43 protein-coding genes and 2 tRNA genes (1 of these 45 running past the window's edge) are annotated in these 57,671 nt (G+C 52.2%); 27 read left to right on the plus strand and 18 right to left on the minus strand.

Annotated elements, in window-relative coordinates; all coding sequences use genetic code 11:
• Positions 1–282: 282 nt before the first annotated feature.
• The 3 genes from mnmC2 to J0A68_RS19805 are packed head-to-tail and all read right to left on the minus strand — an operon-like array spanning position 283 to position 2,722.
• The gene (gene mnmC2 / locus J0A68_RS19795) at positions 283–1,005 is read right to left on the minus strand and encodes a tRNA (5-methylaminomethyl-2-thiouridine)(34)-methyltransferase MnmC2 (protein ID WP_206579986.1); all 723 of its coding nucleotides are present in this window, start codon (positions 1,003–1,005) and stop codon (positions 283–285) included.
• Positions 1,002–1,484: a 2-C-methyl-D-erythritol 2,4-cyclodiphosphate synthase gene (gene ispF / locus J0A68_RS19800; protein WP_206579987.1), complete on the minus strand. Its 483-nt coding sequence runs from the start codon at positions 1,482–1,484 to the stop codon at positions 1,002–1,004. The genes mnmC2 and ispF overlap by 4 nt, the downstream gene beginning before the upstream one ends.
• On the minus strand, positions 1,481–2,722 hold the full coding sequence (locus tag J0A68_RS19805) for a M16 family metallopeptidase (protein ID WP_206579988.1): 1,242 nt from the start codon (positions 2,720–2,722) through the stop codon (positions 1,481–1,483). The genes ispF and J0A68_RS19805 overlap by 4 nt, the downstream gene beginning before the upstream one ends.
• Positions 2,723–2,909: 187 nt before the next feature.
• Here J0A68_RS19805 and bshC point away from each other — a divergent pair, with 187 nt between their 5' ends.
• The 10 genes from bshC (at position 2,910) to J0A68_RS19855 (ending at position 18,609) form a co-directional block, all read left to right on the plus strand.
• Positions 2,910–4,472, plus strand: a complete 1,563-nt coding sequence (gene bshC, locus J0A68_RS19810) for a bacillithiol biosynthesis cysteine-adding enzyme BshC (protein WP_206579989.1) — start codon at positions 2,910–2,912, stop codon at positions 4,470–4,472.
• Positions 4,469–5,038 (plus strand): 5-formyltetrahydrofolate cyclo-ligase, encoded by a 570-nt coding sequence (locus tag J0A68_RS19815; protein WP_206579990.1) that lies wholly within the window; start codon positions 4,469–4,471, stop codon positions 5,036–5,038. Before bshC ends, J0A68_RS19815 begins: the two co-directional genes overlap by 4 nt.
• Positions 5,039–5,059: 21 nt before the next feature.
• Positions 5,060–5,560: a hypothetical protein gene (locus J0A68_RS19820; RefSeq protein ID WP_206579991.1), complete on the plus strand. Its 501-nt coding sequence runs from the start codon at positions 5,060–5,062 to the stop codon at positions 5,558–5,560.
• A 447-nt stretch (positions 5,561–6,007) separates the two neighbouring features.
• Positions 6,008–9,244, plus strand: a complete 3,237-nt coding sequence (locus J0A68_RS19825) for a SusC/RagA family TonB-linked outer membrane protein (protein WP_206579992.1) — start codon at positions 6,008–6,010, stop codon at positions 9,242–9,244.
• A 12-nt stretch (positions 9,245–9,256) separates the two neighbouring features.
• Positions 9,257–10,915, plus strand: a complete 1,659-nt coding sequence (locus J0A68_RS19830; RefSeq protein WP_317195135.1) for a SusD/RagB family nutrient-binding outer membrane lipoprotein — start codon at positions 9,257–9,259, stop codon at positions 10,913–10,915.
• Between the two features lie 18 nt (positions 10,916–10,933).
• A complete protein-coding gene (locus J0A68_RS19835; RefSeq protein WP_206579993.1) occupies positions 10,934–11,503 on the plus strand; it encodes a hypothetical protein in 570 nt (189 codons plus the stop codon).
• Positions 11,504–11,664: 161 nt separating this feature from the next.
• Positions 11,665–14,457: a 2-oxoglutarate dehydrogenase E1 component gene (locus J0A68_RS19840; protein ID WP_206579994.1), complete on the plus strand. Its 2,793-nt coding sequence runs from the start codon at positions 11,665–11,667 to the stop codon at positions 14,455–14,457.
• Between the two features lie 259 nt (positions 14,458–14,716).
• Positions 14,717–16,237 carry a 2-oxoglutarate dehydrogenase complex dihydrolipoyllysine-residue succinyltransferase gene (gene odhB, locus J0A68_RS19845; RefSeq protein ID WP_206579995.1) on the plus strand — a complete coding sequence of 507 codons (1,521 nt, stop codon included), beginning with the start codon at positions 14,717–14,719 and terminating at the stop codon, positions 16,235–16,237.
• Positions 16,238–16,353: 116 nt separating this feature from the next.
• Positions 16,354–17,751 carry a dihydrolipoyl dehydrogenase gene (gene lpdA / locus J0A68_RS19850; RefSeq protein WP_206579996.1) on the plus strand — a complete coding sequence of 466 codons (1,398 nt, stop codon included), beginning with the start codon at positions 16,354–16,356 and terminating at the stop codon, positions 17,749–17,751.
• A gap of 84 nt (positions 17,752–17,835) precedes the next feature.
• Positions 17,836–18,609 (plus strand): Rossmann-like and DUF2520 domain-containing protein, encoded by a 774-nt coding sequence (locus J0A68_RS19855; RefSeq protein ID WP_206579997.1) that lies wholly within the window; start codon positions 17,836–17,838, stop codon positions 18,607–18,609.
• Here J0A68_RS19855 and J0A68_RS19860 read toward each other — a convergent pair whose 3' ends face one another.
• From J0A68_RS19860 to J0A68_RS19870, 3 genes are all read right to left on the minus strand, one after another.
• The gene (locus J0A68_RS19860) at positions 18,610–19,464 is read right to left on the minus strand and encodes a pirin family protein (RefSeq protein ID WP_206579998.1); all 855 of its coding nucleotides are present in this window, start codon (positions 19,462–19,464) and stop codon (positions 18,610–18,612) included.
• 155 nt (positions 19,465–19,619) lie between these two features.
• Complete coding sequence (locus tag J0A68_RS19865; RefSeq protein WP_206579999.1) at positions 19,620–20,618, minus strand: acyl-ACP desaturase; 999 nt, start codon at positions 20,616–20,618, stop codon at positions 19,620–19,622.
• 205 nt (positions 20,619–20,823) lie between these two features.
• Positions 20,824–21,699 carry an SMP-30/gluconolactonase/LRE family protein gene (locus J0A68_RS19870; RefSeq protein ID WP_206580000.1) on the minus strand — a complete coding sequence of 292 codons (876 nt, stop codon included), beginning with the start codon at positions 21,697–21,699 and terminating at the stop codon, positions 20,824–20,826.
• 387 nt (positions 21,700–22,086) lie between these two features.
• Here J0A68_RS19870 and J0A68_RS19875 point away from each other — a divergent pair, with 387 nt between their 5' ends.
• The 11 genes from J0A68_RS19875 to clpB all read left to right on the plus strand — a co-directional run bounded on the left by J0A68_RS19875 (position 22,087) and on the right by clpB (position 36,935).
• Positions 22,087–23,337, plus strand: a complete 1,251-nt coding sequence (locus tag J0A68_RS19875) for a dipeptidase (RefSeq protein WP_206580001.1) — start codon at positions 22,087–22,089, stop codon at positions 23,335–23,337.
• Positions 23,338–23,628: 291 nt separating this feature from the next.
• The gene (locus J0A68_RS19880; protein WP_206580002.1) at positions 23,629–25,176 is read left to right on the plus strand and encodes an arylsulfatase; all 1,548 of its coding nucleotides are present in this window, start codon (positions 23,629–23,631) and stop codon (positions 25,174–25,176) included.
• Positions 25,177–25,397: 221 nt separating this feature from the next.
• Entirely contained in the window at positions 25,398–26,915 is a 1,518-nt protein-coding gene (locus J0A68_RS19885) for an arylsulfatase (protein ID WP_236025684.1), read from the plus strand.
• 85 nt (positions 26,916–27,000) lie between these two features.
• Entirely contained in the window at positions 27,001–27,966 is a 966-nt protein-coding gene (locus J0A68_RS19890; RefSeq protein ID WP_206580003.1) for an AAA family ATPase, read from the plus strand.
• Between the two features lie 13 nt (positions 27,967–27,979).
• The gene (locus J0A68_RS19895; RefSeq protein ID WP_206580004.1) at positions 27,980–28,915 is read left to right on the plus strand and encodes a DUF58 domain-containing protein; all 936 of its coding nucleotides are present in this window, start codon (positions 27,980–27,982) and stop codon (positions 28,913–28,915) included.
• Positions 28,912–29,406, plus strand: a complete 495-nt coding sequence (locus J0A68_RS19900) for a DUF4381 domain-containing protein (RefSeq protein WP_206580005.1) — start codon at positions 28,912–28,914, stop codon at positions 29,404–29,406. The genes J0A68_RS19895 and J0A68_RS19900 overlap by 4 nt, the downstream gene beginning before the upstream one ends.
• Complete coding sequence (locus tag J0A68_RS19905) at positions 29,390–30,397, plus strand: VWA domain-containing protein (RefSeq protein WP_206580006.1); 1,008 nt, start codon at positions 29,390–29,392, stop codon at positions 30,395–30,397. The genes J0A68_RS19900 and J0A68_RS19905 overlap by 17 nt, the downstream gene beginning before the upstream one ends.
• A 37-nt stretch (positions 30,398–30,434) precedes the next feature.
• Positions 30,435–32,117, plus strand: coding sequence for a VWA domain-containing protein (locus J0A68_RS19910; RefSeq protein WP_236025685.1), 1,683 nt, complete (start codon positions 30,435–30,437; stop codon positions 32,115–32,117).
• The gene (locus J0A68_RS19915; RefSeq protein WP_206580008.1) at positions 32,101–33,453 is read left to right on the plus strand and encodes a BatD family protein; all 1,353 of its coding nucleotides are present in this window, start codon (positions 32,101–32,103) and stop codon (positions 33,451–33,453) included. Before J0A68_RS19910 ends, J0A68_RS19915 begins: the two co-directional genes overlap by 17 nt.
• Positions 33,454–33,604: 151 nt before the next feature.
• On the plus strand, positions 33,605–34,099 hold the full coding sequence (locus J0A68_RS19920; protein WP_206580009.1) for a hypothetical protein: 495 nt from the start codon (positions 33,605–33,607) through the stop codon (positions 34,097–34,099).
• A 217-nt stretch (positions 34,100–34,316) separates the two neighbouring features.
• Positions 34,317–36,935, plus strand: a complete 2,619-nt coding sequence (gene clpB / locus J0A68_RS19925) for an ATP-dependent chaperone ClpB (RefSeq protein ID WP_206580010.1) — start codon at positions 34,317–34,319, stop codon at positions 36,933–36,935.
• 504 nt (positions 36,936–37,439) lie between these two features.
• Here clpB and J0A68_RS19930 read toward each other — a convergent pair.
• From J0A68_RS19930 to J0A68_RS19955, 6 genes are all read right to left on the minus strand, one after another.
• The gene (locus J0A68_RS19930; RefSeq protein ID WP_206580011.1) at positions 37,440–38,009 is read right to left on the minus strand and encodes a hypothetical protein; all 570 of its coding nucleotides are present in this window, start codon (positions 38,007–38,009) and stop codon (positions 37,440–37,442) included.
• A gap of 458 nt (positions 38,010–38,467) precedes the next feature.
• On the minus strand, positions 38,468–38,947 hold the full coding sequence (locus tag J0A68_RS19935) for a DUF4252 domain-containing protein (RefSeq protein ID WP_206580012.1): 480 nt from the start codon (positions 38,945–38,947) through the stop codon (positions 38,468–38,470).
• A gap of 55 nt (positions 38,948–39,002) precedes the next feature.
• Positions 39,003–39,539 (minus strand): DUF4252 domain-containing protein, encoded by a 537-nt coding sequence (locus J0A68_RS19940; protein ID WP_206580013.1) that lies wholly within the window; start codon positions 39,537–39,539, stop codon positions 39,003–39,005.
• Positions 39,540–39,542: 3 nt separating this feature from the next.
• On the minus strand, positions 39,543–39,974 hold the full coding sequence (locus J0A68_RS19945) for a PG0215 family putative anti-sigma factor (RefSeq protein ID WP_206580014.1): 432 nt from the start codon (positions 39,972–39,974) through the stop codon (positions 39,543–39,545).
• Positions 39,971–40,462 carry a GFO_1088 family ECF-type sigma factor gene (locus J0A68_RS19950; protein ID WP_206580015.1) on the minus strand — a complete coding sequence of 164 codons (492 nt, stop codon included), beginning with the start codon at positions 40,460–40,462 and terminating at the stop codon, positions 39,971–39,973. Before J0A68_RS19950 ends, J0A68_RS19945 begins: the two co-directional genes overlap by 4 nt.
• Positions 40,463–40,742: 280 nt before the next feature.
• Positions 40,743–40,815, minus strand: a tRNA-Phe gene (locus tag J0A68_RS19955).
• A gap of 103 nt (positions 40,816–40,918) precedes the next feature.
• On the opposite strand from J0A68_RS19955, the gene J0A68_RS19960 reads away from it, so the two are divergent.
• The 4 genes from J0A68_RS19960 to J0A68_RS19975 all read left to right on the plus strand — a co-directional run bounded on the left by J0A68_RS19960 (position 40,919) and on the right by J0A68_RS19975 (position 45,698).
• Entirely contained in the window at positions 40,919–42,253 is a 1,335-nt protein-coding gene (locus tag J0A68_RS19960) for a 4Fe-4S dicluster domain-containing protein (protein WP_206580016.1), read from the plus strand.
• A gap of 120 nt (positions 42,254–42,373) precedes the next feature.
• A complete protein-coding gene (locus tag J0A68_RS19965) occupies positions 42,374–43,165 on the plus strand; it encodes a (Fe-S)-binding protein (protein ID WP_206580017.1) in 792 nt (263 codons plus the stop codon).
• Between the two features lie 75 nt (positions 43,166–43,240).
• Positions 43,241–43,729, plus strand: coding sequence for a hypothetical protein (locus tag J0A68_RS19970; RefSeq protein ID WP_206580018.1), 489 nt, complete (start codon positions 43,241–43,243; stop codon positions 43,727–43,729).
• A 37-nt stretch (positions 43,730–43,766) separates the two neighbouring features.
• Positions 43,767–45,698, plus strand: coding sequence for a CHU_0125 family OmpA-like outer membrane integrity protein (locus J0A68_RS19975; protein WP_206580019.1), 1,932 nt, complete (start codon positions 43,767–43,769; stop codon positions 45,696–45,698).
• Between the two features lie 124 nt (positions 45,699–45,822).
• Here J0A68_RS19975 and J0A68_RS19980 read toward each other — a convergent pair whose 3' ends face one another.
• The 5 genes from J0A68_RS19980 to J0A68_RS20000 all read right to left on the minus strand — a co-directional run bounded on the left by J0A68_RS19980 (position 45,823) and on the right by J0A68_RS20000 (position 52,087).
• Complete coding sequence (locus J0A68_RS19980; RefSeq protein ID WP_206580020.1) at positions 45,823–47,028, minus strand: glycoside hydrolase family 57 protein; 1,206 nt, start codon at positions 47,026–47,028, stop codon at positions 45,823–45,825.
• Positions 47,025–48,314: a glycosyltransferase family 4 protein gene (locus J0A68_RS19985; RefSeq protein WP_206580021.1), complete on the minus strand. Its 1,290-nt coding sequence runs from the start codon at positions 48,312–48,314 to the stop codon at positions 47,025–47,027. Before J0A68_RS19985 ends, J0A68_RS19980 begins: the two co-directional genes overlap by 4 nt.
• 12 nt (positions 48,315–48,326) lie before the next feature.
• On the minus strand, positions 48,327–50,243 hold the full coding sequence (locus tag J0A68_RS19990; RefSeq protein ID WP_206580022.1) for an amylo-alpha-1,6-glucosidase: 1,917 nt from the start codon (positions 50,241–50,243) through the stop codon (positions 48,327–48,329).
• A gap of 346 nt (positions 50,244–50,589) precedes the next feature.
• Positions 50,590–50,665: transfer RNA gene (locus J0A68_RS19995), tRNA-His, on the minus strand.
• A gap of 78 nt (positions 50,666–50,743) precedes the next feature.
• Complete coding sequence (locus J0A68_RS20000; RefSeq protein WP_206580023.1) at positions 50,744–52,087, minus strand: dihydroorotase; 1,344 nt, start codon at positions 52,085–52,087, stop codon at positions 50,744–50,746.
• A 48-nt stretch (positions 52,088–52,135) separates the two neighbouring features.
• Here J0A68_RS20000 and J0A68_RS20005 point away from each other — a divergent pair, with 48 nt between their 5' ends.
• A complete protein-coding gene (locus J0A68_RS20005; RefSeq protein ID WP_206580024.1) occupies positions 52,136–53,497 on the plus strand; it encodes a DEAD/DEAH box helicase in 1,362 nt (453 codons plus the stop codon).
• A 30-nt stretch (positions 53,498–53,527) separates the two neighbouring features.
• On the opposite strand, the gene J0A68_RS20010 is transcribed toward J0A68_RS20005, so the two are convergent.
• Positions 53,528–55,024 carry a M28 family peptidase gene (locus J0A68_RS20010; protein ID WP_206580025.1) on the minus strand — a complete coding sequence of 499 codons (1,497 nt, stop codon included), beginning with the start codon at positions 55,022–55,024 and terminating at the stop codon, positions 53,528–53,530.
• A 193-nt stretch (positions 55,025–55,217) separates the two neighbouring features.
• Here J0A68_RS20010 and gcvP point away from each other — a divergent pair, with 193 nt between their 5' ends.
• Positions 55,218–57,671, plus strand: the 5' portion of a protein-coding gene (gene gcvP / locus J0A68_RS20015) for an aminomethyl-transferring glycine dehydrogenase (protein WP_206580026.1). Its footprint extends 435 nt past the window's final position; the window shows 2,454 of its 2,889 coding nt (coding positions 1–2,454); its start codon is at positions 55,218–55,220; the stop codon falls past the right edge of the window.

Below are 57,671 nucleotides of genomic sequence, written 5' to 3' on the forward strand. Positions count from 1 at the left end.
TGACCCACTATTTGCTTCCGTAATGCTTCACTGAACGTTCTCCTTTGCCTAATCTTAAGTCCGTTTTTCATCTTGTCTGATTGTTGGGACAACCAACAAATGTGACAACTTTATTTAGGCATTGTCATAGAGTCAAGAAGCTAGATACTAGAATCAAGAAGCTAGATCCAAGAATTAAGAACCAAGAACCAAGAAGCAAGATTCTGGAATCAAGAATTTCTGATTTACGACGCTGTCCCCTGTACCACCGCCCACTGGTCAGTAATCTTGTCAAAGTGCTGCCTACTGCTGGTCGGTTCCCGGGCTGGTCGAGGGACTGCCGACCGGCATCCATCCACGCGTCATTTCCTTTTTGCCCGGAGGGCCAGGGAGGCTTTCTACTTCGAGTCCGAGTTCTTTCAGGTCACGCTTCAGCTGTCCCTTGGCACAGTAGGTGGTGAAAAGACCGCCCGGACGCATCATTTCCGTTACCTTTTGCAAGGATTCCTTGCTCCACAGCTCCGGCTGCTTGCTGGGGGCAAAGGCGTCGAAAAAGACCACATCGGCGGGATATAGCTGGGCGTCTTGGAGCGTCACCTGGTCTTTTTTGAAATTGAAATATTCCGAGACCGGCCCGCCTTCATTCCAAGGGGCTTGATGGAGGGCTTCGAAGTACTTGTGGAAGTGCCAGATTCCGTGATCGTGCTCGATGTAGTTGAGCTGTTTGTAGATTTCGCTTTGGACGGGAAAAGGCTCAATCGTATGATAGAGCACCGGAATGTTGTTTTGCTCGGCCCAGACAAGGGTGAGCCATGCGTTGAGGCCGGTGCCGAAGCCTACTTCAAAGATGCGGATGGGATACCTTCTCGGGTTTCGCGCGAGCCAAGAGTCCAGCCCATAAAGCATGAATACGTGGATGGATTCGCGGTAGGCCCCATGAAAGCTGTGGTAGGTCTCCTGCAGCTCCTCGTTGTAGAGGGAGTGGGAGCCGTCTTCGGTGGTGATGATTTTTATCTTTTCGCTCATACTTTATAGATCAAAGCGGTGCAATAGGCGGAGACGCCTTCCTCCCTGCCCACGAAGCCAAGCCACTCGGAGGTGGTGGCTTTCACGGAAATATCTCCTTCCGCCACGTTCATGACTTGGGAGAGGCGGGTCTTCATTTCTGGGATGAAGGGATTCACTTTCGGCAATTGTAAACAGACGGTGGTGTCGATATTCCCCACTTCATACCCCGCCTCGCGGATCATTTTCATCACTTCTTCCAGCAGGATCTTGCTGTCGATGCCTTTGTATTTGGGGTCTTTGTCGGAAAAGTGATAGCCGATGTTTCGCATGTTGGCGGCGCCGAGCAGCGCGTCGCAGATCACGTGGATGAGCACGTCGGCGTCGGAGTGGCCCACGGCCCCTTTGTCATGGTCTATCTTGATGCCGCCCAGCCAAAAATCGTAGCCTGGCTGGAGCTGGTGTACATCATAGCCGAAGCCTATTCTGAAAGGAGTCATTGATCGATGGATTGGTAGTAGAGGACGGAAGCCTGATCCTCCCGGAGCAGTCTCTGTGCCCAGAGTTGGATCTGTGGGGCTTCTATCTTGGATTTTTGTTCAAATTCCTCCCAATATAACTCCGGATTGCCCAAATGGGCAAAGTAGGCGAGGTTCATCGCGCGATTCAGAAGCTGGATGGACTCATAGGTCTTCATGGCTTCCCCTTGGTTTTTGATTTTTTGGAGTTCGCGCTCGGCAATCTCAGTTTGGAGAAAGTCCGCCAAAACCTCATCCAGGGCCTGCTCGGCCTCCATCGCGGAGATGCCCTGCTCCATTTTTCCGGAAAAAACCAAAAGGCCGGGATCGACTGAGCCGGTGATGTAGGCTCCTGCAGAGGCAAATTTCCTCCCGTTTTTCACCAGACGCTGTTCGAGTATGGAGGACTTGCCCGCGCCCAATAGGTCACTGACCAAGTCGGCTTCGAGGTATCCGGCTTCGCCTTTTCCGGGCATTTTGTACGCCTTATATAAGGCGTCCGTCGGCACTCTGGCCTCATGGCTTAGGACGCGCTTGCCTGCTTGGGCCGGTTCGGCTGCGATGGATACCTTTTGGGAAGGCTGGGCGGGGATGGGGCCAAACCATTTTTGCGCGAGCTTTTCCAGCTCGGAGAGGGTGATGTCCCCTGCGACGACCAGGATCGCATTGCCGGGGTGGTAGTGGGTGCGGTAGAAATCCCACACATCTTCCTCCGTGTATCCTTCGATGTCCTGGAGGTTTTGGCCGATGGTAGGCCATCGGTAGGGATGGGTCGTGTAGGCCATGCCTCTCATGTGGTGCCACACGTCACCGTAGGGCTGGTTGAGGTAGCGCTGTTTGTACTCTTCCATGACCACTTTTCGCTGGGTTTCGATCGTCTTCTCGCTCAGGGTCAGCTGCAGCATGCGGTCAGACTCCAGCCAAAAGGCCGTTTCGATGTTTGCCGCAGGCAGGGTCATGTAGTAGTTGGTGATGTCTGGGCTGGTGAAGGCATTGCAGGAGCCGCCGACGCGCTCCAGCTCCCGGTCAAAGACGGGCACGTTGGCCGAGCTTCCGAACATCAGGTGCTCAAAGAAATGCGCCAGGCCGGTTTTGCCGGGTTTTTCGAATCGGGAGCCTACCTTATAGAGTAGGTTGGAGACAGCGATCTTGCTGCTGTGGTCCTCATGCAGGATTACCTCCAGGCCGTTGTTTAGGAAAATTCTTTGGTAAGGAAGCATCAGGGTGAATGGGTGAAAATAGAAATACGCTGGTGTCAGGGCCAGACAAATCGCCGGGGTGAACGGGATTTGTTTTTTTTGAGCCTTTCTCCACCATTAATGTAAGATGTCCGGTTTTTTACAAAAAAAACCGAACTTTGGTTCGGATCGCTAAGTTAGAGTTCCCAAACATACTTCACCCACTCCGATGAAAAAACACTGCGTAGCTCTGGATAAGACGGGACAGTTTTCAAGATTTTTTTTGGACTACATAGAAGGGAAAGACTCACTTAGGCCATTTTATTCACATCTGCCCAGATTGGAGAGTTTTGGCGAAGCCATAGCCGCCAAGCAGTTTTCGCAGCAAAACCGAGAAGTGCTCCACCAGGCGCTGTACAGGCAGTATGAGGGCGTGGAGCTGGGAGAGTCGGTCTCCCTAAACATTGACTCTCTGCTGGACGGGAAGACGTACACGGTCACCACCGGGCATCAGCTCAACCTTTTTACCGGGCCGCTATACTTTATATATAAGTTGGTTTCTACGGTCAACCTGGCTAAAAAGCTAAAGGAAGCCTATCCCGATTGCCATTTCGTGCCGGTGTACTGGATGGCGACCGAGGATCATGACTTTGATGAGATCAACTATTTCAAGCTGGATGGGAAAAAGTACCAATGGCAGTCTGACCAAAGTGGGGCGGTAGGCGATTTTGTTTTGGATGCTTCCTTCAAGGAGTTTTTGAAGGAGGTGCCCTTCGCTTCGGAGGTATTCAAAGATGCCTACGGCAGTAGCAAGACGCTGGGGGAGGCTGTTCGGAAGTATGTCAATGGCCTCTTTGGGGCCGAGGGACTGGTGGTCGTGGATGGGAATGACCCCTCGCTCAAGGCGATCTTCAAGCCGGTGGTTTCCTCGGATCTTTTCGGACATGCGCCATACGGGCAAGCCAAAAAGACGACGGATGAGCTGGAGGCCTTGGGCTACAAAAGCCAAGTCTTTCCCCGCGAGATCAATCTGTTCTACTTGGACAAGGGGGTCCGCGAGCGGATCGAGCAGGTAGGAGACGTTTATCAGGTGTTGAATTCCGAGCTCAGCTTTACCAAAGAAAAGCTGGAAGGGCTTTTGGAGTCCCACCCGGAGCGCTTCAGTCCGAATGTCGTTTTGCGGCCACTTTACCAAGAGATGATCCTTCCCAATCTGGCCTACCTCGGCGGGCCGGCGGAGATGGTCTATTGGCTGCAGCTAAAAGGTATTTTTGACCATTTTGACGTAGCGTTTCCGGTCTTGGTGCCGAGGAACTTCGCGCTGATCCTGGATGGGCCGGTCTCCAGAAAGATCGAGAAGCTGGGCTGGGACGTCGAGGATGTGTTTGTTGATTTTGACGAATGGAAAAAAGCATTCGTCGAGCGGGAGTCTTCGACGGACTTTACGCTCGGGGAGGAAAAACGCATGCTGTCCGAGCTGCTGGACAGGAAAGGCGAAGAAGCCGTGGCCTTGGAGAAAAGCCTGGAGGCGGCGTTCCAAGCAGGCAAAGTGCGCAGCCTGAAAATCCTCGACCAATTGGCTTCAAAATTGCGAAAGGCGGAGGAAAGACGTCTAAAGGTGGAGCTGGATCGGGCCAAGGCGGTTTTGGAGTTTGCCGCGCCCGGTGGGACGCCGCAGGAGCGGGCGGTAAATATGATGCAGTTTTACCTCGCCAAGCTGGACCTGATCGATGACCTGCTGTGCTGTTTTGACCCGCTTGACTTTAACATGATAGTGCTCCAATACGAATGAAAACCAAACAAGACCTCCGCTCGGCTTACAGACAGCTGCGCAAAAGCCTTCAACCCGCTGTCGTTGAAGCCAAATCCCAAGCGATCAACCAGCAGTTTTTGAAATGGCTGGAGCAAAGGAGCCACTTACAGCATTTCCACCTCTTCTTTCCCATCGATCGCTTCAACGAGGTCAATACCTTTCACATCAAGGAATCCCTGGAGCAGCTCGGCAAAACACTCTACACGTCGCAGGTCAACCGCGCGGCGACTGAGCTGGAGACGCTGAAGCTTCCGCAGGATGCGGCTTTCTTTCTAGATGAGTGGGGCATTCCCGTTCCGCAGGAGTCGATCATGGTCTCTCCTGCCAAGATTGAAGTGGTATTCGTCCCGCTCTTGGCCTATGATCGTGGGGGGAACCGCGTGGGTTTCGGAAAGGGGTTCTATGACGCTTTTCTGGGCAAGCTGAAGCCGGAAGTCCACAAAATTGGACTCAGTTTTTACGAGCCTGAGGAGAGTATACAGCCCGATCCGCACGACGTGCGCCTGGATTTTTGCATTACTCCCGAAAAAGTCCTTACTTTTTGACAGGATCCAACCTGTCACCCCTTGAAAAAAAACTTTCTTCCCGCATTTGCGATCGCTCTGCTGGGGCTTTTGCTCTGTAGTTCTGGAGTCTTTGCGCAGCAAGGCTACTACAATACGCTCGTGGGAGTGCGGGCTGGCACTTCCGTGGGCGGATCGGTCAAGCGCTTCGTCACCGACCATGCCGCGATGGAGCTGATGGTCTTCAACAGATGGAAGGGCTGGAACGCTGCCCTGCTCTATGAATACCACATGGATATCCGGGAATTTCGTGGGATGGAGTGGTATCTGGGAGGGGGAATGCACTACGGCAAATGGACCAAAGAGAAGGGCGAGCCGCCTTGGGTTTACAAAAGCACGCAAGATTACCAGGCTTACGGAGTGGACTTTGTAGCAGGTCTGGAATACAACTTCTACCACACGAATATCTATTTGAGCTTGGACTGGAAGCCAGCATATAATTTTGTCGACTTCACAGGGCTATGGTGGGACGAAGCAGCCTTTACTTTAAAATATTCCTTTTAAAAATAGAAAACCGGTTAAAAAATGAACCGGTTTTTTTCTTTTTTGCAAGAAATCCTTAGAAATATTGAATTAGGCAAACAGGAAATTTGGATATCTGCAAAACGGCAATTTTTAGAGCTGGGAAAAACTCCGATTTTGAAATAAAATGTAAAAAAAACGGTTAAAAGCTTAATTTTCTTCTTAAAATGACTGAAAAAACGGAGTTTGAGGCGTTTGAAAATATTTTTTGCAGTGGAAAATTATTTTTGAGTTTTAGGTTTTCTTGATTTTGACAGAATAAAATTTTGAAATCGTTATCAAAGCGATATTTTTTGGTTAAAAATTGTTAACAATAACGATTGCAGCCAAATAATTTGCTTTTCTGTCCGTTTACACGAATTTTTTACCGCTTTTGAAATTATCAGAGAATAAATTTTATTTACTGATATCAACTAAACTAAATACCTTATGAGAAAAGCTTTACTCTTTGTTGTTGCGCTTTTCACCATGATCCTCAGCTATGAGGTATCGGCGCAGCAACGGGTAATTACCGGTACGGTAATTTCCGAGGAAGACGGTATGGGCTTGCCAGGGGCGACAGTTCTCGTGAAGGGTACGACAGTGGGTACTACCACCGATTTGGACGGTAACTACTCCATCAACGTGCCCGCGGGATCTGATGTCCTGATTTTCTCTTTTGTGGGTCTGAAGACCCAAGAAGAGGCGGTCGGCAACCGAACCGTAGTCAATGTCACCCTGACGACCGACGCGTCGCAACTATCCGAAGTGGTAGTGACTGCGATCGGTATCGAAAGGGAAAAGAAGGCGCTGGGTTACGCGGTAACCTCAGTGGACAATTCGCAGTTGGAGAACCGTCCAGAAGCTGACGTAGCGCGCGTTTTGCAGGGCAAGGTGCCCGGCGTAAACATCACCTCTACGAACGGTATGTCCGGATCCGGTACCAACATGGTCATCCGGGGCTATTCCTCAGCCACAGGATCCAACCAGCCTCTCTTTGTGGTGGACGGCGTTCCGTTCAATACCAACACAAACTCCCAAAACGGCTTTACCACCGGTGGTGCGGCGACCTCTTCCCGATTCTTGGATATCGATCCAAACAACATCGAAAGCATGTCCGTGCTAAAAGGCCTTTCGGCAACCGTGCTTTACGGTGACCAAGGTAGAAACGGGGTAATCTTGATTACCACCAAATCCGGCGCGTCAAAAAGAAAAGCGGCAGAAGTAACCATTAACCAGTCGCTGTTCAGCAACAAAGCGGCCTCCCTTCCGACCTACGGCCAAATTTATGGTAACGGCTTCCAGCAAGGGAATGGATTCTTTTTCTCCAACTTCGGTGGGAGAATGGATGTGGGCTCTACGGTAAACCACCCTTATGCGACGTCTTCTGTTGCTGCCATTCGGAATGCGTTCCCTGAGTTTTGGGTGGATGGTATCGTGGGTGGTACGCCAGTGCAATACGAGTATAAGGCTTACAAGGATCCGTCTGAAGTGTTCTTTAGAACTGGCTTGGTGTCCAATACTTCAGTGCAGATATCAGGTGGTTCTGATCGTACCGGCTTCAACGCTAGCTTTGGGTATACCGACGAAGAAGGCTATGTCCCAGGTAACGATTTGGAGAAATTCAACTTCGGCTTGGGTCTGAACTCAGCCGTAACCGACAAGCTGTCCGTCAACTCTTCCTTCACCTTTGCCATCACGGATCTCCAAACTCCGCCAGTGAATGCTTCTTCCGGGTCTGGTAGTGCAATCCCGTCTGTTTTTGGACACGTGTTGTTTACACCGCGTTCGGTGGATTTGGAAAATCTGCCGTATGAAAACCCGGTGGATAAAAGCTCTGTGTATTATAGAGGAGGTAACGACATCACCAACCCGCTTTGGCTGGTTAAATATTATTCCAATACTTCTGATGTAAAGAGATTCTTCAACTCCACTTCGCTTAACTATGATGTGAGTGACAACTTCTCGATAACCTATCGTTTGGGTCTGGATACTTATTCTGAGCTCCAAGAAGTGAAGTACAACAAGGGTGGGGCAACTTCTGACCTCACTACTAGAAACGGCTACTATCGATCCATCAACATCAACAATACCATTTGGAATCAGGACTTGGTGTTGAATTGGAAGAAAGAGTTTACTGACAAACTGGGTATGAGCGCCTTGTTGGGAGGGAATTCACGCTATGACTTCTATACCCAAAACGGTATTGCCTCACAAGGTCAGCTGGCCTTTGGTCTCTTTAGACACTCCAACTTCCAGACTTCTGCCAACACGGATGCCTACTCTGGAAATGCGCTGAACAGAGAGACAGAAGAAAGAAGATATGGAGTCTATGCCAACGTGACTTTGGACTATTCAGACTACCTGTTCTTGAACTTGTCCGCACGTAATGACTGGACTTCCACCGTAGAAAAGGAAAACCGCAGCATCCTCTATCCAGGTGCTTCCGTATCCTTCATTCCTACCACGGCGTTTGACTGGGGTTCTTCCACTTTGAATGACTTGAAGTTGCGTTTGGGCTACGGTACTTCCGCCGGTTATCCATCTCCTTACAGCACCAGAAATGTGTTGAATCAAACTGCCCGTGCCTTCGACAGGGACGGTGTGGTAACGACGACCCACGCTGTTTCCAATACCTTGGGAAATCCAAATCTGAAGCCTGAGCTTCATGGTGAACTGGAATTCGGTGTGGAAGCGGTGATGTTTAACAACAAGTTGAGATTCGACGTCTCTATCTATGAGAAAAATACCAAGGATCTGATCACCCAGTCTCCAATTGATCCAGCTACCGGCTATACGACGACAGCGATTAACATCGGTAAGATCAGAACCCGCGGCGCGGAATTGCAGGCCACTGTAACTCCCGTTTCTACGACATCTGGCTTTGAGTGGAATTCTACTGTGAACTGGTCAAAATACCGTACCGAGGTACTGGAATTGGGAGGCGGATTGGAAGAAGTCGTAGTCGCTGGCTATACCACCCTAGGTAACTTCGCGATTCCTGGTCAGCCCTTTAACGTGATCAAGGGAATTGGTTTTGACCGCGATCCAGCAACAGGACAGCCGATCATTCTTTCTAATGGCGTGCATAAGCCGACCGCGGGTCTCGTGGTTTTGGGAGATCCCAATCCAGCATGGAACGGGTCTTGGATTAACTCCTTTTCTTACAAAGGTTTGACTTTGACTGCGATGCTGGAGTATCGTCACAAAGGGATGGTGTACTCAAATACCGTTACGGCGACCCTTGCTCGCGGTGTGACCAAAGATCCAGTAGCGGATAGAGAATTGACCTTTATCATGCCGGGTGTAAGGCAGGATGGCACCAACGCTGATGGAACTCCTAAGTACATTCCGAACGACTATCAAATCTCTGCTTCTGACTACTTCTTCTCAGGTTATCAAGGAGCGACCAATGAACCAAACATTTTCGACGGTTCAATGATTCGTTTGAGAGAGGTTTCCCTGGCTTACCAGTTGCCAAATAACCTGATGTCAAAGACTCCTTTCAAGAGAGCGTCGATCGCTCTAAGTGGAACAAACCTGTGGTTTGAGGCTCTTAACTTCCCCCCAAACATGAACTTTGACGTGGATGTATTGGGTACAGGGGTTGGTAATGGTCTTGGATTCGACTTCGTGACTGGTCCTAGCTCCAAGAGAGTGGGTGGAACGTTAACTCTTACTTTCTAACCCTAAACAGAAATGAAAATGAAAAGATTTATATATGGCCTGACGGTTGCAACCAGCCTGGTTTTTGCGTCGTCTTGCGATGAGAAGTTGGACGAGCTGTTGGAGAATCCGAATGCGGTAAACGCCGAGACAGCATCTCCGGACTTTCTCTTGAACAGAATCCAATTGGACTATCAGGATATGTGGTATGGAGTAGCCGATAGAGGAGCTCGCCTTACCCGTCAGATCAATCAGGGGTCCGCATTGTACATCAACGCCTACACGGCGACGTCTACCAACGGAACGTGGAGTAATGCATATGCCAATATTCTTGCGGATGTCAAGTTTTTGGAGCCGCTGGCGGAAGCTTCCAATTTCCAAAGACACTTGGGTATCGCCAAGACGATCAAGGCGATGGTGTTGTTCAGTCTGGTAGATACCTACGGAGATGTCCCGTATTCCGAGGCAATCGACGCGGCTAATTTTAATCCGAAGACAGATTCGGGAAAATCAGTTTATGACGCAGCATTTGGTTTGCTGAATGAAGCAGCGGCACATTTTACCGCTACTTCAGCCGGTACGCCAAATGACTACTTCTACGCCCGTAACTACACGCGATGGATCAAGTTGATCAATACCCTGAAGCTGCGGTATTTCTTGAATACAAAGCTTGTAGATGGGGCGGCGTCTAGAGCTGGTATCAATGCTTTGATCGCTGAAAACAATTTGATCGGGGCTGGCGATGACTTCATCTTCAGATTTGGTACCACTGCGGCGGATCCGGATTCGCGCCATCCCAAATTTGCCGGCCAGTACACCTCAGGTGGTGGCGACTATCAGTCCACCTACTTCATGCATCATTTGACTGTGGCCAAGGGTTTTGATGATCCTCGTGTAAAATATTACATGTATCGTCAGGTGTTGACCAACACGACCAATGTGGACGAGCAGGAATGTGTGTCCCAAATCGCTCCGCCTCATTATTTGGTTGGCCAATTTCCTTATTGTAATCCAGCGGGCAACAAGGGCTACTGGGGTAGAGACCACTTGGATCCAGACGGTATTCCACCAGATGGTTTGAAGAGGACTGCCTACGGTGTTTATCCCGCGGGTGGCCGTTTTGACAATGACAGCGGCACTCCTGTAAACAACCCGGCTCTTGGAGCAAAAGGTGCAGGTTTCCACCCGATCATGATGGCGTCTTATGTGGATTTCATGCTGGCTGAGGCGGCTCTCACACTTGGTACAACTGGCGACGCAAAGGCTTACTTGACATCCGCTATCACAAAGAATATCAACTATGTTAGATCATTCTCTTTAGGTACTAGCGAAAGCGCGACAATCCTTGGGAAAATCAGTGATGCAGATCACGCTACCAAAAGGGATGCTTACGTTGCCTACGTCAACTCTGAGTATGATGCGGCGGCCTCGACTGATGCCAAAATGAACGTGATTGGTAGAGAGTATTGGTTGGGACTTTATGGTAATGGTATGGAAGCATACAACCTGTACAGAAGAACCGGCAAACCCTCAAATATGCAGCCTGCCTTGGAAGCTGATCCAGGACCGTTTGTTAGGTCGTTTGAGTACCCAAACAATTACTTGGTAACTAATGTGAATGCGGTTCCGAAGGATGGTGTTGCAGTGCAGGTATTCTGGGATACGAATCCTGGTTCTCCTTGGATTTATTAACTGAAAAAGAAAGAAACAATGAAAAAGTTAAGATATAGTTTTGCGCTGCTGGCATTGGCTCTGGTCTTTCTGAGCTCTTGTAGAGATTCAGTGGAGCCAAATATCCCTTACTCTACGTTTGATACGGGTGTCTATCTGAGGACTATTGCGCGGACCAGCGTTGATTTTCAACTCAGCAACTTGCCCTCTTCCACTTTCGCCCTGACTCTAGAGGCGGTGGATATCGAGGATGGCGCGACGGTGGAGACCGTAGATATTATGGTAAGGCACCGACGTTTGATCACGGGAGTTGGGCTGCAGTATACCCCAGCGGGTGGAGATGCCCAGGTGACTACAATTCCAGCATCAGCTTTTGCGCCAAATTCAGATTCGAGGTTTCTAAGGACTTCCTTTGTTGTGACTGCCCCTGAAGCGATTGCTGCGGTAGGTTTGACCGCTGCGGATATCAAGAAGGGGGACGTATTTGAGTTTCGATTGATTCTCACTGACAAGAAAGGGCGGAAATTCCATTCGGGTAACGTGACCACAAACGTAGCAGGTGCGGTGTTCTATGATTCCCCGTTCCAGTACTTTGTAGACGTCGAATAAATACTAAAGACAAATCCAGTCCAGTCCTAGAGGCAGCGCCGTACGGCGCTGCCTTTTTTTGTGTAAATCAGGAAATTGAAAAATATATTTGTTAAGGCAAATAAGCGGTTTTTTTAAACGGTCTCTAGGGCTTAGCTTTGCGTAGATCTGAAAAATTGACTATGGATAAATTCTCTTTTATCGCAAACGCGCACGTATCGTATATCGACGAGCTCTATGCGAACTACAAAAACGAACCTGCCTCAATAGACCCAAGCTGGAAGGAATTTTTCGACGGTTTTGATTTTGCCCTTACCAACTACGGCGAAGCCGAAAATGGCAATGGAAAGGCCGAGCCGACGTCAAAACCCGCACCCAAAAACGGGGCTTTGGCTACTCCGGGTACCATCATGGACATGGAGCAGCTTCCAAAGGAAATCAAAGTACGCGCTTTGATCCATGCCTATCGCTCCAGGGCACACTTGAGATCCAAAACCAACCCGGTGAGGGAAAGAAGAGACCGCAAGCCAATGATCGATCCAGAGCATTTTGGCTTGGGTCAGGAAGACATGGCTACGGTTTTCCAGGCTGGTAATGAAATCGGAATCGGAAGCGCTACCTTGGCGGATATCCTGGCGGCTCTTAAGACGATCTACGAAGGCCCGATGGGCTTTGAATACCTGTATATCCGCGATGCGGAAATCCTCGACTGGTTCAAGACCAAGGTGGAAAAAGAGGCTTTGGCTTTTAATCCGTCCCACGACGAGAAAAAGCGGATTCTTTTCAAGCTCGCCCAGGCAGTCGTCTTTGAAAACTTCCTCCATACCAAATACCTCGGACAGAAGCGATTCTCGCTCGAAGGGGGAGAGAGCACCATTCCTTTTCTCGACGCCGTCATCAACACCGCCGCCCAGCATGGCGTGGAGGAAGTAATGATCGGGATGGCCCACCGAGGCCGTCTGAACGTCCTCGCAAACGTCATGGGGAAAACCTATGAGCAGATTTTTTCCGAATTCGAAGGCACGGCCAAGCCGGACTTGACCATGGGCGACGGCGATGTGAAGTATCACATGGGCTACTCCTCCGATATCGTGACTCCGGAAAACAACAAGGTTCACCTGAAGCTTGCTCCCAATCCGTCTCACCTGGAAGCTGTCAACCCGGTGGTGGAGGGTTTCGTTCGTGCCAAAATCGACCATGCCCACAAGCATGACGCGACCAAGGCACTGCCTATCCTCATCCACGGTGACGCGGCTGTGGCAGGTCAGGGCATCGTGTACGAAGTCACCCAAATGGCTGGTCTCAAAGGCTACAACACCGGCGGTACGATCCACTTTGTGATCAACAACCAGGTCGGATTTACGACCGACTTTGACGATGCTAGGTCTTCCATCTACTGTACAGATGTTGCCAAGATCATCGACGCACCCGTGATTCACGTCAATGGAGACAATGCCGAAGCGGTGGTCTTTGCGTCTAAGCTGGCCGCTGAGTTCCGTCAGAAATTCAGCAAAGACATCTTCGTGGACATGGTCTGCTACCGAAGACATGGACACAACGAGTCCGACGAACCGAAGTTTACCCAGCCTGAGCTGTACAATATCATCTCCAAGCATCCTAACCCACGTGAGATTTACGTCAAGAAACTGACCGAAAGAGGTGACTTTGACGCGAAAATAGCGGCACAGATGGATGAGGAATTCCGTCAGCTGCTTCAGGATAGATTGAATATGGTGAAGGAAAAGCCTCTGCCCTACCAAGCGACCAAGTTTGAGCGGGAGTGGGCAAACCTGAGAAGGTCTAAGCCGGAGGATTTCGAAAAGTCCCCTGAGACCGGCATCTCTGAGGACACCATCGAAAAAGTCGCCAATGCCTTGACTTTTGTCCCCAAAGGATTCAAGCCGATCAAGCAGATCGAGGCACAGATGAAGCAGCGCAAGGACATGTTCTTTGAGACCAAAGAGCTGAACTGGGCTTCCGCCGAATTGTTGGCCTATGGTTCCCTTCTTTTGGAAGGAAAGACTGTCCGTCTCACCGGCCAGGATGTGCAGCGGGGAACTTTCTCCCATCGCCATGCCGTGATCCATGACGCAAACACCAACCAGCCTTTCAACTCCCTCAAGGAAATGAAGGACAGACAAGGCCAGTTCCATATCTACAACTCCCTGCTTTCTGAGTACGCGGTGCTGGGCTTTGAATACGGCTATGCCATCGCCAACCCCCATGCCCTGACACTTTGGGAAGGCCAGTTTGGGGACTTCGCCAACGGAGCCCAGACGATGATCGACCAGTTCATCTCCTCCGGAGAGTCCAAGTGGCAGCGTATGAACGGACTGGTGATGCTTTTGCCCCACGGCTACGAAGGACAAGGCCCTGAGCACTCCAACGCTCGTCCGGAGCGATTCCTGCAGCTTTCTGCCGAATACAACATGGTCGTGGCCAACATCACCGAGCCTTCAAACTTCTTCCACCTGCTGAGAAGACAGCTGGCTTGGGAGTTTAGAAAGCCATGCGTGGTCATGTCGCCAAAGTCGCTCTTGAGACATCCGAAAGTGGTATCGCCGATTTCCGAATTTACGTCGGGTCGCTTCAGGGAAGTCCTTCCGGATACTACGGTTGCCGCCAAAGACGTGAAGCGCGTGATCCTTTGTACAGGAAAAGTGTACTACGATCTGGAGGAAGCGAGAGAAAAGGAGAAGGTGAAAAACGTCGCTATCGTCCGCCTGGAGCAGCTCCATCCTCTTCCGAAAAACCAAATCATCGAGGTGCTGAAGTCCTACGAGGGCGCCGAGGTGGTGTGGGTGCAGGAAGAGCCTGAAAACATGGGCTACTGGAACTACCTGCTCCGTCTGCTTTACAAGGAGGTTCCGATGAACCTCATCGCGAGAAAACCGAGCGCCTCGCCGGCTACCGGATACAACAAAGTCCACGTGGAAGAGCAGAAAAACATTGTTTCCCAAGCGCTAAAAATCTAATCTTGATCCAAGCCCCGGCTTTTGCGGGGCTTGTTTTTGAACAAAAAATATAAGATTATCCGCTTTTATGCCAGTAGGTAGCCGAGACAATCCGAAAGAACGCTGAAATTGGGGCTTTGCCCTACTTCGGTCTTCGGTCTTCGGTCTTCCGACCAGATTGAAGAAGCAAATTCGCTTACTGGCAAGATTGCGGATAATCAAGACAAAAAATATTTCTCAACCACCTTCCAAAATAACCCGAAGGGAAAAACATAAAACCATGAGCAAAGAAATGAAAGTGCCCACCGTGGGGGAATCCATCTCTGAAGTCACCGTTGGGCAATGGTTTAAAAAAGACGGAGACACCGTGCAGCTGGATGAGATCCTGTGCGAGCTGGAGTCCGACAAAGCTACTTTTGAATTTCCTGCCGAAGCAGCAGGAGTCCTGAAAATCGTCGCCCAAGAGGGCGATACCGTCGAGATCGGCGGCTTGATCTGCGTGATCGAGGAAGCCGACGGCGCAGCTGCATCGGCTCCGGCTGCCGCAGCCGCTGCGGCGCCAAGCGCCAAGCCTTCCGCTACCGGTGAGGTCAAAGAAATGATCGTGCCGACCGTCGGCGAGTCCATCACCGAGGTGACCCTGGCCAACTGGATCAAGAAGGACGGGGATTTCGTCTCTTTGGACGAAATCATCGCCGAGGTGGATTCCGACAAGGCTACTTTTGAACTGCCTGCCGAGGCTACCGGCATCCTGAGACATGTCGCCAAGGAAGGCGACGTGCTGGAGATCGGGGGCTTGATCTGCAAGATCGAAGTGACGGATGGAGTGCCTGCTGAGGCTTCCGCTCCGGCAGCTGCTGCTAGTCCTGCCGCCACCGCACCTGCTTCGGCTGCATCCACCTACGCTTCTGGCCATGCTTCACCTGCTGCATCGAAGATTTTGGCGGAAAAAGGCATCGCTCCGAGCGCAGTGTCAGGCTCAGGCAAAGACGGAAGAATCACCAAGGAAGACGCTCTGGGTGCGCAGAAGCCGGCTCCTGCCGCTAAGCCAGCCGCCGCACCTGCTGCCAAAGCTGAGGCTGCGCCTGTAGCTCCTGGCTCCAGAAATGTGAGAAGAGAGAAAATGTCTTCTTTGAGAAAGACTGTCTCCCGTCGTCTGGTGGCCGTGAAAAACGAAACTGCCATGCTCACTACGTTCAATGAGGTGAACATGAAGCCAATCATGGATTTGAGATCCAAGTTCAAGGATCAATTCAAAGAGAAACATGGCGTGGGCTTGGGCTTCATGTCCTTCTTCACCAAGGCCGTATGCGTGGCTTTGCAGGAGTGGCCAGCCGTGAATGCCCAGATCGACGGTAACGAGATTGTATACAACGATTTCTGTGATATTTCCATTGCAGTATCTGCGCCAAAAGGCTTGGTTGTACCGGTGGTGAGAAATGCCGAAGGCATGTCTTTTGACCAAATCGAAAAAGAAATCGTCCGACTCGCCGGCAAAGCAAGAGACAATAAGCTCTCCATCGAAGAGATGACCGGTGGTACCTTCACCATCACCAACGGGGGCGTATTCGGCTCCATGATGTCCACTCCGATCATCAACGCGCCACAGTCTGCCATCCTAGGCATGCACAACATCGTGGAGCGTCCGATGGCAGTCAATGGCGAGGTGAAGATTCTCCCAATGATGTACGTGGCCCTTTCCTACGATCACCGCATCATCGACGGCCGCGAGTCCGTGAGCTTCCTCGTCCGCGTGAAGCAGCTGCTGGAAGATCCGACGAGATTGTTGTTTGGAGTGTAGTCCAGTTACGATTTACGAAATACGATTTACGAGGGGCTGGAGTACTCCGGCCCCGCTTTTTAACCAGCGAGGGCCAAGTCTAGTATCTTGAGTCTAGCATCTAAAATCTATTCAAAATGTACGACGTCATAGTAATCGGCTCAGGTCCTGGAGGGTATGTAGCGGCGATCCGCTGCGCACAGCTCGGGATGAAGACAGCCATTGTTGAAAAATATCCAACCTTGGGCGGTACCTGCCTCAACGTGGGCTGTATCCCTTCCAAGGCACTTTTGGATTCCTCGGAGCATTACCACAATGCTGCCCATACCTTCAAAACCCACGGCATCAACCTGTCCAACCTCAGCGCGGACATCACCCAGATGATCTCCCGCAAGGACGAGGTGGTGAAGCAAAACGTGGACGGGATCCAGTTTTTGATGAAGAAAAACAAGATCGATGTGCACCAAGGCCTGGGTTCCTTTGTGAATGCCACCACGGTCAAAGTGACCAAGGACGACGGTGCTGCCACAGAGATCCAAGGCAAAAACATCATCATCGCCACCGGTTCCAAGCCTTCCACCTTGCCTTTTATCAAAATCGACAAGGATCGTGTGATTACTTCTACTGAAGCTTTGAACCTGAAGGAGGTTCCAAAGCATCTGGTCGTGATCGGCGGCGGCGTGATCGGACTGGAGCTCGGCTCTGTCTATGCCCGACTGGGAGCGAAAGTCTCCGTGGTGGAGTTCATGGATTCCCTGATTCCTACCATGGATCGCACCATGGGAAAAGAGCTTCAGAAGTCTTTGAAAAAGATCGGCTTTGAGTTTTTCCTCAAGCATAAAGTCACTTCCGTCGAAAACGCCGGCAAGGAAGTGACCGTAAAAGCTGAAAATGGCAAGGGTGAAACTGTGGAGATCAAAGGTGATTACGTGCTGGTTTCCATCGGAAGAAGACCTTATACCGAAGGCTTGAATGCCGAGGCTGCCGGAGTGAAGCTGACCGAGCGCGGCCAGATCGAGGTTAACGACCACCTGCAGACCAACGTGCCAAACATCTACGCCATCGGTGACGTGGTAAAGGGCGCCATGCTTGCCCACAAGGCGGAAGAGGAAGGTGTGTTCGTAGCCGAAACCCTAGTGGGTCAAAAGCCGCACATCAACTACAACCTGATCCCGGGCGTAGTCTATACCTGGCCAGAAGTTGCCGCGGTAGGATACACCGAAGAGCAGCTCAAGGAGCAAGGAAGAAAATACAAGACTGGCAAATTCCCTTTCATGGCCTCAGGTCGTGCGCGGGCATCCATGGATACTGACGGTTTGGTGAAAGTCTTGGCAGATGCCGAGACGGACGAAATCTTGGGCGTACACATGATCGGACCGAGAACTGCCGACATGATCGCCGAGGCGGTCGTGGCGATGGAGTTTCGCGCGTCCGCGGAGGATATTTCCAGAATGTCCCACGCGCATCCGACCTACACCGAGGCGTTCAAGGAAGCCTGCTTGGCTGCTACCGACAATCGGGCTTTGCACGTGTAAGACAACGCTACAGCTAAGCGAAAAGGCCATCCCGAATCATTTGGGATGGCTTTTTCTTTTGTACAAAATTGGCTTAATTCCGCCATGAAGTTCAAAATAGCCATTCTGGGAGCCGGAAATGTAGCTTGGCATTTAGCTCCTGCTTTGGAGGACGCCGGTCATGAGATCACGGAGATTTACGCCAGGGATCTGGACAAGGCCGACCAGATCACCGAGCGCGTCTATTCCGCCGAGGCTACCGACGATCTGGATTTTTCGGAAAGCAGAGCGGAGATTTTCATCCTTGCGGTGAAGGACTCCGCGATCCCTGAGCTGGCAGATGAGGTGATTTTGCCGGAGGGAAGCATCTTGGTGCATACCTCTGGTACCATGCCTTTGGAGATGCTGGGCTACAGCTCGGCCAGCTACACGGGGATTCTTTATCCTTTGCAGTCTTTCACCCGGGGGAAAAAGCTGGACATGGGGGACGTACCTTTTTTGGTGGAATCGGATGACGAGACTACGCTTCAAAAGCTTAAAAAATTGGCCAAAAGTCTTTCTCCGCTCGTTTACACCGTGCGCTCCAAAGACCGCAAAGGCGTCCACGTCGCAGCCGTTTTTGCCAGCAACTTCACCAACCACATGATCCGTATTGCGGAGGAGATCATGCATCGTCAGGGATTGGACTTCGAAATGCTCAAGCCGCTGATCATCGAGACCATCTCCAAAAGCCTGCAGATCGGCGCCAAAAACGCCCAAACTGGTCCGGCAATCCGCGAGGACTATGAAACCCTGGAAGACCACCACCAATTTCTCAACTACAACGAGGCGCTGGCGGAGATCTACAAGCTGGTCTCCCAGGACATCATCGATAGCTGATCACTGTGTCCAGGAGCCAAACTTGCCGGCTTGATAGTCGCGATATGCTTCCTGAATCTCCTGTTGCGTATTCATCACAAAGGGCCCTTGGGCAACCATGGGCTCGTTGAAAGGCAGGGCATGGCCCAGGATCAGAATGGAGTCTTCCAAAGCCTCTACCTCGACGGTTTCTCCTGTATTGGCAAACTCGACCAGATGGCGGAAAAGTACGTCGGTACCATTGGTCTTTGCCACGCCGCGGACGAGATAGAAAAATATGTTTTCCTCCGATGGGATGACTTTGGTGAACTTGCCTCCCTTCTCCAGGTAGAGCGTGCTCATGGTAATGGGGAAGGAGCCTTCAAAAGCGCCCTTTTTTCCTTTCCATTCACCAAACAGCTGCTGTACTTTGACCTTTCCTCCATCCAGGTCAAAAGAAGGGATGTCCTCTTTTTGCAGCCCTACATAGTTGGGCTCGACCATCTTTTTCGAAGCTGGCAGGTTGAGCCAAAGCTGGAGGATTTCCAGGTCTCCTCCCTTTTGCTTGAAATCCGAACTGGAGACCTCCGCGTGTATCAGTCCCCGCCCGGCAGTCATGTACTGGACTCCTCCGGGTCCGATCACGGATTCATGTCCTGAGGAATCCTTGTGCATAATGTCCCCTTCGAGGATGAAGGTCACGGTCTCCATTCCCCGGTGCGGGTGCGGGCCAAAAGGCAAGCCCTGGTTTTTTGCGGGGTAGGTCTGGAAGCCGTGATGGTTTAGAAAAATAAAAGGGTCGATCTGCTCCAGGCTGCGAGTGGGCATGGGGCTGTAGGTGACCAGATCGGCGATGGGCCTGTATTCGGCTTTATGGATTTTTTTGATAGGTCTCATAGGAGGAAGTTTGGGTTTAGTTTCTGGGAAAAACGGTCGCTTGGTGAAATTTGTTCATCCCATACTTTGGGCAAACCACCGCCGGAGGGGTAGTGGGCGACATGGGGAAAAATAAAAAAAGCCCTTCTTTCGGAAGGACTTTGATGGTGGGTTGACTATTTCAGCCAGGCGAGTTTGATCTCGTCTGGGGCTTTCATCCGGTCTGCCAGCCTCATGTAGCGGTCTGCCAGATTGGAAAGGTAGTCTTGGGCTTTGGCCGCTGCGGCGTCGAGGCCCGTCAGCGCCTCGATCTTCCAGAGGCCGACCAAGTGCTCGATGATACGGGCATAGTCCCAGCCGGTATAGATGCCGACTTTCTGGGTGATTTCGGAGAAATCTCTGTAGAGGTTGGGTTGCTTGCCGCCATCGCCCATCAGTACGGCAGGCATGACGATCTGTTTTCTCATCATCTTTTCAAACGCGAGAACGGCACCGTTTGGATCTATCTCAAAAATCTTGGACATGAAGGATTTGTAGGCCTTTTCGTGTCTTGCCTCGTCACCTGCGATGGTTTTGCAAATTCTGGACAGGACGGAGTCACCGGCTTTGTCGGCCAGTTTGCCTGTGTTCACGTGGGAGATTTTGGTTGCTCTTTCCTGAAAGGAAGTGTAGATCATCGCCTGGTAGGGGTCAGATTCGGACTTGGGGTCAAAGCCGTTGGTGATCAGGCGGTGGATGGTCTGCTCCACGGCTTTCATGTCCACGCGGCCGGTCAGGTAGAGGTATTTGTTGAGCAGGTCTCCGTGGCGGTTTTCCTCGGCAGTCCAGGCTTTGGACCAGCGCACCCAGCCGGTCGGCGATACTAGGGATCTTTCTTCATTGATGCCTTCCAGCAAGTTGAAGTAAGTCTGGTAAGAGGGCAGAGCCTCCTCGGTAATCATGTTTCCCACCAGCGAAGTCAATACCGTGTCGGGAATGCCCTCTGCTCTCTTTTGGAGAAGCTTGACCTCCTCAAAGACCTCTGGGTTGTGGAAATCCGGCAGAAAATCGGACGGCTGCCAGCATTCATCCGGATCGACGAGGACATTGTCTACCGCATGGCCGACAAATTCGTCAAGCTGGGAGATGACCTCCATGTTTTTTTCTAATTCGTAATTGATTTCACCTGATTTCATTTGGAATCTGATTTATCCGGGGTGGGTAGTCCCGAAGATTGATGAATTATGTGTTGCAAGGTACGGACAAATCCGCTGATATAAGATAGAAATACTCTATTTCACTTTTGAGTTTCCTGGGATGGGGGAGAAATAGACACCTTGCCTAGTTTAGATACGGAAAAAGCCTCCAGATGGAGGCTTTTGCTTGGGATTATTCAAGGAATCAGTAGTCCAGCTTGTATGCGGCCACTTTGTTTTTGAAGAAGGTAGGGACGTAGACGATCTTCTCGGCGGCATTGTATCCGATGTCGGCCGTGTTGGATTCGGCGGCTTTGGTGTCCAGCATCAGGGTTTGGGTGGAGTCGTTGGCGAAGTAAACCTCACCTTGCCATCTTGAAGCGATGAAGTTGCCATCACCTAGAATGACCAATCCATCGCCTCCAGTGACGGTGGAGTTGATCACGGTGGTGGTGCCGTCGACATCCCATTTTTTGAGTCCGGAGGCGTCCAGGCCATAGATAGTCCCATCACCTCCTACAGCCAGGCCGTTGATCGATTCATGGCCTTCGGATACGGTAGCTATCTCGCCATTGGCGAGGGAGTGTACTTTGCCCGTTCTCATGTCGGTGAAATAGACCGTCCCATCGTGCGCAGCGACGTCATTGAGGAATTCAGCCCCCGCCACTTTAAACTTGTTAGAGATTTTGGATGTGGCGATGTCTACTTCCACGAGCTCGTCGATGTCGGTGACGTAGAGCTTGCCGTCGGAGATCGCCATGCCTTTCGGGGCGTTGAGGCCGGTGATCCATGCCGCATCCAGGATTTTTCCCTCCTTGGACACAATGGCGATCGAGCCTTTTCCGTCTTTTTCAGAAGGGTCTTGCCCTTCGATGTTGGAGACGTAGAGCTTGCCGCTGGTTTCATCAAAGAGCACGGACTCGTTGGTCATCAGCGAGTCAGGCGTCTCCCACAGCAGGGTCAGGGTTGGGGTCTTGGCTTCGATGACTTCAAATACCTCGCCTTCGGTCTTTTTCGCCTCGCAGCTATACAGGGCCAAGGCGGAGACACCCAACAGTGAATACTTCAAAATTGCTCTCATAGTGATTGTGGTTTTTGTCAGTGTTTAAACAGTCGAAGTCAAATCTCGCAAATTTACTTTTCAAAATAAAATCCTGATTTGTGTATGCCGGGGCCTGGTTTTGGTTCGGATTACCCGGGTAGGAGCTTGAATGGGAACGAATCTTCGGTATATCGCCCGTCGGGATTTCCTGCGGAAAGGCTTTTTTTGCCCAGCGTCGGTCAGCCGGTGGGATTTTACTACCACAGGTGGAAAAATGGGCCGGTTCACTGAAATTCTAGTCTGCCTTGGCATATTCCCAGTATCTTAAATGCGGGATCGGGGGAGTTGACCGTACATGGATTGCTTTACGGTCGATTTTCGATGATCCGCCCTGTTTTTGAAAAGAACCACCACCAACTTAGAGAAATGAAAAAGCTGATTTACTTCACGGCACTTGCGGCAGCAAGCGTCGCCTGTGCGCCTGCAGAGCAGACCGTAGACTACACCCAGATGAGCGATGAAGAGCGGCTCAAGGCCGCCACTGAAATCGCCCAGTCCAACATCATGGTGGATGGCCACGTGGACCTTCCATACCGCATGAAAGTCGGGGGCTTTACCCTCCAGCGGGAAGTATTGGATGTGTCTGTGCGGACTCCCGACGGCAATTTTGACTTTCCCCGCTCCAAGGAAGGAGGGTTGGATGCACCCTTTATGTCCATCTATATCCCGGCCGGGAACCAAAAGAACCCGGGGGCTTCCAAGGCCCTGGCAGATTCCTTGATCAGCATGACCGAGCGCTTGGCGACGACGTTTCCAGACAAGTTTGCCATGGCCTACAGCCCAGCCGACATTGAGGCAAATTTTGCCAAGGGGCTCATCTCCCTGCCCATGGGGATGGAAAATGGCGCTGGAATCGAGGATGATCTGGCCAATGTGAAGTACTTCCAGCAGCGGGGCATCCGCTACATCACCCTCACCCACGGGACGGACAACCTGATCGGCGATGCGAGCTACGATACCACGGGCACGCATGGTGGGCTGAGCGAGTTTGGAGAGAAAGTAGTAGCTGAGATGAACCGAGTGGGGATCATGGTCGACCTGAGCCATGTCTCTGACAACACCTTCCGCGATGCGCTGGCGATCACCAAGGTTCCTGTGATCGCTTCCCATTCCTCGGTGCGGAAGTTCACGCCCGGGTTTGAGCGCAACATGAGCGATGAGCTGATCCAGGCCATGGCCAAAAACGGCGGCGTGATGATGATCAACTTTGGCGGAAGCTTCATCGATTCGGCCTATGCCGCCGGATCCTCCAAAGTACGGGAGCATTTGGTCAACTACATGGCTGAAAATGGGCTTTCCCGTGGCGATTCGGCATTCAAAGCCTACGCTTCCGAATACACCGCTGCCAACAATCCCTTCCCTACCGTGCAGCGCGTCGCAGACCACATAGACCATGTGGTGGCGCTCGTCGGAGTGGACTATGTCGGCTTGGGCTCGGACTTCGATGGGGTGGGGGACTCCCTTCCGACGGGCCTGAAGGACGTGTCTATGTACCCGAACCTGATTGCCGAGCTGCTGAAGCGAGGCTATTCGAAGGAAGACATCGAGAAAATCTGCTACAAAAACGTCTTCCGCGTCTGGAAAGCCGTGGAGGACTACGCCGCTGCCCAGAGCTAGGCCTGGATCGCGCAACATTGTATTTCTCAAGCCCTGGCTAGTTTAATGCCAGGGCTTTTTGGTTTTCGGCAAAACGTAAGGAAGGGATGTGGGGTGAGGATTGGGGCGTTTTTTACGTCAACATTAACGAGATAGTCGATTCAAGTTAAATTTTAGAGGATTTTGTGTGGGTTTATTTTGTCGGTCTGATAATAAGCTTAACTTTCAGAAGCGTCTTTTCGACAAGTTGACTTTATCTCAGTTATTTAGTCACTTATTCAAGATTGAATTCTTTTTCAAACCAATTTTTATATGAATAAAAAATACTCCCTTTTCAAATCTTTACTGCTGATGCTGTTCGTGCCTTTTGTGGCGAAAGCTCAGGAAAAGCCAAACATCCTGGTGATATGGGGTGATGATATAGGAACCTGGAACATCAGTCATAACAACCGAGGGATGATGGGGTATATGACCCCCAACATTGACAGAATAGCCAAGGAAGGAGCCAGCTTCACAGACTACTATGGCCAGCAAAGCTGCACCGCAGGACGGGCGGCCTTTTTGGGAGGCAATGTCCCTGTGAGAACAGGCATGACCAAGGTGGGGCTGCCCGGTGCGAAGGAAGGCTGGCAGGAGACGGACATCACCATCGCCGGCGTCATGAAGAGCTTGGGCTATAATACCGGCCAGTTTGGGAAAAACCACCAAGGCGACCGGGATGAGCACTTGCCTACCAACCATGGCTTCGACGAGTTTTTTGGTAATCTGTATCACCTCAATGCCGAAGAAGAGCCTGAAAATTTTGACTATCCAAAGGATATGGTCATGAAAAACGGCAAGACCTTCTTGGAAAATTATGGGCCAAGAGGAGTCGTCCACAGCTACTCAGACGGAAAAATCGAAGATACGGGGCCATTGACCAAGAAAAGGATGGAGACCATCGACGAAGAAACGATAGCGGCAGCCAAGACTTTCATCAAAAAGCAGGTGGATGCCGGCAAGCCTTTTTTTACTTGGTGGAATGCTACCAGAATGCACTTTAGAACGCACGTGAAGGACGAAAACAGACATCCCGGAAACGACGAGTACACCGATGGGATGATCGAGCATGACAAGATGGTCGGTGAGCTGCTGGACTACCTCGATGAGCTGGGGATTGCAGACAATACGATCGTCTTCTACAGCACGGACAACGGCCCGCACTACAATACGTGGCCAGATGCTGGAACTACACCTTTCCGTTCGGAAAAGAACTCCAACTGGGAGGGAGCCTATCGCGTACCGGCCTTTGTCAAGTGGCCAGGGCATATTCCGGGAGGGGTGACATACAACGGCATCTTCTCCCACGAAGATTGGCTGCCAACCTTCGCGGCGGCGGCTGGAGACCCCAACGTAGCAGACAAGATCAAGAAAGGATACTCTGCTATAGGTCGAAACTACAAGAACTACATCGATGGTGTCAATCAGCTGGACTACCTCACTGGCAAGACCAAGGAGGCACCCAGAAAGGAATTTATCTACGTCAATGATGACGGACAAGTGGTCGCAATGAGATATGATGCTTGGAAGGCCGTCTTTCTGGAGAATAGGGGCCAGGCCTTTGAGGTGTGGAGAGAACCGTTTGTCGAGCTGAGAGTCCCCTTGTTGTTCAACCTGAGAAGGGATCCTTTCGAGAAAGCACAACACAATTCCAATACCTACAACGATTGGTTTTTGGACAGGGCTTTTGTCCTCGTTCCCATGCAGCAGATGGCAGGCGAGTTTTTGATGACCATGAAGGACTATCCTCCCAGCCAATCTCCGGGATCCTTCAATCTGGAGAAGATCCAAAAGCAGATCGAGTCTATGGGCTCCAACTAATTGGCCGAAAGGGGAGCGGTGACGCTTTCCTGTTAGGATCTTCTTTTTATCCCATGCTTTTGGATAGTTCTTTTGGGAAAAGACCGGCGCCAGGAGACCTGTTACTTTAAAAAAGCCGAGCAATGGTCGCCCAGCTAGCCTGGGCGACCATTCACTTGGAGCCTCATGGAGAATGAAACAAGGTAAATTTTTAATCAAGTAAATTTTTGACCCTATACCATATGAAACACACACATTCCCTTTTCAAAGCCTTGCTGCTGCTGCTTTTTACGCCCATGCTGGCTCAGGCGCAGAGCAAACCAAACATCCTGGTCATCTGGGGAGATGACATCGGCTGGAGCAACGTGGGCTTCAACAACAACGGCCTGATGGGCTACAAAACACCGAACATCGACCGCATCGCCAAGGAAGGCGCGGTATTCACCGACTGGTACGGACAGCAGTCCTGTACCGCCGGACGCGCGGCCTTTATCTTGGGGCAGCATCCATTCCGAACCGGCCTGCTGACCATCGGCATGCCAGGAGACTCCCATGGTATCCAAAAGACACAGCCAACCATTGCCGACCTGCTCAAGCCTCAAGGCTATGCCACGGGCCAGTTTGGCAAAAACCACCTAGGCGATCAGGATGAGCACTTGCCGACCAATCATGGCTTCGACGAGTTTTTTGGCAACCTCTACCACCTCAATGCCGAGGAGGAGCCGGAGGGCTACTACTATCCCAAGGATCCGGAGTTTCGCAAGAAGTTTGGCCCGCGTGGTGTGATCCACAGTACCGCCGATGGCAACATCCAGGATACCGGGCCCTTGACTTCCAAGCGTATGGAGACCGTGGATGATGAGTTTGAGAATGCCGCCATCGCATTTATCGAAAAAGCCCATGCAGACGGCAAGCCCTTCTTTGTGTGGTTGAGCGCTACGCGTATGCACGTATGGACGCACCTGAAGCCTGAAAGTGACGGCGTGACCGGAATCGGTCTGTACGCCGACGGGATGGTCGAGCATGACAAAGCCGTCGGCCGTATTCTGGACAAGCTGGACGAGCTGGGTATTACCGACAACACCATCGTGATGTACTCTACGGATAACGGTGCCGAGAAATTCAGCTGGCCTGACGGAGGGTCTTCTCCATTCCGTGGGGAAAAAGGAACCACTTGGGAAGGTGGATTCCGCGTGCCGACCGCCATCCGCTGGCCGGGCGTGATCAAGCCAGGTACCGTTCACAATGAGATCTTCTCCCACGAGGACATGATGCCAACTTTGGTCGCCGCAGCGGGCGAACCCAATATCAAGGAGAAAGTTTTGAAAGGCTATCAGGCTAATGGAAAAACCTTTAAGCAGCATCTGGATGGCTACAACATGATGCCTTTCCTGAAAGGCGATGTGAAGGAGTCTCCTAGAAAAGAGATTTTCTACTTCGATGCCGGTGGCAACCTCAACGCCATCCGCTACGAGATGTGGAAGCTGCACTTCGCCATCATGGATGGCGCCATCAATACCGCCTACCGCAAGTCCCCAAGCTGGCCACTGGCGATCAACCTGAGAGCTGACCCATACGAAGTGTCATGGGAGTCAGGTATGTACACCAGATGGTATGGGGAAAACATGTGGCTGTTTGTGCCGGCACAGCGTTTTGCCGCACAGTTCCTGTCCACGTTCAAAGACTTCCCACCGCAGACGGGGTCTTCCCTTTCGGTGGACAAAGTGGTCCAACAGCTCGCCTCTCCGGCGAGGAACTGATATAGCGTCCTAGCAGAAGGTTACCCGGCAGTTGACGGGTAACCTTTTTATTTTCCTACCCAAAACACGAGTGTTTTTTTTGACTATGACTGCACAGGAATCTATCCAAGAACTGAAGAATAGGATGGCTGCTTCCATCATTGGGCAGGCAGACCTGATTGACCGCTTGATTCTCGTTTTGCTCGCCGATGGCAATATGCTCTTGGAGGGCTTACCGGGCTTGGCCAAGACCCGGGCGATCAAGACCTTGGCCAGCGAGCTGGACTGCGGCCTGAGCCGAATCCAATTTACCCCCGATCTGCTGCCCTCGGACGTGACAGGCACGGAGATCTATCAGCCCGAGTTGGCAGAAAAGTTTGTCTTCCAGCAGGGGCCGATCTTCAGCAACCTGATCCTCGCCGACGAGATCAACCGGGCTCCGGCCAAAGTCCAATCGGCTTTGCTCGAAGCCATGGAAGAGCGGCAGGTGTCCGTCGCGGGCAAAACCTACAAGATGGAGCCGCTCTTCATGGTGATGGCGACCCAAAACCCCGTGGAGCAGGAGGGGACGTATCCGCTTCCTGAGGCCCAGATGGACCGCTTCCTCATGCACGTGGTGATCAGCTATCCCGATGACGCTTCGGAGTTGGCGATTTTGCGGCTGAATAGAAACGAGCAGAGTGCGGATAAAGGAGCGAGAAAGGAAAAGCTTTCTCCCCAAGTGATCTTTGATGCAAGAAAGGAAATCGCACAGGTGAAGATCTCTGAGGCGATGGAAAAATACATTGTGGACATCATCTCGGCCACGCGCTATCCCAAGAAATACAGTGAAGAGCTCGATGGCTGGCTGGACTTTGGCGCGAGTCCCAGGGGAAGTATCGCGCTAGACCGTGCCGCGCGCACGCACGCCTGGATGGGTGGAAATGACTTTGTCACGCCGGAGAATGTCCGCGCGGTCGTCCACGATTGCCTGCGCCACCGACTCATCCTGAGCTATGAGGCCAATGCGGAGGGCGTGACCGCCGACCAAGTCTTGGACGAAATCCTCAAGCAAGTCGCGGTAGTGGCCTAAATCTTCTCAGCCCATGGCAAAGGAAACCATATTTCCGGCTGATATTTTTTGTTCGCTCAAGGATCTCTTGGGCATGGAGCGCTATGCCCATCACTTTAATCTTTTGGCCAGAAAGCAGAAGGTGAAAACAATTCTGGGCGGAAAACACGCCTCCAAGCTGCGTGGGCGAGGACTGGACTTTGAGGAAGTGCGGCACTATGTCAAGGGCGACGACATTCGCAACATCGACTGGAAAGTCACTGCTCGGACTAAGGAAACGCACACGCGGGTGTTCAGCGAGGAAAAGGAAAAGCCAGCCTTGATCCTGGTAGACCAGTCCAAGTCCATGTTTTTTGGCTCCCAAAAAAAGACCAAGTCCGTCGTGGCGGCAGAGCTGGCGGCTTTGGCGGCCTTTCGGATTTTGAAGGAAGGAGATCGTGTAGGAGGAATCGTGTATGGTGACCAGGGTGTGGACATCGTCTTTCCCAAGCGGGACAGAAGGAATATCCTCCGATTTTTTGAAAATATAGTCAAGCGAAACCATGAGCTCTTGGACCACCAAGACGGCAAGTTTGAGGATCTGCTGAAAGACGTGACAGCCAAAACCCGAAACATCGTGACGCATGATTTCCTGATTCTGATCATCAGTGATTTCCATCGCTACTCACTGGATGTGCTCAAGTCTATCGTCCTGCTGGGCCAACACAATGACGTGATCTTGGCCAAGGTGAGCGATCCCTTCGAGCGGGAGATCGCTGAAGTCAAATTTGTCGCTGGGGATGAGCATACGCAGGTGTCCGTGGACGGCAAGGAAAAATCCCTGAAACGGAAGTTTGAGGAAGGTTTTGACCAGGATTTCCAGGCTTTTGAGTCCAGTCTGAAAAAACACCGGATTCCCATATTCCAGATCGATACGGTCACGCCCATCGACCAGCAGCTCAAGGATGTTTTCAAATCGCCTACCAAATGAGGATATATCAAGACAGCGTGGCCCAGGACACGACTTCTGCTTTGCTTCGGCAGTTTGAAGTGGGGAAGCTTTATGAGCCGGAGCCGGTGCGATTCAGCTTTGAGACGGTTGGCTGGCCGATTTTGGGTGGATTGCTTGTTTTGGGACTGTTGGTCGCGGCATTTTTTTGGTACCGATCCTATGCGCGCAACCGCTATCGCCGGGAGGCACTGCGACATTTGGAGGGTATCAAGGCCGATCAGGCAGTGGAGGTTTTTGTGGTGCTGAAGCGCACGGCGATCCATGCTTTTGGTCGGGAAAAAGTCAGCCCGCTCTCAGGCAGCGAATGGTTGAAGTTTCTGGAGGCTACTGGCAAAAACGTAAGACTCCTCGCGCAGGACGTACATATCCAATCTGCGATCTACCGAAGCCAGCCCATGCCTGCGGAGGCCTACAGTCTGGTATTGTCCAACGCCAAACAATGGGTGAGAACGCATGCCGTCAAACTTTGAAATAGCGCATCTTTGGGTTTTTTGGCTGCTGCCCCTGCCGCTGCTGATCTACTGGCTCCTGCCGCCACTGCGGATGAAGAGCGCCTCGATCACGCTGCCGGTGTATGAGAAGGCGGTGGGCTATACCGGCGAGAAACCCAGAAAGTCCGCGCTGGTGAAGCGGAAAAACTTTTTCCAATGGCTGGTGTTGGCCTTGAGCTGGGCCTTGGTGTTGGCGGCGCTCTCGTCCCCCCAGCTTGTGGGCGAGCCGGAGATGAAGGTGAAGACCTCCCGCAATTTTCTCATCGCGGCGGACATCTCGTTTAGTATGGCCCAAAATGACTGGGTAATCGACGGCCAAAAGGCCCGGCGTTGGGACGCGGTGAAGGAGGTGATGCACGACTTTATCCAGAAGCGCCAGGGCGACCGCATGGGCTTGGTGTTTTTTGGCAGCAATGCCTATGTCCAAGCGCCTTTCACGCCGGACTTGGTCACAGTCACGGAGATGCTGGATGAGGCCGATGTGGGCATGGCCGGGCAGATGACCCATATCGGCAAGGCGATTGCAAAGGGCGTGGGGATGTTTGAAAAGGACACCATCGAGACCAAGGTGATGCTGCTGCTCACCGATGGGATCGACTCGGGCGACGATGTGCTGCCGCTGGATGCCGCCGACATGGCGGCCAAGGACTCCATCATGATCTACACCATCGGCATAGGCGATCCGGGCAAAAGCGGGAGCGACCTCGACGAGCGCACGCTGCAGGACATCGCCGACATGACCCATGGGCAATATTTTTTGGCAAAAGACGAGAGCCGCTTGGCGGAAATCTACGCCGAGGTGGACAAGCTGGAGCCCATCGAATACGAGGAAATGGAAAACCGGCCCGTGACGCTGCTGTACTACTATCCGCTCGGAGCGGCCTTGGGGCTTTTGCTGTTTAGCGCGTTTATCGGTTCGCTGGTTCAGTTGATTCGGGCTTTGAAGAGAAGGGAGGGCGGCTATGTTTGAGGGTGTTCTTCCGGTGGATTGGGAAGCCTTTCATTTCTTGAGGCCGATCTTTTTATGGCTATTGGTCTTGGTAGGGCTGTTTTGGCTGACCGGCCTGCTGAGCATGAGGCAGGACTTGGCCTGGAAAAAGGTCATCGCGCCCCACCTGCGGGAATATGTGATCAAAAAAGGCAGCGAACGGACCAAATACCTGATGCAACTCCTCTTTGCACTGGCGCTGAGCTGTGGTATTTTGGGCTTGGCTGGGCCTACTTGGAAACGAGTGGAGGTGCCGGGACAGGAGCTGGAGACTCCGGTGGTCATCTTGCTCGATCTGTCGCAAAGCATGATGGCGACTGACCTGCAGCCTACCCGCCTAGAGCGCGCTAAGTTCAAGATCAACGACCTGGTGAAGCATAACCCGCAAGCCCGAGTCGCCCTCGTGGGTTTTGCGGGGACTGCCCATACCATCGTGCCGCTGACCCGAGACTATGAGATCATCACGAGCCATGTCGATGGCTTGACACCGGCTGTGATGCCCTTTCCGGGCTCGGATTTGGAGGCGGCGTTTGCGATGGCCGACTCGGTGATGGGCGTGACCACGGCTCCCGGGACGGTGCTGGTGATGTCGGATGATTTGGATGAGGACGCTTTCGACGCGATTCAGGCTTTTGTGCAGTCCAATGCCGGCAAAGTCGCCCTGCTTCCCATGGCGACCGATGCCGGGGCGGAGGTGCCCATGCCGCATTCCAAGGCCTTTTTCAAAGACTCCAATGGCAATGTCGTCCACTCCTCCCTGGATCGGCAGATTCTTTCGCAGCTAGCCTCGCTCGATCGGGTGAGCGTGCACGAGCTGACGCTGGACGATTCGGATGTGGAGCTGATCAGCAAGGCCATCTCGGACAATCTGATGTTTACCGAAAAGCCGGAGGAAAAGGATGATGAATGGCGGGACATGGGCTTGTTGCTGGTGATTCCGATGGCCTTGCTGCTCTTGCTTTGGTTTAGAAAAGGCTGGGTGATGTATTCCTTCTTGCTGCTGGTATTTAGCTCCTGCACCGATGGGTCTAGGTTTGCGGACCTGTGGTACACGGAGGACTACCAGGGGCAAAAGCTTAGTGATCGCGGCGATTTTGCGCAAGCCGCGCAGCGCTTTGAGGATCCGATGCGTCGTGGAGTGGCCAATTTCAAAGCGGGGAATTACGCCGATGCCATCGCGGACTTTCAGCAGGATACCACAGCCCAAGGCGCGTACAATCTGGGCTTGGCCTATTTCCAGTCAGGAGATACGCTGGGGGCGATGCTCGCCTTTCAGGATGCCGCTACGCTCGATCCGGACTTTGCGCCAGCTGCACAAGCCAATCAGCTCATGAAACAAATCCCGAGAGGGGAAGATAGCATGACTCCGCAAGCGGCTGAGGAGACGGATGATGGCGACCAGGGAAAACAAGCCCAAAACAAGCAGAATGACAGCATGGAAGACCTCAGCGGCGGAGGACAGGAGGCTACCAAAAAGGACATGGAGACCTCCCGTAACGAGGAGACGGTCACTTCCGACATCCACATGGGTAAGGAACTGGACGAGGTTCCCGATGACATTACCGCCACCAAGCAGCCTATGTCGGACAAAATGCTGATGCGGAAAGTGGACGACGATCCGGCGCTTTTCCTCCAAAAGAAATTTGAGTATCAGGTGAAAAAGAGCAAGCTAAAACCGAAGGCAGATGGCAAGAAATGGTAGGCTGATCGCGGCTGTGGGGCTTTTTCTAGGCCTCTGCATGCAGTCCTTGGCTCAGACGATCTGGGCAGACGTGACGGTGAACAAAAGCTCCGTCTATGTCGGTGAGCCCGTGGAGGTGTCGGTCAAAGTCTATACTTCCACCTGGTTTACCACCGGATTGGATCTGGGAAATATCAAGGTGAAGGATGCCTTTTCGGTGTACTTTCGGCCGGTGAGCATTTCCTTCCAGCGGGATGGGCAGACCTATGCCGGGGTGCAGCAGATCTACCATGTCTTTCCCTATGAGGTCGGTCAGGTTACTTTTCCGGTCCTCGATATCGAAGTGGAGTCGCCCGCTCCTAGGGGATTCAAGGGGATAAAGCACAGCGTGAAGTCCAAGGAGCGGATCATTACGGTAAAGCCTCCCCCCTCTTCCTTTTCCTCAGGAGAATGGCTGGTGGCCGGGGGACTCAGTGCGAGCGAGCAGTGGACTGGTCCCGATAGCTATCGGGATCGGAAGCAAGTAAAAGTAGGCGACGTATTGGAGCGGAAAATCACCCGAACGGCCTACAGTACGGTAGCGGAGCTGATTCCGCCGATTGTGTGGGATTCCCTTCCCGGTGTAAGCGAGTATCCGGCGCGCAGCGCGGTGAGCAACCACAAGGACAAAACCTCCTTCAGCGCGACTCGCACGGAGACGATGCGTTACCTGTTTGAGAAAGAAGGCGAGGTGACGATCCCTGAGATGGTCTTTACTTGGTACAACTCCTCCCACAAAAAGCTCTACAAGCGCACCCTCAAAGCGGTGACGGTGCAGGTAGCCCCAAATCCTGATTTGGGTGTGCTGGCTTCCGTGCGGGATTCGCTTGCGCAGCAGCAGGAGGAAATACTGGCTGAGGAAGCTTCAGAAAAGCCAAGGCTGATCTTGGGGATGAGTCCACGGCGCTTTGTAGTCTTTGCGGTACTGGTATTTGGTGGGGCCTTGGTCTTGTTTTTTTTTGGGAAAAAAGTACTGCTGCTCTATCGTCAACGGCATCAGGCCTACCTCCATTCGGAGCGCTACTATTGGGATCTTTTTCGAAAGGAATATTCAAAGGGAAATCCTTCGTCGATTGCCAAAGCTCTGTATCGATGGCTTGATGAACTTCATCTCGCTGAGCCAACGGTCGCCTATTTTGTCCAACACTATGGGGCTCCGGTGCTTCAGAAGTCGCTAGAGACAGCCAAACCGTCCGGAAATTGGCCCGTTGGGGCATTTGAAAAGAGACTGGAGGGCGACTGGGCTAAGGCCCGAGAGAATTGTCTAGGCGTCCGGAGCAAGCCCGAGGCGGAAGCGAGGCTGTGGGTCAACCCCTGAGGGAGGCTGCTTTTTTGCTTGGGTCTGGCCAAAGAAAAGCCAATTAAATTTCCCCTAGATGACTTTTCTCATGAAATAGCCCTTCCTTAAATAATATCCTTGTAATGAATCAATCACATCTACCACAGACAATATGAATTATCGCACAGCTATGAAAGTCAATATTTGCATGGTTCTTTTTCTGGGCGTTTTGTTCCAGGCGTATTCACAGGATGGCTTGAGCCGCCATCTCAAAGGCGTGGAGGGCTGCTACCTCGGCTACTACAGCGAATTTGTCAACAAGGGCGCCCAGCCAGTTCCCGATGGAGACCATGAGGTCGTCATTTCGATCATTTACCAGAATTCGAGTGAGTGCTATATGGGGAAGGCCAAGACCAAGGATCAGAAGATCGTTTTGCCCGTCACCATCCAAAAAGACGACAAGACATTTGTGCCTCTGCGCACGCTTTTCAAGGATATGGACAAAGAGTGGCTTATCCTACAGGACAGTAACACACTCTTTGATATCACCGACGGGATGAGCAAGCTTTTTGTGTCCCAGCAGGGGTACCAGGTTCAGGTGTTTTTTCCGGAGGTCATCAATACCAACTCGGGAGTCAGCGTCAAGGCGCCGCCCGCCAGTGAGATGCTGAAGAAAGGAAATTGAGACCAGCCCCGCCCAAACCGGCGGGGTTTCTTTTTGGCGCTGAGCACTTTTTGACTCCGTCTATGGGGATTTTTTGTATAGGGTGAGTCGCGTATTTTCTGTCAATTTTTCTGGAAATGGTCTTTTGAGCGATGCTTTTCGGCCATTCTGGCTGGAAATTGGCCTTGGCGGAAGATTTGATCGAAGGGGAAGAGACCAACACCACTAGCAACTCCCTATGGACTTTAACCAATTTACCATCAAATCGCAGGAGGCCATCCAAAAGGCCGTGGAGATCGCCACAGCGGCGGGAACCCCTGCCATAGAAACAGCCCATCTCCTGAAGGGCATACTCTCCGAAGACGAAAATGTGACCGACTTTCTTTTCAAAAAACTCGGCACAAGCAAGCAGCTGATCGGCCAAAAGCTGGATCAGGAGCTGGCCAAGCTCCCGAAAGTAAGCGGCGGAAACCAGCAGCCCTACCTCTCCGGCGGAGCCAATCAGGTTTTGGCCAAGGCGAAGGACTACCTCAAGACTTTTGGGGATGAATTCGTAGCCATCGAACATCTGCTTTTGGCCATACTGGCCGGAAGCGATGCCGCCTCCAAATTGCTCAAGGATCAAGGTTTGGCTGAAAAGCCTCTGATCGAAGCCATCAAAGAACTCAGAAAAGGAAACAAAGTGACAGACCAAAACGCAGAAAGCAAATACAGGGCGCTGGAGAAGTACTCCAAAAACCTGAACGATCTGGCCAAAAAGGGCAAGATCGACCCCGTCATCGGCCGGGATGAAGAGATCAGGCGCGTCTTGCAGATCCTTGCAAGGCGGACAAAAAATAACCCTATCCTGCTCGGCGAGCCCGGCGTGGGTAAAACGGCCATCGTCGAAGGGCTGGCCCAGCGGATCGTGTCCGGCGACGTGCCGGAAAACCTCAAGTCCAAAACCCTGATATCGCTGGATATGGGGCTTTTGGTCGCTGGCGCTAAGTACAAGGGCGAGTTTGAGGAGCGACTGAAAGCCGTGATCAAAGAGGTGACTGACGCCGAGGGCGAGATCATCCTGTTCATCGACGAGATCCACACGCTCATCGGAGCGGGCGGAGGAGGCGAGGGGGCCATGGATGCCGCCAACCTGCTCAAGCCGGCCTTGGCGCGGGGTGAGCTCCATGCCATCGGAGCGACTACGCTGAAGGAATACCAAAAGTACATAGAAAAAGACAAGGCGCTGGAGCGTAGATTCCAGGCAGTCATCGTGGATGAACCGGATGCGGCTGATGCCATCTCCATTCTCCGCGGGATCAAGGACAAGTATGAGCTCCACCACGGAGTCCGGATCAAGGACGACGCGGTCATTGCCGCTGTGGAGCTTTCCCAGCGCTATATTTCGGATCGTTTTCTCCCGGACAAGGCCATCGACCTCATGGATGAGGCGGCGGCGAAACTCCGGATGGAGATCGACTCCTTGCCTCAGGAGCTCGATGAGCTCAACCGTCGCATCATGCAGTTGGAAATCGAGCGGGAAGCGATCCGCAGGGAAAACAACCGCGACAAAGAGACCGTCCTCAGCAAGGAGATCGCCGAGCTTTCCGAAAAGCGCCAGAACGTAAAGGCGAAATGGGAAAGTGAAAAGGCCGTGATCATGGGCATTCGTCGGGAAAAAGAAGCCATCGACAAGCTGAAGCTGGAAGCCGAGCAAGCTGAGCGCGCTGGGGATTTTGGCAAAGTCGCCGAGATCCGATACGGTAAGATCGTCGAGGCGGAGCAGAAGCTCGAGTCCTTCAAAAGGCAGCTCGATGAGATGCAGGCTGGTTCCCCTTTGCTGAAGGAGGAGGTCGATCAAGAGGATATAGCTTCAGTTGTATCGAAGTGGACGGGGATTCCCCTTTCGAAGATGATCCAGTCCGAGCGGGAAAAGCTCCTACACTTGGAGGAAGAGCTGGGCAAGCGTGTAGCGGGGCAAAAAGAGGCGATTTCCGCACTTTCCGACGCCGTTCGCCGAAGCCGGGCTGGGCTTCAGGATCCGAAGCGGCCGATTGGCAGTTTTATCTTCATGGGAACCACCGGCGTTGGTAAGACCGAGCTGGCGAAAGCTTTGGCAGAATATCTCTTCAATGACGAAAACGCCATGGTGAGGATAGACATGTCCGAATACCAGGAGCGTCATGCGGTCAGCCGGCTCGTGGGAGCGCCTCCGGGCTACGTGGGCTACGACGAAGGCGGGCAGCTGACCGAAGCGGTGAGGAGAAAGCCTTACTCCGTGGTCTTGCTGGATGAAATCGAAAAGGCCCATCCGGACGTATTCAACATCCTGCTCCAAGTCTTGGATGATGGACGTCTGACGGACAACAAAGGCCGGATCGCCAACTTCAAGAACACGATCATCATCCTGACGACCAATATCGGTTCGCACCTGATCCAGGAGCGCTTTGCCGAGATGGAAGAGTGGAACAAAGAGGAGGTCTTGGAAAAGACCAAAACCGAAGTGTTTGACCTCTTGAAAAAGTCGGTAAGACCGGAGTTTCTGAACAGGATTGACGAGACCATCATGTTTGAGCCGCTCAACCGGGAGATCACGCGACGCATCGTCGATATCCAATGGAAGGAAATCCAGAAGCGACTGGCCGAGGCAAACATCGACATAGAGGCGACGACCGAAGTGCTGGACTACCTGGGTGAAGTGGGCTTCGATCCGCAGTTTGGCGCGAGACCGCTGAAGAGAACGATGCAGCGGATGATCCTAAACGAGCTATCGAAGCAGATCCTGTCCGGCTATATCAAAAACGATTCGGCTGTCTTGGTCGATCTGGATGCGGACAAGCAGGTGTATTTCAAAAACGTGGAGACTGCCGATATCTGATTCGGGACATCCATTCAATAAAACATGGTTATCCGTAATCTTGCCAGTAAGCGAATTTGCTTCTTCAATCGGGCCTGTCTGCTCAGGCAGGTCGGAAGACCGATGACCGAAGACCGAAGTAGGGCAAAGCCCTAACTTTGGCGTTCTTTCGGATTGTCACGGCTGTCCACTGGCAAAAAAGCGGATAATCATACAATAAACCCTTGGGGAGCAATCTCCAAGGTTTTTTTTTGCCTCAAGAAGGGTTCGCTACCCGTGCTGGGCGTTTTTTTTCCGATCTGTCACTGCTACAAAAGCCCGGTCTGAGCAAACCGCCGGGATTCCTTTCAGGGCTTTGCCGGGATTTCGAAGGTCTGGGGCTACGCTTGTTTCCGAAAGGTTGCTTTTCGATGGCTATGCAGACTAAGGCGGGAAGCCATCGCATGATGGCTTTTGATGTGGCCCAAAAAAATAAACCCCTGCCAAGTTGCCTCAGCAGGGGGTATTTCCAAATAGTTGGTTTACTTACTTAGCTGCAGCGTAAGCTTCGAATCCGCTGGCAGTAGTCACTTTGAAGCTGATTGCCTCAGGGAAGTTAGGCTTAGTGATCGTGTAGATCTTGTGAAGGCCTTGAGGATTGTCGATTGCTTCAGTGTGAATCAGCTTGTCACCGTCAAAGATCTGTACAGTCACGTCTTTGGCCTCCAGGTTGGATACCAAGAGTCTGTACTGGTCGTTGCCCATTTCAGTCACTCGGGTGTAAACTACTGGCTTTACCACCGCTTCGGTGCTGAAAGTAGCAGTTCTCAGAGTACCGTTGACGTCAGACACTTCGATAGAGTAGGTACCTATAGGAAGTGCGTTCAGGTCATATCTTTTTGCGAAAGCTTCAGTCTTAGTGATTCTGTCGCGCAATACCAGACGGTCGTCAGCGTCTGTGATCTTTACGGTCAGGATGCCTTCCGGTGCGTTAGGCACGGCTACCATTACTTTAGCTGGCTCAGTTTGTCTGATTTCTACAGCTTTCTCGTCGTTTTTTGCAAAAGCTCCTGCTGCGATCCCCGCAGCAAAAAGCAAGGTGAATAGTTTTCTCATTTTAAGTAGTTGGTTTAAAATAGGTTTCAGATTTTTTTTGTAACCGCAGGATAGACTGTTTCTATCAGGGGGCGATTTTGGGGTTACGCGCTATCGATGCAATTCGAATTACATTACAAATGTACTACACGGAACCTGAATTGCAAATGTTTCAATAAAACTTTATAAAAATTTATGATTCATTAATGAAAAAGTAAAATCATTGAAAATATAATAATTTAGTCTCGCTATCGATTGCGAAAGCCGCTTTGTGGGGAGAAAAAAACCAAATGAGAAATAATATTTTGATTTGGATGGTTTTTGCGAAATAATAAAAATTATTCCTGCTGGAATTTCCCTGTTTCGCAATCGATTGTAGAAGTATGAGAAAAAATGGATTTTGATTTTGGTCAAACGAAAAAAAGCCCGGATAGTGGGCTTTTTCTGTCGAAATTGGGAAATGAGGGGTTTAAAATCTCCTAATTCAGCTGTGCGGTTGCCTTGGCGAGAGACTCTTGGGTGAATTTTCCTTTCAGCTCCACCACGATCAGGCCGTCTTCTTCGTCATCGCCTACCAAAATGACCAAATCGGAGATGACTGAGGCTCCTTTGGAGTAGACCAAGATCCCTCCCTTTCCTTCGGATGCCTCCATCAGGAGCTCGTAGCGTTCTTTTTCCAGTCCTTTTTGGAGCGTTTTGTATTCCGCCAGGGAATTGGAGCCGTCGGGCAGCGTGAAGAAGTTCAGTTTTTCGACCGATTTGGCGACGGTGGCCATGTCGTCCTCGTCGATATCGATCTTGAAGCCTTCTGCGAAGCTCATGAAGTTGCCGCCGAGCTCCAGGTGAAAGAAGTCGTCATTGGATTTGTACTTGTCCTTGAGTGCGGCGACACTTTTGCTTTGGGCCTGAGCGGCCAGCGCGATTGCAAAGATGCTTAGGGTTAAGAGTAGCTTTTTCATGTGTGGATGGGTTGTGGATTTAGTTTTCAAAATTGTGATGGTATGGCTAGTCGTGTCATTTCACGCCTTTCGATCCCTTTCCGTATTGGTCCATGCCCGGGATGTCGGTCTTTTCGGCCAGCAGGTTGAGGTCTTCGTAGGTGAAGCTGCCCAGCATGGAGAGTAGGGTGAAAGACTTGCTGTCGCCGGAGAGCATCGTCAGCTCTTTGATCAGGCCTCCTTCTTCCCTGACCATGAATTTCAGGTTGGAGCCCTTGTCCTTGATGTCCATGAGGTCCTCGTATTTGTTGCGGTTGAGGGTGGTCATGGCCTCCTTATATAGTGTCATGCCGTCGACTTCCTCGGAGGAGAGGATGCGGATCCCTTTGATTTTGGAGATCAGCTTGCCCAGCTCTTCTGCTTCGGCGTCGGCGCCAGCGTTGCTTTTGAGGAATCCTCCCGCCATCTGCATCATCTTTGGCGAGATGTAGACCCGGGAAAATCGGTCGTCCTCCATGTATTTGGAGAAGAACTTCTGGATGGCGTCGTCCTGGCCGAAGGTCAGGCTGGCGAATCCAGTGAGGAAAAACAGTAGGAGTAGGGTCTTTTTCATGGTCTAGCGTGTTGGTTCCAGCTGGAACAGCTGCTTGGTTGTGTTCAGGTATCTCAGGTCATGGAGTGGGTCGAGCTGGGCTTGTCCTTTGGAAAGGTTGGTTTGGATCAGCGCCAAGGCCTCCATGACTTCTCGGTAGGCCTGTTCCTCGGCCTGCTTTTGCTCGTAGGCTGACCATCCCCAGTAGGCGCCCAGCAAAAGGGCGATGGAGGCCGCCCAGCTCATTCCTTGGCTTAGCCACCTTTGCCTGCTTTTTCCGGGGATGTGCACGGCCTTCGGCTCTTCGGCCCGAAACCCGCCCAGAGCCTGGAACAGCTCCTTTTCCCGCTCGTAGCCTTCGGTCGAGGCGACAAGGTTTCGGAGTTCTTTCTCCTCGGCCAGGGAGGTCTCGCCTTCCCAGTATTTTTCCAATAGCTCGTCTATTCTCTCCTTCATCTGCTTATTCCTTGGTTGATCAGTTTTTGGCGAAGCGTCTTTCTGGCCCGGTGCAGGTTGACCTTGACTTGGTCGAGGCTGATGTCCAGGTGCTGGGCTATTTCCTCGTAGCTCATTTCCTCGACTTCGCGGAGGTGAAAGATTTCCCTTTGCTTGTCGGGCAGGGTGGCCACCAGCCCAAAGATCAGTCGGTGGGACTCCCTTGCCTCCAGCGTGTCGGCTGGGACGGCGGCGGGCTCCGGCATGCCTTCGAGTCCTTCCAGTCTGCTGTTTTTTCGGTGGTGCATCAGCACCTCGTTTTTCAGGCTTTTCACCATCCAGCCCATCAGGTTGGGGTGGTTTTGGAGTTCCTTTTGACGCTCCACGCTTTTCTCAAACACATTCTGAAGCGCATCCTCGGCCAGCGAGGGGTCTTTGATCCATAGGTAGACCAGTCTATATAGTCTACCTCGCATGGGCCAGATATGCGTTTCGAAAAATGAATTCATTTATGTAGATGATGCGTGAGCGCCGGGATTGTTACACCTGGGGGTGAAAAATCGACAAAATATTTTTCCGAGCCTAAAAGGGCTTGCTGTGAGTCGGATAGCTGGCGCCGTTGGAGCATTTTTGGGCTTTTGCCTGCCTTAGACTCAATTTAAATTTGAGGCAATAAATAGTAGGCATGCAGACTATTTTATATTTTGCAGCTATGGAAAAGTCGCGTCTGGGCCTCGGAAATCTGAAAAAATGGGCAAAAAAAATCCCGATCCGTGTGGATCGGGAGGGTGGTGATAAGTGGACTCGAACCACCGACTCACGGATTTTCAGTCCGATGCTCTACCAACTGAGCTATATCACCGTGTTGTAAAGTGATGCAAAGGTAGAAATTTGGGTTTCTGATACAAACCCTTTTCTGAAAAAAAATAAGGCTAAAAAATGAAAAACAAGCTAATCTGATCACTATGAGTGTTTTATCTCAAATCATATTTGTGCTGATTCTGGGGGCTGCTGGCTATCTGTTGACCAAAAGGGTCAAGTTTCTGAAGCGAAACATCCTTTTGGGAAAGGCTGAGGCCAGAAATGACCAGCCGGATCGGCGCTGGAAAACCATGGCCTTGGTGGCATTTGGCCAGCAAAAAATGTTCAAGCGCGTCATTCCAGCGTTTTTGCACCTCCTGATCTATGTCGGCTTTCTGGTGATCAATCTGGAAGTGCTGGAGTTTGTCCTCGATGGGATTCTGGGTACGCACAGGTTGTTTGCCCCGCTTTTGGGGGCGGCTTATACCGCTGCGATGAATTTCTTCGAGTTTTTGGCGGTCTGCGTGCTGATTTCCTGCTTCGCTTTTCTCATCCGAAGAAATATCCTGAAAGTAGAAAGACTCAACAAGCCCGAGCTGAAGGGCTGGCCAGGACTGGACGCCAACCTTATCTTGGTGATCGAGATTGTGCTGATGTTTGCGATTTTGAAGATGAACGCGGCCGATCAGCTCTTGGCAGAGCGGGGCGTGGGGCATTACATCACGGTAGGGCCTCTTTTCTTCAGTGGCTTGTTCCGTCCGATATTCGAGGGTTTCTCGGATGGTTTTCTCGTGTTCGTGGAGCGGGCGGCCTGGTGGTTTCACATCATCGGCATCTTGGCCTTTGCGGTGTATGTGACCTATTCCAAGCATCTGCATATCTTTTTGGCTTTCCCAAACACCTGGTATTCCAACCTGAAGCCTAAAGGGGAGATGAAGAACATGCCCGAAGTGACCAATGAAGTGAACATGATGCTCGGCATTCCTGTGGAAAATGCCGGCGAGCCTCCAGCTGAGATAGGCCGGTTTGGAGCCAAGGACGTCAACGACCTGAGCTGGATCAATGTCCTCAATGCCTACTCCTGCACGGAATGCGGCCGCTGCACGGCGGAATGTCCCGCGAATATCACGGGCAAGAAGCTTTCCCCTAGGAAGATCATGATGGACGTGCGAGACCGGGCGGAGGAAGTGGGCAAAAGCCTCGATGCCGGCGGCCCTGGACTGGAGGACGGCAAGTCGCTCCTAGGCGACTACATCAGCAAAGAGGAGCTGAACGCCTGCACAAGCTGCAACGCCTGTGTGGAGGCCTGTCCGGTCAATATCGATCCCCTGTCCATCATCCTGCAGATGCGACGCTACGTCGCCATGGAGGAGTCCGGCACTCCGGCGCAGTGGAATGCGATGTTCCAAAACATGGAGACGAGCTTCTCTCCATGGAAGTTTAGCCCATCCGATCGCTTCAATTGGGCGGAGAAAGTGAAAGAAGAGGAAATGCAGTGATCTGCTTTCAGTAGGCAGCAGCCAGTTTGCAGTCGGCAGGTAAAAGGGCTTTTATCCATTGCTTTTTAAGACTAGTCGAAGCGTCGTAAATCAGAAAACCAAAAATCGTAAATCCAGAATATGTCAACCTATAAAGTTCCCACCATGGCCGAGATGGCCGCGAGTGGCCAAAGCCCGGAAGTCCTGTTTTGGGTGGGCTGTGCCGGTTCTTTCGACGAGCGCTACAAGGCCGTCACCCAGGCATTCGTCAAGATCCTGAACAAAGTCGGGGTGAGCTTTGCTGTGCTGGGGCCGGAGGAGACCTGCACGGGAGATCCCGCGAGAAGGGCTGGCAACGAGTTTCTTTTCCAGATGCAGGCCGTCGCCAATATCCAAGTGATGAATGCCTATGAAGTCAAGAAGGTCGTCACTGCCTGCCCGCATTGCTTCAATACCATCAAAAACGAATACCCCGCGCTGGGCGGCGACTACGAGGTGATCCACCATTCCCAGTTTCTCCAGCAGCTGATCAACGAGGGCAAAGTGCGGCTTCAGGGCGGCGGGGAGTTTAAGGGAAAGAAGATCACCTTCCACGATTCCTGCTATCTGGGCCGTGCAAACGACGTGTACGAAGCGCCGCGTGAAGTCATCAAGGCGCTGGATGTGGAGCTGGTGGAGATGAAGCGCTGCCGGACCAAGGGCCTCTGCTGTGGGGCTGGCGGTGCGCAGATGTTTAAGGAGCCCGAGCCGGGCAATAAGGACGTCAATGTGGAGCGTACGGAAGAAGCCCTCGCGACCGGGGCGCAAGCCATTGCCGTGGGCTGTCCTTTTTGCCTGACGATGATGACCGATGGCGTGAAAAACAAAAACCGGGAAGCAGAGGTCAAAGTCTTCGATTTGGCGGAGATGATCGCCAAAGAAATGGGGATTTGATCCTTCACATTGAATCAATTCGGGCCTTTTTGCCGTTATGCTGAAAGAGTTTTTCTTTGTGAGACAAACGACCCTATGTACCTCCCTTTTGAAAAAATGCCGGATCACTCCCGAGTCTGGGTGTATCAGGCCGATAAAAAAATCTCAGAATCCGACGCACAGCTGGTCCGTGATCGCTTGGCCAGTTTTTGCGAAGGCTGGAATACCCACGGCAACCTGATGCCTACCTCCTTTGAGATCTTTGAAGACCAAATCCTCGTCTTGGCGGTAGATGAGAGCCATCTCGGAGCCAGTGGCTGCTCCATCGACAGTTCCGTCAGGACTTTGCGCGAGCTGGAAAATGTCCTCGGCACCAATCTGACGGATCAGGGGAAGATTACGCTAAAGCGCTCCGGCGGCGAAGTGAAGGTCATCCCGGCCTTGGGGGTGAAGTCCCGTGTGGCCTCTGGGGAGATCGATCTGGAGACCGCTGTCATCAATCCCACGGTCCGGGTCAAAGCAGATCTAAAAAACCTGTGGCGACCCGTGCGAAATAGTTGGCTGGGCAGATATTTTCCAAATTAATTAGTAATATTCAGTATTGACCGACAATCGCCTTTCGATGAAGCAGCATTTTTTGTGGATAGCAGTTTTGATCTTGTTTGCGCTGGCAGGCTGCAAGAGCCTACAGGAAAAAGGAAACGATCAGTTTCTATCCGGCCAATACCAATACGCCATCAATACTTTTTCCCAAATCCTCGAACAGGACTCTTCCAATCTGGAGGCCAATCGCGTGATCGGCGAGAGCTACCGCCTTTCCAACAGGATAGAAAAGTCCGAGCCCTACTATCGGCAGTTGGCTGAGGATGAGCCTTCTTTCAACCATTATTTTTTCCTGGGTCAAAGCTTAAAAGCCCAGCAGAAATACGAGGAGGCCAAGGAGGCTTTCGAAAAGGCCAAATCCTACACTTCCGATGAAGCGCTTTTGGCGAAAAACCAACGGGAAATCGAATCCATCCGCCTGGCCGAAGGCATCGAAAACTACTGGCCAAAGCATGAGCTGGTGAACTACACCGAACTCAATACGCCAGGCGCCGACTATTCTCCGGTGTTGAGCGAAGATTTCCTCTATTTTACCTCCGGCAGACAGGCTTCTGGACTCTATCCGGCTACCGGTACGCCGTACACCAAGCTCTTTAGGGCGCGTGCCGATGGGCTGAAAGTGGACGTGGGAGGGATTCAAGCCCTGCCAGAATTCCGCAATGAAGAGGGACTCAATCAGGCAGCGATTGCGATCAGCCCAGACGGGAACACCATCATCTACGCCCGCGGCAATTCCGTTTCCCCAAAAGACCTTCCTGAGACCGCACTTTTCGTTTCCTATTTCCGCGGAGCGGGCTTCACCCAGCCGATCTGGATGCCGGTAAATGAAGACGAAACTTGGTGGAACTCCACCCCGGCCTTTAGTCCCGATGGTTCGGAGCTCTACTTTGCCTCCAACCGTCCAGGCGGATTTGGCGGCATAGACCTGTATAAGGCTACCAAGCTGGCAAACGGTGACTTTGGCAATGCGGTGAACCTCGGCCCGACTGTCAATACGCCGGGCAATGAAATGTTTCCCCGCATGGCTGCCGACGGCAAGTTTTTCTTTTCCTCCGATGGGCATCCCGGCTATGGAAAGCTGGATCTGTTCGTGGCGGAAAGTGACGGAGCAGGCAAGCAGGTGGTCAAAAACTTGGGCGAAAACATCAACAGCCAGGACGACGATTTTGGGATCTTCTTCACCGAATATCCGAAGGCGGGTTTTCTTTCCTCCAACCGTGCCGATGGGGTGGGGGATGACGACATTTACTTCTTTGAGGACAAAACTCCCAAGCCGAAAATCGTCAACGTCCTGCTGAACGTCTATACCAAGGAAGCCAAAGCTGATGGCACCGAAGCCGTGCTGCCCCAGACCCGCGTGGTGCTCTATGGCTCTGACAACAAGCAGCAAGGCGGCGACTTCTCCAATACCAACGGCCGCGTGAGGTTCACCATGAACGTGGACTCAGACTACACCATCATCGCCTCCAAGGGCGGCTACTTCTCCAAGTCCATTCCTTATTCTACCAAGGGCAAGACTCCGGATCCGGCGACCTTGGTGCAAGAGGTGACGAACGTGTCGCTGGACACGACCATCATTTTGGATCAGCTGATCCTGGAGAAAGCCATCGTGCTCGACAATATCTACTATGACCTGGACAAGGCCGACATCCGTCCAGATGCCGCCGTCGAGCTGGACAAGCTGGTAAAAATACTGGCGGACAACCCTACCATCCGCATCGAGCTGAGCTCCCACACCGACTCCCGCTCCAGCGACGAATACAATTTGGATCTGTCCCAGCGCAGGGCCCAGTCGGCGGTTGACTACATCGTGTCCAAGGGCATTGCCGCGGATAGGCTGGTGGCCAAGGGCTATGGAGAGTCCCAGCTGATTGTGCAGAATGCGCAGACCGAGGAAGAGCACCAGACCAACCGACGTACGGAGTTTAAGGTGATCGAGATAAAGGAATAGGTAGCTAGTATCAAGTAGCAAGTATCAAGAAGGCTCTGTCTTGAGCGCCGTGTATAGAAAAAGGCCATTCGAAACTGAATTCGAATGGCCTTTTTCTTTTTGCCCTTTTTGGAACCGCTTCGGCTTAGCTTTGAAGTTCCGCTTGTTTTTGCTTCACCCTTAGCATGAAGTCGCTGAGCACGTTCATGAAGTTGATAAAGGCGTCGTAGGGCGTGTCGTACGGGCTGAAATACTCGTGCACAGAGCCGTCGGAAAAGAACTTGGTGCACATGTAGTAGAAGTGGTCAGAGGTCTGCAGGTAGCCCCAATCCCGCTTGATTTCTGGGTCGTCGATGCCTTTGACCAGCTTTTCCAACTCATACAGACGGTCGAAAGCTTCGTCCTGCATGTCATTTCCCAGCCATGCGGTAAGGTCACGCTCTTCGTCAGCCCAAGAGATGGGGACGGGGACGTGGATCTTGCTGACTGGGCTGACATTGGCGGCGACTTCGGAAGGAGTGGAAAAGGTGAAGTCGGAATTGCTGAATACAGCTTCGGGGAGATGTTTCATAAACTCGAAAATGCCAGTCTCCGCCCACTGGTGCTCGCCAAAGGTTTCGTAGTCCATAAAGAGGTTCAGCACTTGCTCTTCCTTTGGGATAGCGTTGATCCAATTCACGAACTTCTCAGTGGTGAGGGGATAGTCCGCCCAAGTTTTGTTGCTAAAGCGAAAGGCGATGTCGTCGGACAGCAGGAAGTTTTTGAGGAGAACTTTCAGTTTGGGGGCGTTGGCGTTGGAGTAGACGTAGTTTGGGCTTTTCCATCCCAGGATGTGCTTGGCCCCTTCCGTCAAGACGGCCTCATAGCCGAGGTCCGCTACCATAGCACCGATCTGGTCTGAGTAGATCAGCTCCGTATTTCTGAAGACCTTGGGCTGATAGCCGTTGAATAGCTCCTTGATCCGGTCTTGGTGCTTTTTTACCAAGGCCTGGAATTCATCCTTGCTTTTCAGGGCAGCCAGGGAGTGGGTGTAAGTTTCGTTAAGCAGTTCCACTTGGCCTGTGGCGACGAGCTTTTGGAAGCTCTCCAAGACATCTGGGGCGTAGGTTTCCATTTGGTCCAGGAAAGTCCCGGAAAGCGAAAAGGCGACCTTGAATTTTCCCTTGTGCTGATGGATGAGGTCAAGCAGGAGGGCATTCATGGGGAGGTAGCACTTTTGGGCTACTTTGCGGATCACGTTTCGGTTGAGGTAGTCATCCCAATAGTGGTGGTCTTCTCCTATGTCAAAAAATCGGTAGGGTTTTAATCGAAAAGGCTGATGCACCTGGAAATAGAAGCAGATGGTTCTCATGATCGTTCGGCTAAAGTTTTTTCATAGACAGTTACTAGTTTGGCAGCCACGTGCTCCCACTTCAATTTTTTGAGCTCCTCGCTTCCCAGTTCCTTAAACATGCGGGAGATCCCGTCATAGTGCAGGAGGGCAAAGATGGCGTCGGCCATGGCGTCCACATCCCAAAAATCCACCTTGATGGCATTTCGGAGTACTTCTGCGACGCCCGATTGTTTGGAAATGATCACCGGGGTGTTATGTCTCACCGCTTCCAGAGGAGCGATGCCAAAGGGCTCGGATACAGATGGCATCACATAGACATCGGAGATCGCATACATATGGTCCACGTCGTTGCCCTTGAGAAAGCCCGTGAAGTGGAACCGTGTGGCCATGCGCAGCTCCGCGACGCGGTGGATCATCCGGTTGAGCAAGTCTCCAGAGCCGGCCATGACGAAGCGGACGTTGGGGTCGCGCTCGATGACCTTTTTAGCCGCTTCCACAAAGTATTCGGGGCCTTTTTGGAAGGTGATGCGCCCCAGGAAGGTGACGATTTTTTCGGGGACTTTTTTCTCGTACTTGGATTTGATGATGCTTGAGTCCAGCACGGCATTGTGCAGCACGGTGACCTTGCTGGCGGGGATGCCGTATTTTTTGACGATGATGTTTTTGGTTAGCTGGCTTACGGCGACGACGTGGTCTGCGGCCTCCATTCCGGCCCGCTCGATGTCGTAGACGGGCTGGTTGACCGTCTCGCCAGAGCGGTCAAATTCGGTGGCGTGTACGTGGACTACCAGTGGCTTTCCGCTGATTTCCTTCGCGGCTATCCCTGCGGGAAAAGCCAGCCAGTCATGGGCATGGATGATGTCAAAGTTGTTTTTGTCCCTCGCGATCTGAGCGGCGACCAAGGCATAGCGGGAGACTTCCTCCATGAGGTTTTTGCCATATTTTCCGCTAAACTCAAACTTGTTGGAAAAGATGCTTTCATCCACGTCCGTACGGTCGTGGACGGCATAGTCGGTGAATTTCTTGAACTCCTCAGGGCCCAGGTAGGGCACTAGGAAACTGCTTACTTCCAGGTAGGTGAGGTTTTTCCAAAACTTTTTGAAACGCTTCTCCCGGTAGTCTATCCGCACATCGCTGGCATTGACAAAGTCGGCCATGGGCTCCTCATCTCCCCAAAGCTTGGGGACGACAAAGATCACCTGCTGGTGGTGATGGTTCATGCCCTTCACCAGGCCGTAGCAGGCCGTGCCCAATCCTCCGGAAATATGCGGTGGAAACTCCCAACCAAACATTAAAACTCTCATAAAAAAGTCATTTTAAATCCTGTTGACTATATCCATCATTCTAAGCAGTTCTGCCACGCTCCAGGCCTGGGACACGGAGCCTTTGGGCCGGTGAGGAGGGTCGCCGTCAAATATCTCCGCGACAGTCCCGATCCCGTACTGGGTCATCACATCATCGAAACCTTTGATGATCTTTTGGATAAAGTTTTTGGATGCTTTACCGTGCAGCTTGAGGTATCCCTCGACAAAGTGGCCCAAAAGCCAAGCCCAGACCGTTCCGTTGTGATAGGCGTGGTCCCGGCTGATCTGATTTCCGTAATAGTAGCCTTTGTAGCCGGGATCGTCGGGAGAGAGGGAGCGGAGGCCCTTCGTCGTCAGGAGTTTTGACTTGACGACCTCGAGGATCTTGTCGTTTTTCTCTTCGTTGAGCATGATGTAGGGCAGCGAGGTGGCAAAGATCATGTTGGGACGGATAGACCAGTCTTTTTCGTCCCCATCGACCACGTCGGCGAGGTAGCCGTTGTCCCAAGACCAAAACTCCCGGTCAAAGCTTTCTTTGACCCGCGCGGCCAGAGCGGCATAGGGTTCTTCTCCAGACAGCTCGTGGTAGAAGCAGAGCGCATTGTACCACAGTGCCTGGATCTCCACCGGGCAACCGATGCGTGGCGTGACCGGTCCGTCCGGAGTGATGGCGTCCATCCAGGTCAGGGCGACATCCGGACGTCCACCCCAGATCAGTCCGTCAGGCTGCATGTGGATGTTGAAGTCCGTACCGTTTTTGTAGCCCTCGATGATCCCTCGGAGCTTGCCAAGGTAGCGGTCCTGTATGGTTTTCTTGTCCCCTGTGTACAAAATGTATTGCTGTAGGCTCCAAAAGAACCAGAGTGGCGCATCGATGGAGGTCATGTTGGTGAAGTCGCCGCTGCCGATGTTCGGAAAGAGCGGCCCTTGGAGATCTCTGGACATGCTGTCCATGACTTCCAGGAAAGTCTCTGTGTCTCCGCTGGTGAGGGTGAGGCCGGGTGCGGCGACGAAGGTGTCCCGTCCCCACCAGCCAAACCAGGGGTAGCCTGCAATGATCCGGGTGTCTCCGTCCCGTCGGCGTATGAATTGGCCAGCGGAGTTTCTCAGGCAGTTTTCAAAATTGTTTCTGGGAATCCGTCTGGCGATTTCCTTTTCAAAGGCATTTTGTCTGGTGCTGGGGTCTGCTTCTGTCAGGCCTGCCGAAAAAATGACAGATTCGCCCTTTTCTATATCAAACTCAAAATATCCCGGCGCAAACAAGTCTTCCTGGTATTCGTAGCCTCGCTCCCGCTCTTGGATGTATTCGATATTGTAATACCAATCGGGGATGGATACGAATTCACACTTTTTGGAAAGCTGGAGAAAAAGCGGGTCGTACTGTGGGTAGAGCCTGAAGCGGGCTCCATTCGGTATCTTTTCAAATTCCCGGTCGATCTGGTCATTGGCCTTGATGAGGTTGTGGTATCCCCGGAAGGCCAGAAATGGCTGGATTCGGATTTTGGTCTTGGAGTGGGCTTCCAGCAAAGTATAGCGGATCATGACGCGATCTCTGTTGGTGTCCAGGATGAGCTCCTTTTGCAGCACCACTCCCCCCACACGATAGGTGAGCTTGGGGATGGGCTCCGAGTCAAAATCCTCCAGGTACTTGTGCCCTCTAGGGGAGTAGTTGCCGGGGAATTTGCTGATGCCGAGGTTGAAGCTAGCACCATGCTGGATGACCGTCTCATGGACAGTCGAGAGCAAGACATGGTTTTGGGAATCGATCTGTGGCTGGGGGGCTACCAGAAGGCCATGGTACTTGCGCGTGTTACATCCGATAATGGTGGTGCTGGTGTACGCGCCAGACCGATTCGTCCGAATAATCTCCCGATCCAGGGAGTAATTCAGATTGATTAATTGGGTTTTATCGAAGTGGATATAACTCATAAGGGAAAAATTGTAAGAATTTAAAAATAGAGTTTTGATTCGATAAGAAAAATCGCAGGCAAAAAATAAAAGGTTATGTTTCCATAACCTTTTCTAGATGTTGATTCGATTTGTTCACGAGTGAGCCGCTTCTCGCTGGATTTCCTCGAAGATTTTCAGGGATTCTTCGAATTTCACGAAATAATTGTGGACAAGCCGGATATTTACGGGCTTCACCACCGGAAACTTTGGAGGGGTTTTGTACAAAGTAAACATCTGAGTGTGGTTTAGTTTTTTCTGATTTGTCAAATGCTGTGCCAACTCGCGCCGGTATAAAAAAGCAAAACCCCTCGGGAAGAGGGGTTTTGGGTGAAAGACCGGGTTCGAACCGGCGACCTCTGGTGCCACAAACCAGCGCTCTAACCAGCTGAGCTACAATCACCGTGTGGCTTATCCAAGAGAGGATTCTCTCAAATGGTCTGCAAAAGTAATGTTTCAGGCTACTTGACGCAAGGGGGATCTCATTTATTTCTTGAAAAAGTGATCCTTTCCCCTTTCTTCTCCTCATGAAACTCGCCCTGATCGTACACCAAGTGTCCGGAAACAATGGTTTGGGTTACTTTGGAGCGGAAGGTATGCCCTTCGAAAGGGGACCAGCCGCACTTGGAGAGGATGTTGTCTTTGGCCACCATCCATGGAGAATCCAAGTCCACCAACACCAAATCGGCGAAATAGCCCTCACGGATGAAGCCCCTTTCCTTGATTTGGAAAAGGCGGGCGACATTGTGCGACATTTTCTGCGCGATAGTCTCCAGGCTGATTTTTCCCTGATGGTAAAAGTCCAGCATCGCCACGAGGCTGTGCTGGATCAGCGGGCCGCCTGAGGGAGCCTTGAGGTAGGTCATGGATTTTTCCTCCAGGGTATGCGGGGCATGGTCGGTCGCGATCACGTCTATGGTGTCGTCCAGCATGGCTTGGAAGATCTTTTCGCGATCATTGGCGGTCTTCACGGCAGGGTTCCACTTGATCAGGTTGCCTTTGGTGGCGTAGTCCTCTTCCGAAAACCACATGTGGTGGATGCAGGCCTCGGCGGTCACGCGCTTTTCCTCCAAGGGAATCGAGTTGTCAAAGAGCTCCAGTTCCTTGGCAGTGCTGATGTGGAGGATGTGGAGCTTGGTGCCATACTTCTTTGCCATGGCGACGGCCCTGCTGGATGCGTCGTAGCAGGCCTCCTCGGAGCGGATCTTGGGGTGATATTTCACGGGGATGTCCTCGCCATAGATCGCCTTGAATTCTTCCAGATTGGCTTTGATGATATGGTCGTTTTCGCTGTGGATGGCGATCAGGGTCTTGCATTCTTTGAAGATCTGCTCCAAAACTTCGGGATTGTCCACCAGCATATTGCCGGTCGAGGAGCCCTGGAAGACCTTTACCCCGCAGACATTCTCGGGATTGACCTTGAGGATTTCTTCCAAGTTGTCGTTGGTCGCGCCGAAGAAGAAGGAGTAATTCGCCAGGGAAACCTCCGAAGCGCGCTTGTACTTTTCTTCCAGCAGATCAATGGTGACGGTCTGAGGGACGGTGTTGGGCATCTCCATGTAGGTGGTGGTACCACCAGCTACGCCGGCTTTTGCCTCGGTGTAGATCTCGGCCTTGTGCGTGAGGCCCGGTTCGCGAAAGTGTACCTGGTCGTCGATCACCCCGGGAAAAAGGTGCTTTCCGCGCGCGTCGATGCGGATGTCGGCGGATTCTCCGCTGAGGTCGGTGCCGATTTTGGCGATGCGGCCATCGCTGACCAACACATCGCCCGGACTAATCCGGCCTTCATTGACTATATTTGCGCCGGTGATCAGGATACTTTTCATCGTGTGTTTCGTTTTCGATTTTCAGATTTCTCTCCAAAAATAACAATCATGAGTGATGAGGCCCTAGGTTTTGATGCTTTTAAGCTAAACAGGCAATTGCTGGATGCAGTGGCTGCCGCAGGCTATAGCCAGCCGACCCCGATCCAGCAGAAGGCCATCCCGCTCGCGCTGGCTGGTCACGATGTGCTGGGGATCGCCCAGACCGGTACCGGAAAGACCGCTGCCTACGTGCTGCCGCTCCTGATGAAGGTCAAGTATGCGCAGGGGGCCTTTCCCCGTGCGTTGATTTTGGCACCCACGCGGGAGCTGGTCATGCAGATCGAGGAGGTGGCCAAGGCGCTGGCGCAAAACACTGATCTGCGTCTTGTCAGTCTCTACGGCGGCTTGGGGCCAAAGACCCAAATCGAAAACATCACGGCTGGTGTGGATATCATCATCTCCACGCCGGGGCGATTCATGGACCTGTATCGCAAAGGGACTATCCTGACCAAGGAAATCAAAACCATGGTGCTGGATGAGGCGGACAAGATCATGGACATGGGCTTTATGCCGCAGATCCGCGCGATCCTGGAAGTGATCCCCGTGAAGCGTCAAAACCTGCTTTTCTCCGCCACGTTCAGCTCACGCGTCGAGACCTTGTCCGAGGAGTTTTTGGAGTTTCCTGAGAAAGTGGAAGTCACCCCTTCCGCCACCACGGCGGAGACCATCGACCAGGTGAAGTATTTGGTGCCAAACATAAAGACCAAGATCAACCTGCTGGCCCATTTGTTGGAAAGCGAGGAGATCAGCCGCGCGATCATTTTCACCCGCAGCCGCAAAAATGCCGAGTCGGTATTCAGCTTCCTGGATCGCAAGCACATGGGCGAGATCCGCGTCATCCACGCCAACAAAGGCCAAAACACGCGGATCAACTCCATGGAAGACTTCAAGGCCGGTGACGTGCGCTTGCTGGTCGCGACGGACGTGGCCTCCCGCGGACTGGACGTGACGATGGTGTCGCATGTGATCAATTTTGACGTGCCGCTGATCTACGAGGACTATGTGCACCGCATCGGGCGAACTGGCCGAGCTGAAAACGAAGGCAAAGCCATTACTTTCATCAATCCCGCCGAAGCCTATCATTTTGAGCGCATCGAAGAGCTGATCCGCATGGCGGTAGAAGAGCTTGAAATCCCCAGCGCCGTGGAGGTACCGCCCACGCCTTTCGAAGAAAAGCAGGCCTACGCACGCGAGCTGGACAAGCTGAAGCAAAAGGAAAATCCCGACTACAAGGGTGCCTTCCATGACAAAAAGGCTGTTGCTCCCAAAGTCAATATCGGCAAAGGGGAAAAAGTGAAAGCAAAGAAACACACCAAGAAGCCGAATAGGAATCAGCTCAAGACGAAGAACCAGAAGAATAAAGGAAAATAAATAAGGCCCCGAATTTCGGGGCCTTTGCTTTTATCTGTCGGTTCTGGTATTCGTACCATCCACTCGGATTCGGTTTTCTCTATTTGCCACATCCCACGCGGTGTAGAAGATCAATCTTGCCCGTTTGGTCATCAGCGGGAATTCGATTTTGTCCACGGTGTCAGTCACCTGGTGATAGTCGTCATGCACGCCGTTGAAGAAGAACGCAATCGGGATATTGTGCTTCGCAAAGTTGTAATGGTCGGATCGGTAGTAGAAGCGGTTCGGATCGTCGGCCGCATCATAGCGGTAGTCCAAGATCAGGTCCGAATAGGTGATGTTGTTGTATTCCACGATTTTTTTCAGATCTGTGGACAGCATCTCCGAGCCGATCACGTACACAAAGTCCGTGTTGGAAGAGTCCTGATATTCGTAGTCAATCCGTCCCACCATGTCTATGTTGAGGTTCAGCACCGTATTTTCCAGAGGGAAAATTGGGTGGTCAGAGTAGTATTCGGAGCCCAAGAGGCCTTTTTCCTCGCCCGTCACATTGAGGAAAAGGATAGATCTACGAGGTCTGTTTCCTTCTTTGGCTGCAGTGGCAAAAGCCTCGGCAATCTCCATCACGGAGACCGTTCCTGATCCGTCGTCATCGGCACCGTTGAAGACTTCGCCTTCGCTGCTCACGCCTACGTGGTCATAGTGGGAGGAGATCACGATCACTTCTTCTTTTTTGTCGGTACCCTCCAGGAAGCCCATCACGTTGTAGGCCTCGACGGGAGTCTTGGTTTTTACGACTTGGTAGCTGGCTTTTTGTGAAGCGATGGTCTCAGGGCTGGCTTTGGCAGCTTCCTTCAGTGTTTCCACTGGAGTACCAAAGAGCTGGGCCATTTTGTCCGAGCTCACCATGAAGATGGGACGCTGTTTGGTCTCTTGGTCAAAGCCGATCCGGCCCTTTCCAGCGAGGGATTTGTATCGGTTGGCTATGCGGTCAAAATTGGCCTGGCCTTCCATGCTTACGATCACGATGCCGGCCGCGCCTGCGTCCATGACTTTGGTCACGAGGTCGTTGCTGCGCACACCTACCGCCCAAAGGCCGACCAGCTTGCCCTTCAGGTCTACTTTTGCGAGGTTTTCCTCAGTCACCAGGCCTAGGAATACCAGCTCGGTCTTGGCCGCTTTGGCCATGTCTCCATCGCCGACAAAGACGAAGTCTTGGTTTTCGACCAGTTTGGACTTGCCCACTTGCAGGGTTACCTTGTTGAAGGTCGAGCTCACGAGCGGGACGTTTTGGAAATAGCTGCCGTCTACAGGGCCAGTCAGGCCGTGGCTTTTGTAGAAGTCCGCCAGGTAGTTGGCGGCGAGTTTTCCCTCTTCCGAGCCGGTGTCGCGGCCTTTCATTTCATCCGATGCCAAGTGGGTAAGGTGCTTGGTCAGATCGGCTGCGGTGATGGTATTGGCATACTTCACCTGAGCGGGGGCTTGCGCAAAGCTCGGCAGGGCCAAAGCTGCGGTCAAGGCTCCGCTTAGAATCAATCCTTTATTCATACAATTTTGCGATTAGGGCCCTAAACTAGACAAATTTTTAAGCCCCCGAAAAACCGTTTATATAGAAGGCTAGTTTTTAAGGGGAAATTATTGGGGGCTGACAAAGTCTTTTCCTCTAAGAAATAGTACCTTTGCGGTCGAAAACCCGGGGTGCTACCCAACCCAAATAGGTCATACTACCCAAACGTACTTTATGAAGATCAATCTTTCCAATGCTGTCAAATTTGAGAGCAGACACAACGGCCCGACCGAAGGAGAAATCTCACAGATGCTGGAGAAAATCGGAGCCTCTTCCCTGGATGAACTCATCAACCAAACTGTGCCGGAATCGATCCGCTCCCCGCGTCCGTTGGATCTTCCAAAGGCGAAATTGGAGTCCGAGTTTTTGGCCGACTTCAAAAAGCTGGCTTCCAAAAACAAAGTGTTCAAATCCTTCATCGGCTTGGGCTACTATGACACCGTGGTGCCAGGCGTGGTGCTGAGAAACGTGCTGGAAAACCCAGGATGGTACACTGCCTACACTCCCTATCAGGCTGAGATCGCCCAGGGCCGACTGGAAGCGCTGATCAACTTCCAGACCGTGGTCATGGAGCTGACCGGCATGGACCTCGCCAATGCTTCTCTCCTCGACGAGGGAACTGCCGCGGCTGAGGCGATGACGATGCTCCACGCCGTAAAGCCAAGGGAAAAGAAGACCGCCAACAAGTTTTTTGTGGACGAAAAGGTATTCCCACAGACCAAGGCCATCTTGGTTACCCGTGCGGAGCCGGTCGGCATCGAGCTGGTCTTCGGGTCGCTTTCGAGCTTGGACCTCACCGATCCGGAGCTATACGGCTTGCTGATCCAATACCCCAATGCTGATGGCGCGGTGTCCGACTATTCTGCTTTGGTAGCTGCCGCAAAGGAAAACAAAGTCACCACGGCTTTTGCCGCTGATTTGTTGGCTTTGACCTTGCTGACCGCTCCGGGTGAAATGGGAGCAGATGTAGTCATCGGTTCTGCCCAGCGATTCGGCGTACCGATGGGCTATGGTGGACCCCACGCCGGATTTTTTGCCACCAAAGAAGAATACAAAAGACAGATCCCAGGCCGTATCATCGGCGTGTCTGTGGACAAAGCTGGCAACAAAGCCTATCGTATGGCGCTCCAGACCCGTGAGCAGCACATCAAGCGCGAAAAGGCGACCTCCAATATCTGTACTGCCCAGGTGCTCCTGAGCGTGATGGCCAGTTTCTACGCGGTCTATCACGGTCCCCAAGGCTTGAAAAACATCGCCCTGAGGGCGCACGGCTTGGCTAAACTGACGGCACAAGCCCTCAAGCAAGTAGGTCTCAACGTAGCCGATCAGGCATTCTTTGACACCATCCAGGTGAAGATGAGCGACGTGGCCAGAGAGCGGGTGAGGGGCTTGGCGCTGGGCGCAAAGATGAACTTCCGCTACGAGACTGACTCCGTATTCATCTCTTTTGACGAGACCAAGACGCTGGAAGATGTGAAGACCATCGTGAAGATCTTCGCAGCGGAAGAAGGCAAGCATACCCTGGATCTGAACGAACTGGTAGAAAACCTGCAGCTTGACTTTCCCGAAGGCCTGAAGCGCAAGTCCGATTACCTGACCCATCCGGTATTCAACAGCTACCATGCCGAGCATGAGATGCTGAGATACATCAAGCGACTGGAAAACAAGGACCTTTCCCTGGTTCACTCCATGATTTCCCTGGGTTCCTGCACCATGAAGCTCAATGCGACTGCGGAGATGATTCCTGTGACTTGGCCGGAATTTGGCCAGCTGCACCCTTTTGCGCCTATGGACCAGGCGCTGGGCTATCAGGAGCTTTTCACCAACCTGAGAACTTGGCTTTCCGAGATTACTGGTTTTGCCGATACCTCCCTTCAGCCTAACTCTGGCGCGCAGGGTGAGTACGCTGGTCTGATGGTGATCCGAGCCTACCACATGAGCCGAGGCGAAGGCCACAGAAATGTATCCCTCATCCCTACCTCTGCCCACGGCACCAACCCCGCGTCGGCCGTCATGGCAGGTATGAAGGTGGTCTTGGTGAAATGTGACGAAAAAGGAAATATCGATATCGAGGATTTGAGACAGCGGGCAGAAGAGCACGCAAGTGATCTCTCTTGCCTCATGGTCACCTATCCTTCTACCCACGGGGTGTTCGAGGAAGGGATTCGCGAGATCTGCGACATCATCCACCAAAATGGCGGCCAAGTCTATATGGACGGAGCCAACATGAACGCCCAAGTAGGACTGACCTCTCCGGGAGGCATCGGCGCCGATGTGTGCCACCTGAACCTGCATAAGACCTTCTGTATCCCCCACGGAGGTGGCGGGCCAGGCATGGGGCCAATCTGCGTAGCCAGCCATTTGGCGCCTTTCCTTCCTGGCAACCCACTGGTGAAAACCGGGGGTGAGCAGGCTGTGTCGGCGGTTTCTTCCGCTCCATACGGCAGCGCGAGCATTTTGCCGATCTCCTACGCCTACATCGCGATGATGGGCGGAGACGGACTGACCAACGCCACCAAGATGGCTATCCTCAACGCCAACTACATCAAGGAAAGACTTAGCGGACACTACCCAATTCTCTATACCGGCACCAAAGGCCGCGCGGCGCACGAGATGATCGTGGACTGC

Source organism: Algoriphagus oliviformis (genome assembly GCF_017254915.1).
In the GTDB taxonomy this organism is placed as follows: domain Bacteria; phylum Bacteroidota; class Bacteroidia; order Cytophagales; family Cyclobacteriaceae; genus Algoriphagus; species Algoriphagus oliviformis.

What these genes read in the sequence shown, in the direction of transcription:
- J0A68_RS19940 (WP_206580013.1), bottom strand. Translation starts at nt 39,539, where the DNA reads ATGAAAAAGACCCTACTCCTACTGTTTTTCCTCACTGGATTCGCCAGC.
- J0A68_RS20000 (WP_206580023.1), bottom strand. Translation starts at nt 52,087, where the DNA reads ATGAAAAGTATCCTGATCACCGGCGCAAATATAGTCAATGAAGGCCGG.
- J0A68_RS19950 (WP_206580015.1), bottom strand. Translation starts at nt 40,462, where the DNA reads ATGAATTCATTTTTCGAAACGCATATCTGGCCCATGCGAGGTAGACTA.
- J0A68_RS19900 (WP_206580005.1), top strand. Translation starts at nt 28,912, where the DNA reads ATGAGGATATATCAAGACAGCGTGGCCCAGGACACGACTTCTGCTTTG.
- J0A68_RS19885 (WP_236025684.1), top strand. Translation starts at nt 25,398, where the DNA reads ATGAAACACACACATTCCCTTTTCAAAGCCTTGCTGCTGCTGCTTTTT.
- J0A68_RS19860 (WP_206579998.1), bottom strand. Translation starts at nt 19,464, where the DNA reads ATGAGACCTATCAAAAAAATCCATAAAGCCGAATACAGGCCCATCGCC.
- J0A68_RS19960 (WP_206580016.1), top strand. Translation starts at nt 40,919, where the DNA reads ATGAGTGTTTTATCTCAAATCATATTTGTGCTGATTCTGGGGGCTGCT.
- J0A68_RS19905 (WP_206580006.1), top strand. Translation starts at nt 29,390, where the DNA reads ATGCCGTCAAACTTTGAAATAGCGCATCTTTGGGTTTTTTGGCTGCTG.
- J0A68_RS19965 (WP_206580017.1), top strand. Translation starts at nt 42,374, where the DNA reads ATGTCAACCTATAAAGTTCCCACCATGGCCGAGATGGCCGCGAGTGGC.
- J0A68_RS19895 (WP_206580004.1), top strand. Translation starts at nt 27,980, where the DNA reads ATGGCAAAGGAAACCATATTTCCGGCTGATATTTTTTGTTCGCTCAAG.
- J0A68_RS19990 (WP_206580022.1), bottom strand. Translation starts at nt 50,243, where the DNA reads ATGAGTTATATCCACTTCGATAAAACCCAATTAATCAATCTGAATTAC.
- J0A68_RS19985 (WP_206580021.1), bottom strand. Translation starts at nt 48,314, where the DNA reads ATGAGAGTTTTAATGTTTGGTTGGGAGTTTCCACCGCATATTTCCGGA.
- J0A68_RS19935 (WP_206580012.1), bottom strand. Translation starts at nt 38,947, where the DNA reads ATGAAAAAGCTACTCTTAACCCTAAGCATCTTTGCAATCGCGCTGGCC.
- lpdA (WP_206579996.1), top strand. Translation starts at nt 16,354, where the DNA reads ATGTACGACGTCATAGTAATCGGCTCAGGTCCTGGAGGGTATGTAGCG.
- J0A68_RS19825 (WP_206579992.1), top strand. Translation starts at nt 6,008, where the DNA reads ATGAGAAAAGCTTTACTCTTTGTTGTTGCGCTTTTCACCATGATCCTC.
- J0A68_RS19920 (WP_206580009.1), top strand. Translation starts at nt 33,605, where the DNA reads ATGAAAGTCAATATTTGCATGGTTCTTTTTCTGGGCGTTTTGTTCCAG.
- J0A68_RS19815 (WP_206579990.1), top strand. Translation starts at nt 4,469, where the DNA reads ATGAAAACCAAACAAGACCTCCGCTCGGCTTACAGACAGCTGCGCAAA.
- mnmC2 (WP_206579986.1), bottom strand. Translation starts at nt 1,005, where the DNA reads ATGAGCGAAAAGATAAAAATCATCACCACCGAAGACGGCTCCCACTCC.
- J0A68_RS19945 (WP_206580014.1), bottom strand. Translation starts at nt 39,974, where the DNA reads ATGAAGGAGAGAATAGACGAGCTATTGGAAAAATACTGGGAAGGCGAG.
- J0A68_RS19875 (WP_206580001.1), top strand. Translation starts at nt 22,087, where the DNA reads ATGAAAAAGCTGATTTACTTCACGGCACTTGCGGCAGCAAGCGTCGCC.
- J0A68_RS20010 (WP_206580025.1), bottom strand. Translation starts at nt 55,024, where the DNA reads ATGAATAAAGGATTGATTCTAAGCGGAGCCTTGACCGCAGCTTTGGCC.
- J0A68_RS20005 (WP_206580024.1), top strand. Translation starts at nt 52,136, where the DNA reads ATGAGTGATGAGGCCCTAGGTTTTGATGCTTTTAAGCTAAACAGGCAA.
- J0A68_RS19970 (WP_206580018.1), top strand. Translation starts at nt 43,241, where the DNA reads ATGTACCTCCCTTTTGAAAAAATGCCGGATCACTCCCGAGTCTGGGTG.
- odhB (WP_206579995.1), top strand. Translation starts at nt 14,717, where the DNA reads ATGAGCAAAGAAATGAAAGTGCCCACCGTGGGGGAATCCATCTCTGAA.
- J0A68_RS19980 (WP_206580020.1), bottom strand. Translation starts at nt 47,028, where the DNA reads ATGAGAACCATCTGCTTCTATTTCCAGGTGCATCAGCCTTTTCGATTA.
- J0A68_RS19930 (WP_206580011.1), bottom strand. Translation starts at nt 38,009, where the DNA reads ATGAGAAAACTATTCACCTTGCTTTTTGCTGCGGGGATCGCAGCAGGA.
- ispF (WP_206579987.1), bottom strand. Translation starts at nt 1,484, where the DNA reads ATGACTCCTTTCAGAATAGGCTTCGGCTATGATGTACACCAGCTCCAG.
- J0A68_RS19805 (WP_206579988.1), bottom strand. Translation starts at nt 2,722, where the DNA reads ATGCTTCCTTACCAAAGAATTTTCCTAAACAACGGCCTGGAGGTAATC.
- J0A68_RS19915 (WP_206580008.1), top strand. Translation starts at nt 32,101, where the DNA reads ATGGCAAGAAATGGTAGGCTGATCGCGGCTGTGGGGCTTTTTCTAGGC.
- J0A68_RS19840 (WP_206579994.1), top strand. Translation starts at nt 11,665, where the DNA reads ATGGATAAATTCTCTTTTATCGCAAACGCGCACGTATCGTATATCGAC.
- bshC (WP_206579989.1), top strand. Translation starts at nt 2,910, where the DNA reads ATGAAAAAACACTGCGTAGCTCTGGATAAGACGGGACAGTTTTCAAGA.
- J0A68_RS19865 (WP_206579999.1), bottom strand. Translation starts at nt 20,618, where the DNA reads ATGAAATCAGGTGAAATCAATTACGAATTAGAAAAAAACATGGAGGTC.
- J0A68_RS19880 (WP_206580002.1), top strand. Translation starts at nt 23,629, where the DNA reads ATGAATAAAAAATACTCCCTTTTCAAATCTTTACTGCTGATGCTGTTC.
- J0A68_RS19835 (WP_206579993.1), top strand. Translation starts at nt 10,934, where the DNA reads ATGAAAAAGTTAAGATATAGTTTTGCGCTGCTGGCATTGGCTCTGGTC.
- J0A68_RS19830 (WP_317195135.1), top strand. Translation starts at nt 9,257, where the DNA reads ATGAAAATGAAAAGATTTATATATGGCCTGACGGTTGCAACCAGCCTG.
- J0A68_RS19870 (WP_206580000.1), bottom strand. Translation starts at nt 21,699, where the DNA reads ATGAGAGCAATTTTGAAGTATTCACTGTTGGGTGTCTCCGCCTTGGCC.
- J0A68_RS19855 (WP_206579997.1), top strand. Translation starts at nt 17,836, where the DNA reads ATGAAGTTCAAAATAGCCATTCTGGGAGCCGGAAATGTAGCTTGGCAT.
- J0A68_RS19890 (WP_206580003.1), top strand. Translation starts at nt 27,001, where the DNA reads ATGACTGCACAGGAATCTATCCAAGAACTGAAGAATAGGATGGCTGCT.
- J0A68_RS19975 (WP_206580019.1), top strand. Translation starts at nt 43,767, where the DNA reads ATGAAGCAGCATTTTTTGTGGATAGCAGTTTTGATCTTGTTTGCGCTG.
- clpB (WP_206580010.1), top strand. Translation starts at nt 34,317, where the DNA reads ATGGACTTTAACCAATTTACCATCAAATCGCAGGAGGCCATCCAAAAG.